The organism is Novilysobacter erysipheiresistens (assembly GCF_036663935.1).
GTDB classification, from domain to species: Bacteria; Pseudomonadota; Gammaproteobacteria; order Xanthomonadales; family Xanthomonadaceae; genus Novilysobacter; species Novilysobacter erysipheiresistens.
This window is the reverse complement of sequence record NZ_JAXGFP010000002.1, coordinates 109,800-165,619: the sequence shown is the minus strand read 5'-3', so window position 1 is coordinate 165,619 and position 55,820 is coordinate 109,800. Positions and strand designations below refer to the sequence as shown.

At 66.6% G+C, this 55,820-nt stretch carries 52 protein-coding genes and 1 pseudogene (2 of these 53 cut by a window edge); 28 read left to right on the top strand and 25 right to left on the bottom strand.

The annotated features are described in order from the left end of the window. Positions 1–599, top strand: the end of a protein-coding gene (gene feoB / locus SNE34_RS03930; RefSeq protein ID WP_332614926.1) for a ferrous iron transport protein B. 1,270 nt of this gene lie to the left of the window's left edge; 599 of the gene's 1,869 nt are visible here — the last part of the coding sequence; the start codon falls outside the window, past its left edge; it ends in the stop codon at positions 597–599. A gap of 1 nt (position 600) precedes the next feature. Next, entirely contained in the window at positions 601–843 is a 243-nt protein-coding gene (locus tag SNE34_RS03925; protein ID WP_332614924.1) for a DUF6587 family protein, read from the top strand. 107 nt (positions 844–950) lie between these two features. On the opposite strand, the gene SNE34_RS03920 is transcribed toward SNE34_RS03925, so the two are convergent. The 6 genes from SNE34_RS03920 to SNE34_RS03895 form a co-directional block, all read right to left on the bottom strand. Next, positions 951–1,313, bottom strand: a complete 363-nt coding sequence (locus tag SNE34_RS03920; RefSeq protein WP_332614922.1) for a hypothetical protein — start codon at positions 1,311–1,313, stop codon at positions 951–953. Next, positions 1,310–1,843 carry a bactofilin family protein gene (locus SNE34_RS03915; RefSeq protein WP_332614920.1) on the bottom strand — a complete coding sequence of 178 codons (534 nt, stop codon included), beginning with the start codon at positions 1,841–1,843 and terminating at the stop codon, positions 1,310–1,312. The genes SNE34_RS03920 and SNE34_RS03915 overlap by 4 nt, the downstream gene beginning before the upstream one ends. Positions 1,844–1,998: 155 nt before the next feature. Continuing rightward, on the bottom strand, positions 1,999–3,609 hold the full coding sequence (locus SNE34_RS03910; RefSeq protein ID WP_332614918.1) for a carboxyl transferase domain-containing protein: 1,611 nt from the start codon (positions 3,607–3,609) through the stop codon (positions 1,999–2,001). 161 nt (positions 3,610–3,770) lie between these two features. Then, complete coding sequence (locus SNE34_RS03905) at positions 3,771–4,148, bottom strand: hypothetical protein (protein ID WP_332614916.1); 378 nt, start codon at positions 4,146–4,148, stop codon at positions 3,771–3,773. A gap of 93 nt (positions 4,149–4,241) precedes the next feature. Further along, positions 4,242–4,619 (bottom strand): hypothetical protein, encoded by a 378-nt coding sequence (locus tag SNE34_RS03900; RefSeq protein ID WP_332614914.1) that lies wholly within the window; start codon positions 4,617–4,619, stop codon positions 4,242–4,244. A 179-nt stretch (positions 4,620–4,798) separates the two neighbouring features. Continuing rightward, complete coding sequence (locus SNE34_RS03895) at positions 4,799–5,974, bottom strand: thiolase family protein (protein ID WP_332614913.1); 1,176 nt, start codon at positions 5,972–5,974, stop codon at positions 4,799–4,801. Positions 5,975–6,214: 240 nt separating this feature from the next. Between SNE34_RS03895 and SNE34_RS03890 the strand changes: the two genes are divergently transcribed. Together SNE34_RS03890 and SNE34_RS03885 are read left to right on the top strand one after the other, a co-directional pair. Continuing rightward, positions 6,215–9,073, top strand: a complete 2,859-nt coding sequence (locus tag SNE34_RS03890) for a S8 family serine peptidase (RefSeq protein WP_332614911.1) — start codon at positions 6,215–6,217, stop codon at positions 9,071–9,073. A gap of 125 nt (positions 9,074–9,198) precedes the next feature. Further along, the gene (locus SNE34_RS03885; protein WP_332614909.1) at positions 9,199–12,981 is read left to right on the top strand and encodes a two-component regulator propeller domain-containing protein; all 3,783 of its coding nucleotides are present in this window, start codon (positions 9,199–9,201) and stop codon (positions 12,979–12,981) included. A 22-nt stretch (positions 12,982–13,003) separates the two neighbouring features. On the opposite strand, the gene SNE34_RS03880 is transcribed toward SNE34_RS03885, so the two are convergent. The 4 genes from SNE34_RS03880 to SNE34_RS03865 form a co-directional block, all read right to left on the bottom strand. Next, positions 13,004–14,500 (bottom strand): DUF3369 domain-containing protein, encoded by a 1,497-nt coding sequence (locus SNE34_RS03880; RefSeq protein WP_332614908.1) that lies wholly within the window; start codon positions 14,498–14,500, stop codon positions 13,004–13,006. A gap of 62 nt (positions 14,501–14,562) precedes the next feature. Further along, on the bottom strand, positions 14,563–15,720 hold the full coding sequence (locus tag SNE34_RS03875) for an acyl-CoA dehydrogenase family protein (protein WP_332614906.1): 1,158 nt from the start codon (positions 15,718–15,720) through the stop codon (positions 14,563–14,565). Positions 15,721–15,823: 103 nt separating this feature from the next. Further along, complete coding sequence (locus SNE34_RS03870; RefSeq protein WP_332614904.1) at positions 15,824–16,927, bottom strand: Glu/Leu/Phe/Val dehydrogenase dimerization domain-containing protein; 1,104 nt, start codon at positions 16,925–16,927, stop codon at positions 15,824–15,826. A gap of 176 nt (positions 16,928–17,103) precedes the next feature. Then, positions 17,104–18,417: a 2OG-Fe(II) oxygenase gene (locus SNE34_RS03865; RefSeq protein ID WP_332614902.1), complete on the bottom strand. Its 1,314-nt coding sequence runs from the start codon at positions 18,415–18,417 to the stop codon at positions 17,104–17,106. Positions 18,418–18,541: 124 nt separating this feature from the next. Here SNE34_RS03865 and SNE34_RS03860 point away from each other — a divergent pair, with 124 nt between their 5' ends. From SNE34_RS03860 to SNE34_RS03840, 5 genes are all read left to right on the top strand, one after another. Then, on the top strand, positions 18,542–22,210 hold the full coding sequence (locus tag SNE34_RS03860; RefSeq protein ID WP_332614900.1) for a methylmalonyl-CoA mutase family protein: 3,669 nt from the start codon (positions 18,542–18,544) through the stop codon (positions 22,208–22,210). Positions 22,211–22,582: 372 nt separating this feature from the next. Next, positions 22,583–23,656, top strand: coding sequence for an SIR2 family protein (locus SNE34_RS03855; protein ID WP_332614898.1), 1,074 nt, complete (start codon positions 22,583–22,585; stop codon positions 23,654–23,656). After that, positions 23,653–24,246: a hypothetical protein gene (locus SNE34_RS03850; protein WP_332614896.1), complete on the top strand. Its 594-nt coding sequence runs from the start codon at positions 23,653–23,655 to the stop codon at positions 24,244–24,246. The genes SNE34_RS03855 and SNE34_RS03850 overlap by 4 nt, the downstream gene beginning before the upstream one ends. Further along, a complete protein-coding gene (locus tag SNE34_RS03845) occupies positions 24,243–26,390 on the top strand; it encodes an AAA family ATPase (RefSeq protein ID WP_332614895.1) in 2,148 nt (715 codons plus the stop codon). The genes SNE34_RS03850 and SNE34_RS03845 overlap by 4 nt, the downstream gene beginning before the upstream one ends. Before the next feature lie 201 nt (positions 26,391–26,591). Then, complete coding sequence (locus SNE34_RS03840; RefSeq protein ID WP_332614894.1) at positions 26,592–26,771, top strand: hypothetical protein; 180 nt, start codon at positions 26,592–26,594, stop codon at positions 26,769–26,771. A gap of 32 nt (positions 26,772–26,803) precedes the next feature. Here SNE34_RS03840 and SNE34_RS03835 read toward each other — a convergent pair whose 3' ends face one another. From SNE34_RS03835 to SNE34_RS03825, 3 genes are all read right to left on the bottom strand, one after another. Beyond that, a complete protein-coding gene (locus SNE34_RS03835) occupies positions 26,804–29,893 on the bottom strand; it encodes a DUF3427 domain-containing protein (protein WP_332614892.1) in 3,090 nt (1,029 codons plus the stop codon). Positions 29,894–29,955: 62 nt separating this feature from the next. After that, positions 29,956–30,177 carry a hypothetical protein gene (locus tag SNE34_RS03830; protein ID WP_332614890.1) on the bottom strand — a complete coding sequence of 74 codons (222 nt, stop codon included), beginning with the start codon at positions 30,175–30,177 and terminating at the stop codon, positions 29,956–29,958. Between the two features lie 8 nt (positions 30,178–30,185). Further along, positions 30,186–31,265, bottom strand: coding sequence for a nuclease-related domain-containing protein (locus SNE34_RS03825; RefSeq protein WP_332614888.1), 1,080 nt, complete (start codon positions 31,263–31,265; stop codon positions 30,186–30,188). A gap of 129 nt (positions 31,266–31,394) precedes the next feature. Here SNE34_RS03825 and SNE34_RS03820 point away from each other — a divergent pair, with 129 nt between their 5' ends. The 8 genes and pseudogenes from SNE34_RS03820 (at position 31,395) to SNE34_RS03785 (ending at position 38,426) form a co-directional block, all read left to right on the top strand. Next, positions 31,395–31,721 carry a hypothetical protein gene (locus SNE34_RS03820; protein WP_332614886.1) on the top strand — a complete coding sequence of 109 codons (327 nt, stop codon included), beginning with the start codon at positions 31,395–31,397 and terminating at the stop codon, positions 31,719–31,721. 441 nt (positions 31,722–32,162) lie between these two features. After that, a complete protein-coding gene (locus SNE34_RS03815) occupies positions 32,163–32,441 on the top strand; it encodes a hypothetical protein (protein ID WP_332614883.1) in 279 nt (92 codons plus the stop codon). Between the two features lie 95 nt (positions 32,442–32,536). Further along, complete coding sequence (locus SNE34_RS03810; protein WP_332614881.1) at positions 32,537–35,218, top strand: excinuclease ABC subunit UvrA; 2,682 nt, start codon at positions 32,537–32,539, stop codon at positions 35,216–35,218. Between the two features lie 109 nt (positions 35,219–35,327). Next, a complete protein-coding gene (locus SNE34_RS03805) occupies positions 35,328–35,699 on the top strand; it encodes a hypothetical protein (RefSeq protein WP_332614879.1) in 372 nt (123 codons plus the stop codon). 24 nt (positions 35,700–35,723) lie between these two features. Beyond that, positions 35,724–36,170 (top strand): HhH-GDP family DNA glycosylase, encoded by a 447-nt coding sequence (locus SNE34_RS03800; RefSeq protein WP_332614878.1) that lies wholly within the window; start codon positions 35,724–35,726, stop codon positions 36,168–36,170. Between the two features lie 114 nt (positions 36,171–36,284). Beyond that, the gene (locus SNE34_RS03795) at positions 36,285–36,863 is read left to right on the top strand and encodes a hypothetical protein (protein ID WP_332614876.1); all 579 of its coding nucleotides are present in this window, start codon (positions 36,285–36,287) and stop codon (positions 36,861–36,863) included. 33 nt (positions 36,864–36,896) lie between these two features. Continuing rightward, positions 36,897–37,046 (top strand): annotated as a pseudogene (locus SNE34_RS03790) (DJ-1/PfpI family protein); the annotation flags it as partial. A gap of 165 nt (positions 37,047–37,211) precedes the next feature. Beyond that, entirely contained in the window at positions 37,212–38,426 is a 1,215-nt protein-coding gene (locus tag SNE34_RS03785; protein WP_332615677.1) for a S1 family peptidase, read from the top strand. Between the two features lie 80 nt (positions 38,427–38,506). Here the strand turns inward: SNE34_RS03785 and SNE34_RS03780 are convergent, their stop codons facing one another. Both SNE34_RS03780 and SNE34_RS03775 read right to left on the bottom strand, forming a co-directional pair. Then, positions 38,507–39,157: a glutathione S-transferase family protein gene (locus SNE34_RS03780; RefSeq protein WP_332615676.1), complete on the bottom strand. Its 651-nt coding sequence runs from the start codon at positions 39,155–39,157 to the stop codon at positions 38,507–38,509. A gap of 17 nt (positions 39,158–39,174) precedes the next feature. Continuing rightward, the gene (locus tag SNE34_RS03775) at positions 39,175–39,654 is read right to left on the bottom strand and encodes a VOC family protein (protein WP_332614875.1); all 480 of its coding nucleotides are present in this window, start codon (positions 39,652–39,654) and stop codon (positions 39,175–39,177) included. Between the two features lie 162 nt (positions 39,655–39,816). Between SNE34_RS03775 and SNE34_RS03770 the strand changes: the two genes are divergently transcribed. Continuing rightward, on the top strand, positions 39,817–41,109 hold the full coding sequence (locus SNE34_RS03770; protein ID WP_332615674.1) for an MFS transporter: 1,293 nt from the start codon (positions 39,817–39,819) through the stop codon (positions 41,107–41,109). 28 nt (positions 41,110–41,137) lie between these two features. Here the strand turns inward: SNE34_RS03770 and trmY are convergent, their stop codons facing one another. Next, the gene (trmY, locus tag SNE34_RS03765) at positions 41,138–41,803 is read right to left on the bottom strand and encodes a tRNA (pseudouridine(54)-N(1))-methyltransferase TrmY (RefSeq protein WP_332614873.1); all 666 of its coding nucleotides are present in this window, start codon (positions 41,801–41,803) and stop codon (positions 41,138–41,140) included. 22 nt (positions 41,804–41,825) lie between these two features. On the opposite strand from trmY, the gene SNE34_RS03760 reads away from it, so the two are divergent. Beyond that, entirely contained in the window at positions 41,826–42,704 is an 879-nt protein-coding gene (locus SNE34_RS03760; protein WP_332614871.1) for a 1-acylglycerol-3-phosphate O-acyltransferase, YihG family, read from the top strand. 118 nt (positions 42,705–42,822) lie between these two features. Here SNE34_RS03760 and SNE34_RS03755 read toward each other — a convergent pair whose 3' ends face one another. The 4 genes from SNE34_RS03755 to SNE34_RS03740 all read right to left on the bottom strand — a co-directional run bounded on the left by SNE34_RS03755 (position 42,823) and on the right by SNE34_RS03740 (position 45,682). Next, on the bottom strand, positions 42,823–42,990 hold the full coding sequence (locus tag SNE34_RS03755) for a hypothetical protein (RefSeq protein WP_332614869.1): 168 nt from the start codon (positions 42,988–42,990) through the stop codon (positions 42,823–42,825). Between the two features lie 209 nt (positions 42,991–43,199). Next, positions 43,200–43,697, bottom strand: a complete 498-nt coding sequence (locus SNE34_RS03750; RefSeq protein ID WP_332614867.1) for a pyridoxamine 5'-phosphate oxidase family protein — start codon at positions 43,695–43,697, stop codon at positions 43,200–43,202. A 71-nt stretch (positions 43,698–43,768) separates the two neighbouring features. Continuing rightward, positions 43,769–44,977, bottom strand: a complete 1,209-nt coding sequence (locus tag SNE34_RS03745) for a serine hydrolase domain-containing protein (RefSeq protein WP_332614865.1) — start codon at positions 44,975–44,977, stop codon at positions 43,769–43,771. A gap of 42 nt (positions 44,978–45,019) precedes the next feature. Next, entirely contained in the window at positions 45,020–45,682 is a 663-nt protein-coding gene (locus SNE34_RS03740; RefSeq protein ID WP_332614863.1) for a glutathione S-transferase family protein, read from the bottom strand. Positions 45,683–45,843: 161 nt separating this feature from the next. Between SNE34_RS03740 and SNE34_RS03735 the strand changes: the two genes are divergently transcribed. The 4 genes from SNE34_RS03735 to SNE34_RS03720 all read left to right on the top strand — a co-directional run bounded on the left by SNE34_RS03735 (position 45,844) and on the right by SNE34_RS03720 (position 48,300). Beyond that, entirely contained in the window at positions 45,844–46,443 is a 600-nt protein-coding gene (locus SNE34_RS03735) for a hypothetical protein (protein ID WP_332614862.1), read from the top strand. A 69-nt stretch (positions 46,444–46,512) separates the two neighbouring features. Then, positions 46,513–46,839 carry an NIPSNAP family protein gene (locus SNE34_RS03730; RefSeq protein ID WP_332614860.1) on the top strand — a complete coding sequence of 109 codons (327 nt, stop codon included), beginning with the start codon at positions 46,513–46,515 and terminating at the stop codon, positions 46,837–46,839. A 63-nt stretch (positions 46,840–46,902) separates the two neighbouring features. Further along, the gene (gene sigJ, locus SNE34_RS03725) at positions 46,903–47,802 is read left to right on the top strand and encodes an RNA polymerase sigma factor SigJ (protein ID WP_332614858.1); all 900 of its coding nucleotides are present in this window, start codon (positions 46,903–46,905) and stop codon (positions 47,800–47,802) included. Positions 47,803–47,841: 39 nt separating this feature from the next. Beyond that, complete coding sequence (locus SNE34_RS03720) at positions 47,842–48,300, top strand: carboxymuconolactone decarboxylase family protein (RefSeq protein WP_332614856.1); 459 nt, start codon at positions 47,842–47,844, stop codon at positions 48,298–48,300. A 26-nt stretch (positions 48,301–48,326) separates the two neighbouring features. Here SNE34_RS03720 and SNE34_RS03715 read toward each other — a convergent pair whose 3' ends face one another. Next, positions 48,327–49,202: an amidohydrolase family protein gene (locus SNE34_RS03715; protein ID WP_332614854.1), complete on the bottom strand. Its 876-nt coding sequence runs from the start codon at positions 49,200–49,202 to the stop codon at positions 48,327–48,329. A gap of 132 nt (positions 49,203–49,334) precedes the next feature. On the opposite strand from SNE34_RS03715, the gene SNE34_RS03710 reads away from it, so the two are divergent. Both SNE34_RS03710 and SNE34_RS03705 read left to right on the top strand, forming a co-directional pair. Then, on the top strand, positions 49,335–49,934 hold the full coding sequence (locus tag SNE34_RS03710) for a hypothetical protein (RefSeq protein ID WP_332614852.1): 600 nt from the start codon (positions 49,335–49,337) through the stop codon (positions 49,932–49,934). A 74-nt stretch (positions 49,935–50,008) separates the two neighbouring features. Then, complete coding sequence (locus SNE34_RS03705; RefSeq protein WP_332614850.1) at positions 50,009–50,560, top strand: DUF3228 family protein; 552 nt, start codon at positions 50,009–50,011, stop codon at positions 50,558–50,560. A gap of 89 nt (positions 50,561–50,649) precedes the next feature. Here the strand turns inward: SNE34_RS03705 and SNE34_RS03700 are convergent, their stop codons facing one another. Beyond that, positions 50,650–51,789, bottom strand: a complete 1,140-nt coding sequence (locus SNE34_RS03700; RefSeq protein WP_332614848.1) for a DmpA family aminopeptidase — start codon at positions 51,787–51,789, stop codon at positions 50,650–50,652. A gap of 53 nt (positions 51,790–51,842) precedes the next feature. Beyond that, entirely contained in the window at positions 51,843–52,298 is a 456-nt protein-coding gene (locus tag SNE34_RS03695) for a hypothetical protein (RefSeq protein ID WP_332614846.1), read from the bottom strand. Between the two features lie 114 nt (positions 52,299–52,412). Here SNE34_RS03695 and SNE34_RS03690 point away from each other — a divergent pair, with 114 nt between their 5' ends. From SNE34_RS03690 to SNE34_RS03680, 3 genes are read left to right on the top strand one after another with little or no spacing between them, the layout of a single operon-like run. Further along, entirely contained in the window at positions 52,413–53,006 is a 594-nt protein-coding gene (locus SNE34_RS03690) for a DUF6151 family protein (protein ID WP_332614845.1), read from the top strand. Positions 53,007–53,013: 7 nt separating this feature from the next. Then, positions 53,014–53,514 (top strand): helix-turn-helix transcriptional regulator, encoded by a 501-nt coding sequence (locus SNE34_RS03685; protein WP_332614843.1) that lies wholly within the window; start codon positions 53,014–53,016, stop codon positions 53,512–53,514. Beyond that, positions 53,511–53,927, top strand: coding sequence for a VOC family protein (locus tag SNE34_RS03680; RefSeq protein WP_332614841.1), 417 nt, complete (start codon positions 53,511–53,513; stop codon positions 53,925–53,927). The genes SNE34_RS03685 and SNE34_RS03680 overlap by 4 nt, the downstream gene beginning before the upstream one ends. A 15-nt stretch (positions 53,928–53,942) precedes the next feature. Here SNE34_RS03680 and SNE34_RS03675 read toward each other — a convergent pair whose 3' ends face one another. Continuing rightward, positions 53,943–54,278 carry a carboxymuconolactone decarboxylase family protein gene (locus tag SNE34_RS03675; RefSeq protein ID WP_332614840.1) on the bottom strand — a complete coding sequence of 112 codons (336 nt, stop codon included), beginning with the start codon at positions 54,276–54,278 and terminating at the stop codon, positions 53,943–53,945. 151 nt (positions 54,279–54,429) lie between these two features. After that, a protein-coding gene (locus SNE34_RS03670) for a M56 family metallopeptidase (protein ID WP_332614838.1) crosses the window boundary here: on the bottom strand, positions 54,430–55,820 show its 3' portion. Its footprint extends 568 nt past the window's final position; only the last 1,391 of its 1,959 coding nucleotides appear in the window; its start codon lies beyond the right edge, outside the window; its stop codon occupies positions 54,430–54,432.

Below are 55,820 nucleotides of genomic sequence, written 5' to 3'. Positions count from 1 at the left end.
GCGACAAGAGCGAGCACCCGCTGATGCTGGAGCTGCCGTCGTACCGCATCCCGCACCCGCGCGACGTGCTGATCGGCCTGTGGGAACGGGCGTGGATCTTCCTGCGCCGGGTCGGTGGAATCATCCTCGCGCTGACCATCCTGTTGTGGTTCCTGCTGTCGTTCCCGGCAGCGCCGGCCGATGCGGTCGCACCGGCGATCGACTACAGCTTCGCCGGCCGGATCGGCCACGCGATGACCGCGATCTTCGCGCCGCTAGGCTTCAACTGGCAGATCTGCATCGCACTGATCCCCGGCTTGGCCGCGCGCGAGGTGGCGGTGTCGTCGCTGGCGACGGTGTATGCACTGTCGGCGGCCAGCGACGAAGCGGCGACCGCTGCGCTGACCCCGGTGCTCTCCGATACGTGGTCGTTGGCAACCGCGTTGTCGCTGCTGGTGTGGTTCATCTACGCGCCGATGTGCATCTCGACCCTGGCCACGATCAAGCGCGAAACCAATTCCTGGAAGCAGGTCGGCATCGCGACGGGCTACCTGTTCGGACTGGCCTATCTCGCGTCGCTGGTGACCTACCAGGTCGCGGTGCTGCTGGGAGCGGGCTGAGATGGAAACCGGCCTGCTCGTCCAGTACACGGTGATCGCGCTGGCGGTGGTGCTCAGCGCGGCGTATGTCGCGCGCCGGCAGTTCCCGGCGGCGGTGCGCAGATTGCGCGTGGCGTTGGCGGTCCCGATGGTGCGTGAAGGCCAGCCGCGCTGGTTGCAGCGGCTGGGCCGCACGATTGCGCCACCGTCGAACGGCGCCGCTGGCAGCTGCGGCGGCTGCAATGGCTGCGGCCCGACAGTTTGATTGGTGCTTTTCTGTAGGAGCGGCTTCAGCCGCGATCTGGAGTCGGCGCGGGCGGACGGTTTCCGATCGCGGCTGAAGCCGCTCCTGCAAAAGCGTGGGCGTCTGCGTCAGTGCTTGCGCCTGACCTTGTGACCCGGAACCTCGGTCGCCTCCACCACCAGGCTGAACGTCCGCTCGTCGCCCGGGTGCAGCGCACCCACGCCGACCACCTGGCGATTGATCTCGCGCCCGCGGCCGTCGCGGATCGACAGCACCATCGAATACTCGCAGGCGCCGTCGGCCGGCGCCGGGATCGTGCCCTCGACCTGCAGTGGCGAAAACTTCACCGCCGCGACCGCATTCGCGTCGGCGTCGAAGCGCAAATGGCCGCGGCACTGCGGACAGACGCTGGAGCTTTCCAGGATCGTCGTCTTGCAGTGCGGGCAGGTGCGGGTCGCACCTGCCGTGCCGGGACGTGGCGCCGCGCTCATGCGGCGTCGTCGGTGCCCGCCTTGTTGCTGCCAGCGGATTTATCGGCGTGCTTGCCGGAGTGCTTGTCGCCCCAGCCGAACTCGACCTGGCCACGCATCCGTGAACCGGCGGCGACGGTCAGCGAACCGGCCTTGACGTCGCCGATCAGCGCACCCGATTCCAGCACCTCGACCTTCTGCGCCGATTCGATATTGCCCTCCAGTTCGCCGGCGACGATGACCTTCTGCGCACGCACGCCGCCGGTCAGCTTGGCGCCGGTCTCGATGGTCAGGTTGCCCTGCACGTTGACGTCGCCGTTGAACTTGCCGGCGATGCGGACGTGGCCGGTGCCCTCGATCTTGCCCTCGATGGTCAGGTCGGCCGCGATCAGCGATTCCTTCAGCTGGGGGTCGCTCGCGCGCTGCGGTGCCGACGAAGGCGCCGGCGTCGGAGCCGGCGGGCTGATGTCGCGGATCGGCGCTGGATCGAACTGGGCGGCCTCGGGGGAGGGCGAGGACTTCGACGGGGTGGTTTCTTTCCAGATAGCCATGGGGTGGTCCGGCAGTTCAGGGGAACCCCAAACCTACACCCGCTTCACGGGGTCTTCATTGTCGGTGGGCACATTGCGCCGGCCGCTTCAGCTGGGCGACAGGAAACCCGCGTTCATCGGTGAGGACGGTCACACCGCTTGGGCGACTGCCGAACCTACATGCGGAACACGCCGAAACGGGTGCGTTCCGCGATCGGCGAATTGAGACTAGCCGACAAGCCCAATCCAAGCACACGCCGGGTGTCGGCGGGGTCGATGATGCCATCATCCCACAAGCGGGCGGTGGCGTAGTACGGATTACCCTGCGATTCGTACTGCTCGCGGATCGGCGCCTTGAAGGCGTCCTCCTCGTCCGGCGTCCACACGCCGCCGCGTGCCTCGATGCCGTCGCGCTTGACCGTCGCCAGCACGCTCGCCGCCTGTTCGCCGCCCATCACGCTGATCCGCGCATTCGGCCACATCCACAGGAACCGCGCACCGTAGGACCGCCCGCACATCGCGTAGTTGCCGGCGCCGAAGCTGCCGCCGATTACCACGGTGAACTTCGGCACGTGCGAGCACGCCACCGCGGTGACCATCTTGGCGCCGTCCTTGGCGATGCCTGCCTGCTCGTACTTCTTGCCGACCATGAAGCCGGTGATGTTCTGCAGGAACACCAGCGGGATCCCGCGCTGGTTGCACAACTCGATGAAGTGCGCGCCCTTGAGCGCGCTCTCGGCGAACAGGATGCCGTTGTTGGCGACGATGCCGACCGGGTACCCGTGCAAATGCGCGAACCCGGTCACCAGGGTCTTGCCGTAGCGCGCCTTGAACTCCTGGAACTCGCTGCCGTCGACGATGCGCGCGATCACCTCGCGGATGTCGAACGGTCGGCGGGTGTCCTTCGGCACGATGCCGTACAGCTCCTCGGCGGCGAACGACGGCTCGCGCGCTGCCTGCACCGCGACCGGCACGACCTTCTTGCGGTTGAGCGTGCCGACGATTCCGCGCGCGATCTGCAGCGCGTGGCGATCGTCCTCGGCGAAGTGGTCGGCGACGCCGGAGATGCTCGTGTGCACGTCGGCGCCGCCAAGCGTCTCGGCGTCGACCACCTCCCCGGTCGCCGCCTTCACCAGCGGTGGGCCACCCAGGAAGATCGTGCCCTGTTCCTTGACGATCACCGACTCGTCGGACATCGCCGGCACGTACGCGCCGCCGGCGGTGCACGAGCCCATGACCACCGCGATCTGCGGAATGTTCTCGGCCGACATCCGGGCCTGGTTGTAGAAGATCCGGCCGAAGTGCTCCTTGTCCGGGAACACCTCGTCCTGCAGCGGCAGGAACGCGCCGCCGGAGTCGACCAGGTAGACGCAGGGCAGTTGGTTCTCGCGGGCGATCTCCTGCGCGCGCAGGTGCTTTTTGACCGTCATCGGGAAATAGGTGCCGCCCTTGACGGTCGCATCGTTGGCGACCACCACCACTTCCTGGCCCTGCACGCGGCCGATGCCGCAGACCATGCCGGCGGCGGGCGCGGCGTCGTCGTACATGCCTTCGGCGGCCAGCGGTGCAATTTCCAGGAACGGCGAACCGGGGTCGAGCAGGGCGGTGATGCGGTCGCGTACCAGCAGCTTGCCGCGCGCGGTGTGCTTGTCGCGTGCCTTGTCGCCACCGCCGTTGGCCGCGCGCGCCAGTCGCGCGTCGAGCTCACCGACCAGGGCGCGGTGGTAGGCGACGTTGTCCTGGAAATCCGGCGAACGCGGATCGAGGGTTGAACTCAGTGCGGGCATGGGCGTGTCGGTCGCGATGGAAACGCCACAGGATACCCGGCCGGGAATCACCGGCCCAAAAAAACAGGGCCCGCATTTGCGGGCGAGGTGCCCGATAAAAGCAGGGCCCGCAAATGCGGGCCCTGGTCACACGTGTTGCAAACCGCTGGATTGATCAAGGATCAGTCCTGGGTTTCGGCGGCGGCTTCGACCGAGGCTTCGGTCGCCTCGTCGCTCATCTCGGCGGAGACGTCGGCGGCGGTTTCGCTGATCGCGACGGCGGCGTCGGCCTTGCCTTCTTCATAGGCGGCCTGCAGCGGGTCGGCGGCGGCGTCGACGGCAACGGCGGCCGAACCGGCGGCAGCGGCGGTGGCGGCGGCAGCGGCTTCAACGCCCGCAGCGGCGGCATCACCGGCGGACTCGGCGGCAACGGCGGCCTGGTCGCCGGCGACTTCGGCCTGGGCAGCGGCTTCGGCAGCGGCGTCCTCGGCGGTCGGGGAGTTGCAGGCGGCGAGGGCGAAGACGCTGGCGGCGAGGAGGATCGAAAGCTTGTGGTTCATGACTGACTCCTGTTGATTGACAAAATGTCGTTGAACAAGAAAAAGCCGCCGGCAATACCGGCGGCTTCCCTGGAACCAATAACTCGGACGGTATTAGAGACCGTCGTTGTTGTCTTCGGCGTCGGCGCCGGCAGCCGCTTCTTCCGCGGCGTCCTGAGCCTGCTCGGCCGAATCGGCTGCATTCTCGGCAGCGTCGGCGGCGTCGTCGGCGGCGGTCATGTCGGTCGCACCGGCAGCGGCGTCGGCCGAGGTGGCAGCGGCGTCAGCCGCGGCAGCGGCGGTGTCCGCAGCAGCCTGGGCAGCGTCGGTCGCCATCGCGTCGCCAGCAGCGGCAGTGTTGGCAGCGGCTTCGGAAGCCTCGCCAGCAGCCTCGGCGGCTTCGGCGGCGGCATCTTCAGCTTGCTGCTGGTTCGAGCAGGCAACCAGAGCAAAGCCCATAGCCAGGGCGAGCAGCGCCTTGTTGAAAGTCATGGTTCGTTCCTCGTCGATTAAAAGTTTGGCAACGCGCAATTGCGCGCCGATAACATGATGACAAGCCCGTGACGCCTGTCAAGCGGGGGGTTGTATTTTTTTGGTTAATACATTGTTAACCGGTTCGGTCCGCACCAGCGCCGTTGGTGACTGGCTTGTGCTAGTGCTGGCGCCGACGGTCACGGCAGCTCGATCGCCACCGCGGTCGCTTCGCCGCCGCCGATGCACAACGAGGCGACACCGCGCTTGCCACCGCGGGCACGCAACGCATTGACCAGGGTCACGACCAGGCGCGCGCCGCTGGCACCGATCGGATGGCCCAGCGCCACCGCACCGCCATGCACGTTGATCTTCGCGTGCGGGATGCCGAGGTCCTTGATCGGTGCCATGGCGACACAGGAAAACGCCTCGTTGATCTCGAACAGGTCGACGTCCTCGACTTTCCAGCCGGCCTTGTCGAGCACGTTGGAAATCGCCTGCACCGGCGCGGTGGTAAACCATTCCGGCGCCTGCGCGTGGCTGGCGTGCGCAACGATGCGCGCCAGCGGCTGCAGCCCGCGCGCCTTGGCATCGTCGGCCGACATCAACACCGTGGCGGCGGCGCCGTCGGAAATCTTCGACGACGACGCGGCGGTCAGCACGCCTTCCTTGCCGAACGCCGGACGCAGGCCGGCGATCTTCGCGGTGTCGATCTTGCCGGGCTCCTCGTCGGTGTCGACCACGACCTCGCCCTTGCGGGTCTTGACCGTGACCGGGACGATCTCGTCCTTGAACGAACCGTCGGCCTGGGCCTTCTGCGCGCGCTTGACGCTCTCCTCGGAGAACGCGTCGAGCGCGGCGCGGTCGAACGCGTACTTGTCGCACGCCATGTCGCCGAACACGCCCATCGCCTTGCCGTCGTACGGGTTGGTCAGGCCATCGAAGGCCATGTGGTCGAGGAACTCGGTGCTGCCGTAGCGCACGCCGGTGCGCGAACCGTTGAGCAGGTGCGGCGCGTTGGTCATCGACTCCATGCCGCCGGCGACGACGACCTTGGCCGAACCGGCCTTGATCGCGTCGACGCCGAGCATGATCGCCTTCATGCCCGAACCGCAGACCTTGTTGACCGTGGTGCAGCCGGCCGAGGTCGGCAAGCCGGCGCCGAGTGCGGCCTGGCGCGCCGGGGCCTGGCCGAGGCCGGCCGGCAGCACGCAGCCCATGAAGACTTCCTCGACCTGGTCGGCGGCAAGCCCGGCCTGCTCCAGCGCGCCGGTGATCGCGGCGGTGCCCAATGCCGGGGTGGGGACGCCGGTGAACTGGCCGAGGAATGAACCGATGGCGGTGCGCTTGGCACCGACGATGACAACGTCGCTCATGGCGGACTCCTGATGAGGGACCGGCCGCAGCCGGGATGTCCCGATTATGCGGCGGCATGCTGCAGTGCCGCAAACCGTCGATCGGCAGGCCGGCGTGATGCGGCCAAACTGCGGTTTGCGGTCGCATTCCGCACCCGTGTCGATTGTGGGGGGCATGGCTATCGGTTAAAAATGAGGCTCGCTGGGACGCAGACAGTTCGCAAGGTGCGCGACGCCCCAGCCATCCATCGGGGGTAAACCATGAAGTTGCATCGCAATGCGCTGGCAAGCGCGTGTCGTCTGGCTCTGGGCGGCTTCGGCCTCGCCTTGCTCGCCGCCTGTGGTGGCGGCGGTGGCGGGGACAACGTGCGGCCGGTCGATCCGCCGCCGACCGCGCCGCCACCGGCCCCCGAACCGCCGCCGCCGCCGGTGGTGAGCGATCCGGACCCGGCGTTCAGCGAACACCTGCGACTGACCAATACCAGTGCCGCCCACGCCGCCGGGTTCACCGGTGAGGGCGTGCGCATCGGCGTGGTCGACAGCGGAGTCTCGCGGGTGCATCCGGCCCTGTGGCCGCGGGTCACCAGCAGCTTCGTGTACCTCGATCCCGAAACCAACAACCTGGATGTCGACGATGTCGTCGGCCACGGTACCGCGGTGTCGCTGGTCATGGCGGGCGTGCCGTTCGGCGAGTGGCCGGGCGGCATCGCGCCCGGTGCGGAGATAGTCTCGGCGCGGATCATTTCCGATGAAGAGCCGGTCGACGACGGATCCGGCCAGGGCAACGAGGTCGACGGTGCGCTCGGCCTGGCGATCGTCCACCAGGACCTGATCGACAGTGGCGCGCGGATCATGAACAACTCGTGGGGTGGCCTTTACTGGACCAACCCGGAAGCCACCGCGGCGATCGCCGAGGAGTACCGTCCCTTCATCTTCGCCAACGACGGCCTGGTGGTGTTCGCCACCGGCAACGAGTCGTTCGCCGATCCCACCGACATGGCGGCGCTGCCCAGCCAGTTGGGCCCCAACGGCACCACCCCGGCGGCGGACCTTGAAGTCGGCTGGCTGACGGTGGCGGCGCTGGATACCGCCAATCCGACCCAGCTGGCGGAATACTCCAACGCTTGCGGCATCGCGATGAACTACTGCCTGGTCGCCCCCGGCGACGTCGTGGTGACCGGCACCGACGACAAGTCCGACGCCCCTACCTACTGGAGCTGGGGCGGCACCTCGTTCGCCGCGCCGCAGGTGTCGGGCGCCGCGGCGCTCGTGTGGGAGGCGTTCCCGTACTTCAACAACGACCTGGTGCGGCAGACCCTGCTCGGCACCGCGACCGACCTCGGCGCGGTCGGCGTCGATCCGGTGTTCGGCCATGGCCTGCTCGACGTCGGCAAGGCGGTGCAGGGACCGGGCCGGCTCGACTGGGGCCAGGTGGTCGCCGACTTCGACACCGGCGTGTCGGTCTGGTCGAACGACATTTCCGGCGCGGGCGGCATCACCCTGCGCGGCGACGACGGCCTGCTGCACCTGACCGGCGACAACAGTTACGACGGTGACACCCGGGTCGAGGGCGGCGCGCTGCTGGTGTCGAACTTCGCCTTGCCCGGCACCGCGATAGTCGGTGCCAACGGCGGCCTGTACCTGGACGCCACGTCGGTCGCGGGCGCGGTGCGCAACGACGGCGTGCTGGCGATCGGCGGTGGCGGGGCCGGCGGGGTCGAGCACCGGATCGGCGGCGACCTGGTGTTGGGTGCGACTTCGCTGTTCGATGTCGAGATCGGCTCGCACCTGCAGGTCGATGGCCAGGCCAGCGTCGATGGCTGGTTGACCATCACCGGCATCGCGCCGGGGTACGTGCACCAGGCACGTGAGTTGATCATCAACGCCGATGGCGGGGTCAGCGGCGTGTTCGACGAGCTGGCCGTGGCCGACGGGGTGTTCCTGGACGGCGCGATCGCCTATGAGCCGGCGCAGGTCTGGCTCGAAATCAACCGCCTCGACGTCACCGCCGCGGCGCAATCGATGGGGCTGAGCAGCACCGCGACTGCCAGCGCGGCACGGGTCGAGAACGCGTTCCGCCGGATCGATACCGGTACCGCGGAGTTTGCCGGTCCGGGCAGCGCAGGGGCATTCGTCGACGGCGCGGGCGCGATCCAGGGCACGCCGACGGCCGCGGCCGCCGAGCGCTCGCTGGCCAGCTTGTCGGGCGAGATGCACGGCGCCGACACCGCGTTCGCGATGATCGCGATCGAAGGCAGCCGACATGCGCTGGAGTCGCGGCTCGATGCGGTCGGCCACGGGATCGCCGCCGGCGCCTGGGCCAACCGACTCGATGGCGAGCGTTCGATGTGGTCGCATACCCGCGTCGACGCCAACGGCTGGATGCTCGGCCACGACCGTTACTTCGGCCCGAACCTGATGCTGGGCGCGGCGTTCGGCCAGACCGACGGATTCGCCTCGCACGCCCTGCGTGGCGACCGCGAGCGCAACCGCCAGCTGGAGGGCCAAGTCTATGCGAGCTGGAACGACCACGGCGGCAACTACCTGCTGGGCCGCGTCGCGTTCGGGCACATGGACCGCTGGATGCAACGCGACATCGTGCTCGGCAGCGAGCGTTTCGGCGTCGATGCGCAGTACGACAACCGCTATGCCACGGTGGGCGTGCAGGCGGGCCACCGCTTCGAGCTGGGCGGTGCGACGCTGGTCCCGTACGTCGGCGCGCAGTCGTTGCAACTGGACCGCGACGGCTTCTCCGAAGACGGCGCCGCCGGTTTCGGCCTGAGCACCCGCGACTCCCGCCTCGACGCGACCCAGGCGTTGGCCGGTGCGCGGCTGGAGCGGCAATGGTCGGTCGGCGCGACCACGGTCGGCCTGCAGGGGCGGATCGAATGGCAGCACACGCTGTCGCAGTCGGGCGATGCGATCGATGCGCGTTTCACCGGCATCGACGCGTGGTCGCCGATCAACGGTGCCGGTCTGGGCGAGGACGTCGCGGTGTTCGGCTTCGGACTGCATGCCTGGCTGCCGGTCGGGGGTCGCCTGGGCCTGGATCTCGACAGCCGCCGCGAGAACGGCCGCAGCTACACCGGCGCGTTCGCGAACTGGTCGATCGGCTTCTAAGGCCGACACCGCACCGGACGAAAACGCCGCGGATCCCCGCGGCGTTTTTCGTTGCCGGCACCTGCCCACTTGTCCGGCCACGGTGGTGGCGCTAGCCTCGCCCGATGGGGCGAATCCGCAGGTCGATGGGGCGGGCGGTCGGCGCGAGACTGGCCGCCGCCGCGCTGTTTTGCGTGCTGTCGGTCGGCGCGTGGCCGGTGCCTGCACAGGACGCGAAAGTCGTCCATGAGGATGTCCGCTTCCAGCATTACGGCGTGCAGGACGGGCTCTCGCAAACCTCGGCGCGTGCGCTGCTGCAGGACGAGTCCGGCTACGTCTGGGTCGGCACCCAGGATGGCCTGAACCGGTTCGACGGCTACGAGTTCCGGGTCTATCGCAACGACCCGGGCCGCGACGACAGCTTGCCCGACAGCCACGTCACCGTGCTGGAGCCGGCGCGCGGCGGCGGCTTCTGGGTCGGCACCCTCGGCGGCGGCCTCGCCCGTTACCTGCCGCAGCGCGATTCGTTCGTCCGCTACCTGGCCGATGGTGCGCCCGGCAGCCTCGCCAACAAGTCGGTGATCGCCCTCCACGAAGGTGCCGACGGCGTGCTGTGGATTGCCGGCAGTGGCGGCGAACTGCAGCGACGGCCGCCCGATGGCAACCGTTTCGAGTCGGTCGCCGGGGCGCTGCGCAAGCAACTGGGCGCGGTCCACGCCATGGTGTCGCTGCCAACCGGAGAGCTGCTGCTGGGCACCGCCACCGGGCTGTGGACGCTGGATGCCGACGGCCGCCAGGCCACGCCATGGGCCGAGCCGGACCGCATGCACGAGACCCTGGCGATCGCGCTGGCTCCCGGCGGTGCGGTCTGGGCCGGTACGCCGCGGGACGGCCTGTTGCACTTCGATCGCCACGGCCGCCTGCAACGCCGGCTGGGGGTGGAGGAGGGGTTGCCCGACCGGCACATCTCCGCGCTCCAGCTCGATGCCGACGGTCGTCTCTGGGTCGCCACCCCGCGGGGCCTGGCGCGGCTGGACGGCAGCGATGCACCACCTCGTGTATGGACCGCGGGCAGCGGCCTGTCGGGCGCGCTGGCATCGAACCGGGTGCACGCGCTGATGCTCGATCGCAGCGGCCTGCTGTGGATCGGCACCTGGCTCAATGGCCTGAGCCTGCACGTCCCGCAATCGGAGGCGTTCGGCTCGATCCGCGTCTACGAAAGCCGGTCACCGGGCCTCGAACTCGCGGTGTACTCGCTGGAGCCGATGCCCGATGGCAGCCTGCTGTTGGCCCCGGCGGCCGGCCTTGGCATGGTCCGGTTCGATCCCGGCGCCCCCCCCGGCGAGGGCGTATGGGCACGTTACCGCTCCGATCCGGACGACCCGTCGACGTTGCCGGACGCGCGCATCAGTGCCATCCATCGCGCCCCGGACGGGACGGTCTGGATCGGCACCCGCAATGGTTTGGCGCAATGGACCGGCGAGGGCTTCGCCACCTACCGGCACGACCCGGCCGATCCCGGCAGCCTGCCCGAAAACGCGATCCACGAAATCTACCAGACCGCCGACGGCACCCTCTGGATCAGCCTCGCCAGCGGCCGGTTCGCCTCGCTGTGTGCCGGCTGCGACGAGTTCCGCGAGCACCGGATCGCCACTCCGAGCGCCAGTTCCAGTGGCCGTGACCACACCCGGGTGGAGACGATGCTGGAGGACAGTCGCGGCGACCTCTGGATCGGCATGATCCCGACCGGGTTGTACCGGCTGGACCGACAGTCCGGCACGCTCGAACACTTCCCCCACGACAACGCGCCCGGCAGCATCAGCCACGATTCGGTGACCGGGATGATCGAGGACCGCCGCGGCCGGCTGTGGATCGGCACCCAGGGCGGTGGACTCAACCGGATGGTGATCGACGCCGCCGGCCGCCCGGTTTTCCGCCACTACGGCACCGCCGAGGGACTGGCGTCGCTGGCGGTCGGCGCATTGGCCGAGGACGCGATGGGCCGGATCTGGATCAGCACCACCGTCGGCATCAGCCGGCTCGACCCGGACACCGGTGCGATCACCAACTACGGCGCCGCCGCGGGTGCCCAGCCAATGGGTTACTTCGTCAACTCGTCGGCGAAGTTCGATGACGGCCGCATCGCGTTCGGCGGCCTGCAGGGCGTGACCATTTTCCGGCCGACCGACATCGCACCGCTGCCGCCGCCGCGGCAGGTGGCGATCACCCGCCTGGCCGTGTATCGCGCCGATGGCAGCGCCGACTCGCGTCCCGTGGATGTTGACGGCGGCACGCGGTCACCGCTGCAATTGCCCCCGGACAGCGATGCCATCGACATCGAGTTCTCCGCGCTTGCCTACGCCGCCCCCGACCGGGTGCAGTACCAGTACCGGCTCGACGGGATCAACCCCGACTGGGTCGAGGTCGACGCCCGCCGGCGGCGCGCCAGCTACAGCAACCTCGATCCAGGCGCATACCTGTTCCGCGTCCGCGCGCGCAGCCCCGGCGGCGCATGGAGCGAGGAGATGCGACTGCCGATCCGGCTGCAGCCGGCGTGGTGGCAGACCGGGATCGCGCGGGCGATGTATCTGATCGGCCTGCTGCTCATGGTCGCCTTGGTCATCCGGGCGGTGCGCCAGCGCCGCGCCGAACGCGAGATCAACCAGCGCGAGATCGCCCACAGCGAGCAACGCCTCAAGCTGGCCCTGTGGGGCACCGGCGACGAGCTGTGGGACTGGGATATCGCCGCCGGCCAGCTGCGGCGGCAGAACCCGCTCGATCGCCCCGATGCCGACACCGACGAGGTGGTGGAGAGCGACCAGCGCTTGCGCGACTCGGTCCATCCCGACGACCGCGAGCGCTTCGAACAGGCCCTGGCTGGCCATCGCAGCGGTGCCGGCGAGACCATGGAGGTGACCTACCGGGTGCGCCGCGACGACCGCTGGTGCTGGCGTCTCAGCCGCGGCCGGGTGGTCGCGCGCGATGCCGACGGCCGGCCGGTGCGCGTCGTCGGCACCAACAGCGACATCACGCCGTTGAAGGAGAACGAGCTCGAACTGGCGCGGATCAACGCCGAGCTGGAAAGCCGCGTGGCCCAGCGCACCCTCGCGTTACACGACACCAACGCCAGCCTGCGCAGCACCATCGACGAGTTGCGCCAGACCCAGCAGCAACTGGTCGAGGCCGAGAAGATGGCCGCACTCGGCGGACTGGTCGCCGGCGTCGCCCACGAGATCAATACGCCGCTCGGCGTCAGCGTGACCGCCGCGTCCTACCTCGACCAGGAAGCCCGCGCGCTGGAACGGCAACTCGACGCCGGCCCGCTCGATCCGGCTGCGCTGCAGCAATTCGGCAGCACCGCGGTGCGCAGCTCGCAACTGATCCTGCACAACCTGCGCCGCGCCGACCGGATGATCCGCAGCTTCAAGCAGGTCGCGGTCGACCAGTCCAGCGAAGAGTCGCGGCGGATCGACCTGGGTGCCTACCTGGAGGAGATCCTGATGTCGCTGCAGCCGAGCCTGCGCCGGCATCGGGTCGACATCGACTGCCCGCCGGGGATCGAATTCGAAACCTACCCGGGCGCGATCTACCAGATCATCTCCAACCTCGCGATGAACAGCGTGACCCACGGTTTCGACGAGGACGAGCCGGGCCGGATCGAGCTGGTCGCGCGGGTGCAGGACGACGAGGTGGTGATCCGTTACGGCGACAACGGCAGGGGCATGGACGCGGAGAGCTGCCGTCGCGTGTTCGAACCGTTCTTCACCACCCGCCGTGGCGCCGGTGGTTCCGGCCTGGGCATGCACATCACCTGGAACCTCGCGACCCAGGTGCTGGGCGGCAGCATCGCCTGCCAGAGCACGCCGGGGGAGGGCACCCGTTTCACCCTGCGGATGCCGATGCAGCTGGCCACCCGGCCGGCGGCGTAGGTCGCTGGCGGCCTGCGCCGCGTCAATCCGGCAGGCGCTCGCGGATCGCCTCGGCGCGGCTCCAGTTCTGCAGCAGGATCCGCACGAGGGTCGGGTCGAACATCGCGCCGCTGTTCTCGACGATATAGCCGCGGATGCGCTCGGCCGGCCAGGCGTCCTTGTAGCAGCGCTTGCTGCCAAGCGCGTCGAACACGTCGGCGAGCATGGTGATCCGGCCACTGACCGGGATCGCCTCGCCGGCCAGGCCATGCGGGTAGCCGCCGCCGTCCCAGCGCTCGTGGTGGGTCAGGGCGATTTCCGCCGCCAGTTGCAGCACCGCGCGTTTGGACGTCGCCAGCATCCGGTGGCCGATCTCGGCATGCTGGCGCATCACCACGGTTTCCTCCGGGGTGTGGCCGCCGGGCTTGTTGAGGATCGCGTCGGGGGTGCCGATCTTGCCGATGTCGTGCAGCGGCGCGGCATGGCGGATGCGCTCGCAGGTGGCGTCGTCGAGGCCGTATTCGCGGGCCAGCAGCTCGGCGACCAGACCGACCCGGCTGACGTGCGCAGCGGTCTCGTGCGAGCGCGACTCGGCGGCGCCGGCGAGCAGGAAGATCATCTCCATCTGCGCGTCGGTCAGGTCCTGGGTCAGGTCGAGGTTCTTCAGCGCGATCGCGACGTTGGAGGCGAACAGCTCCAGCAGCTTGTGGTCGAGTTCGGACAGGTGCTCGACCTGGCCGAGGAACAGCAGTTCGCGGTCGCTGGCGCTGTCGACGAAGTACAACGCGTAATGGTCGCCGTCGAAGCGGTGGGCGCGCTCGTCGAGGGCGCCGCGCAGCGACTCGAACTGGTGCGCGGGCAGGACTTCATGCAACGGACGGTCGCCGCATTCGCGCAGGCGGCCGGTAGCCGCGGTGGCAACCAGCGGCGCGGCGGGGTCGGGGTTGTCCACCGCCACGCACAGCGTGCTGGCGCCCTCGACCAGGCGGTCGAGCTGGGCCAGCACGGTGGTGCGGAAGCCGTCGTGGTGCTCGTTGCCGAAGGTCCGCGCCGACGCGCTGATGACCCGCTCCAGGCCGCGCTTGCTGGCGCGGATGGTCTGGATGTCGCGCCACGCCCGCAGCGCCGCGAACAAGGTGGTGTAGAGCTTCTGCGCGGTGAGCTCGGTCTTTTCGCGGTAGTCGTTGATGTCGTAGCGGGTGACGACATCGTGCTCGGGCGCCTGCCCGGGCTGGCCGGTGCGCAGGACGATGCGGATGTCGTGGTTGCCCAGTTCGCGGCGGATGTGTTCGACCAGCATCAGGCCGGAGCGGTCGTGCTCCATCACCACGTCGAGGAACACCACCGCGATGTCGGCGTGCTCGGCCAGCAACTGGCGGGCCTCGGCCTCACTGGTGGCCGAGAGGATCTCCAGCGGACGGTCCTGGAAACGGAAGTTGCCCAGGACCAGCTGGGTGACCGCGTGCACTTCGGGATCGTCGTCGACCAGCAGCAACTTCCACGCCGGCGTCCGGCTCGCGGATGTTCTCGACTGGTCCATGCAGACAGCCCCCTGCGTGCGTGTGCCCGCAGTCTAGCGAACTGACGGCCCTGCGGCGCAACTCAACTGCGGCCGTCGAACAGCTCCCGTCCGATCAGCATCCGCCGGATTTCGTTGGTGCCGGCGCCGATCGCGTACAGCTTGGCGTCGCGCAGGATCCGCCCGGCCGGGAACTCGTTGATGTAGCCGTTGCCGCCGAGGCTCTGGATCGCCTCCAGCCCGACCTGCACCGCCGCCTCGGACGCATGCAGCAGGCACGACGCCGCATCGACCCGGCTCTTGTGGCCGGCGTCATAGTCGCGCGCGACCTGGTAGGCGAACGCCCGCGACGACTGCAGCGCCGTGTACATGTCGGCGAGCTTGGCCTGCATGATCCCGAACGTGCCGATCGCCTGGTCGAACTGCTTGCGCTCGCGCACGTAGGGCAGGGTGAGGTCGAGCGCGGCCTGCATCAGTCCCAGCGGGCCGCCGGTCAGCACCAGACGCTCGGTGTTGAGGCCGGACATCAGCACTCTGACACCCTCGTTGACTTCGCCAAGAACATTCCCGGCGGGGATCTCGCAGTCCTGGAACACCAGCTCGCAGGTGTTGGAGCCGCGCATGCCGAGCTTGTCGAGCTTCTGCGCGGTGCTGAAACCCGTCATGCCCTTCTCGACGATGAAGGCGGTCATGCACTTGCTGCCCGCGTCCTTGCCGGCGGTGCGCATGTAGACGATCAACACGTCGGCCTCGGGGCCGTTGGTGATCCACATCTTGTTGCCGTTGGCGACCCAGACGTCGCCCTTCAATTCGGCGCGGCACGACATCGAGCCGACCACGTCGGAGCCCGCGCCCGGCTCGCTCATCGCCAGCGCGCCCTTCCACTCGCCGCTGCACAGCTTCGGCAGGTACCTGGTGCGCTGGTCCTCGTTGCCGTTCGCGTAAAGGTTGTTGACGCACAGGTTGGAGTGGGCGCCGTAGCTCAGGCCGACCGAACCGGACGCGCGCGAGATCTCTTCCATCGCCACCAGGTGGGCGAGGTAGCCCATCTCGCTGCCGCCGTACTCGCCGGGGACGGTCAGGCCGAGCAGGCCCAGTTCGCCGAGCTTCGGCCACAGCTCCTGCGGGAACGCGTTGGCCTCGTCGATCGCGGCGGCGCGCGGCGCGATCTCGGCGTCGGCGAAGCGGCGCACGGCCTCGCGCAGGGCATCGAGTTCTTCGCCAAGGGGGAATGCACGCATGACAACTCCTGGTTCGTCACTGGATGGTCGCCATCCCGGCGACAAGTTTTGCAAACAACGACGGGGCACTCAGGCCCCGTCGTCATGGTCACTGCATCGCGGCTTACGCGCCGCCGCGGATGCGCCCCTGGAAGCGCGGGGTGGTGCGACCCAGCGGCAGCTTGAGCTTGCCCATCACGTCGATCCGCTCCTCGGCCATGCGGTCGGCGGCCTTGTAGGTCGGGATGCCGTCGCGTTCGGCGATCTCGAAGATGCGGGTCAGGTTGTGGTAGATGGTCCGCATCATGCGCATCGCGCGCTCGCGGTTGTAGCCGGTGATCTCCAGCGCGACGTTCATCACGCCACCGGCGTTCACCGCGTAGTCCGGTGCGTACAGGATGCCCATCTTCTGCACTTCGTCGCCGATCGCGTTGTTGGCCAGCTGGTTGTTGGCCGCGCCGCAGATGACCTTGGCCTTCAGTCGCGGCAGGGTCTGCTCGTTGACGGTGCCGCCCAGCGCGCACGGCGAGTACACGTCGGCGTCGACGTCGTAGATCTCGTCCAGGCCCACCGCCTCGGCGCCGTACTCGGACACGGCCTTGTCGACCAGGCCCTTGTTGATGTCGGTCACGAAGATCTTGGCGCCGCGCTCCTTGAGGAGCTTGACGTACTCCATGCCGACGTGGCCGAGGCCCTGCACGGCGTAGGTGTACTTGCCGACCTCCTCGTCGCCGAAGCGCTTGTTGAGCGAGGCCATCAGGCCCTGCAGCGCGCCGTAGGCGGTGAACGGCGACGGATCGCCCGAACCGCCGTGGACCTGGTGCACGCCGGTCACGAACTCGGTCTCGCGGTACACGTATTCCATGTCGTTGACGTCGATGCCGACGTCCTCGGCGGTGATGTAGCGACCGCCCAGCGACTGCACGAACTGGCCGAACGCGCGGAACAGCGCTTCGGACTTGTCGGTCGCGGGGTCGCCGATGATCACGGCCTTGCCGCCGCCGATGTCCAGGCCGGCGACCGCGTTCTTGTAGGTCATGCCGCGGCTGAGGCGGAGCACGTCGTTCAGAGCGTCCTGCTCGGTCTGGTACGGCCACATGCGCGTACCGCCCAAGGCGGGCCCCAGCACGGTGTTGTGGATCGCGATGATGGCCTTCAGGCCCGCGTCCTTGTTGTGGCAGAACACGACCTGTTCATGGCCGAAAGTGTCCAGGGTCTCGAAAATCATCGGGTGCTCCGCGTAGGCGTCGGTTGCGCATCGCGCTTTACGCCAACTGTGTTGGATAAGTGTCTGAAAACTAATGAATTCGCCTGCGCAGGACCCACTTTGCGTGGGCTGCGGGGCGGTAGTCTAAAGCAATCGTGCAATACGGATGCGTACGTTGTGACCGTCGCCACAACCGTTCAGACCGCCCGGTAACGACCTTCGCGCAGCCACAAGGTCGCCTGCCACTGCTCGCCGCGCAGGATCGGCAGGGAGGCGTGCATCGAGTCGCGATCGAGCATGCCGTCGCGCAGGTTGTCGAACACCACCGCGCGACCCGCGCCCGGCACGGTTTCCAGCTCGGCGAACGGGAATTCCAGGCCGCCGCCGGCTTCCGGCGGACGCAGGCACACGCACACGGTGGTGCGCCGGTTGCCGGCGCCGGCGCGGTCCGCGGCCAGCACTTCGGGGCTCAGGTAATCGCGGTGGCGCCATTCCGTGGTGCCCGGCACGCCATGCTCGACCAGCAGCGGCTCGGCGTGGCCGAACTCGGCGCGCGCGGCCCGGGCCAGCCGCAACTGCAGCATCCGCAGGGCGAAGTCTTCGTGGACCGGGGCGAACCGGACCGATGGCGCGGCGGCCGGCGGGAGATCGGCGGTGGCATCGCGCAGCAGCGCGCTGGCCATCAGCAGGCGGCACTCGTCCGACGACAGCAGGCTCTCGACCTGCAGCACCCGCGGTCGGGCGGACAGCTCGGTCGCGTGCGGCGGCGTCAGCACTTCCTCGAAGGCGAGCATTGCCGATGCCGGCATCGTGGCGCCGCGGCCCGGGTGGCGCGAGTAATCCGCCTGCACCGGCGGCGCGACCGTCGACGGCAACGCCTCCACCCCGTTGGTCCGCAGCCGCGCACGCAGCGCCGCCGCGGCCTTGGGTTGCACCGCGCAGCCCTCGCCGCGTTGCAGGCGCTCGGCCAGCAGCAATGCCGAGACCACGTCGCCGCGCGCAGCGGCGCGGTCGAGCAGCTTCATGCACATCACCTGGTCGGCGGCGCCGGGCTTGCGCCCGAAGTGGATCGCCGCGGCCCGCAGCGCCAGCGGGAAATCGTGCTGTACCGCGGTCAGCATGCGCTGGTTGATCTGGCCGTCGCGCGGCAGCAGCACGCTGCCAATGGCGACCCACGCCAGCCAGTAGCCGGCGATTGGATTGCCCAGGCCCTCGGCCTGCAGCAGCCATTCGACCGCGCGGTGCGGTTCGGCCGCGCAGCCCTGGCCGAACAGCAGCATCCGCGCGTACTCGACCTGGGCGCCGCCGTGGCCGGCCATCGCCGCACGGCGGAACAGCGATGCCGCCTCGTCCAGTTGGCCGGCGCCGGCCAGCGCATTGGCCAGGCGGAACAACGGCTCGGGCACGCCACCGGCGGCATCGGCGCGCAACGCGGCGAACGCGTCGTCGGCATCCGGGCTGGCCGGCGCGGGCGGGGAGAGTGGGACGTGGACGTGGGATAGCTGGGTCATCCCTGTCGAAGAACGCGGAATGGCGCCCGGCGCGGCCGAGACGCCCACCAACCGCGAAAGCCGGGCGAAAAATGGCGCCGCGCTACAATCGAGGGATTCCCGTTTTCAGCAAGTCGAGTGCGCCATGAGCACCCCCGCGAGCAACCTTACCGACACCGATACCGGCCTCGACACCGCCAGCGCCCACCCGCTGCGTTTCGTCACCGCCGCCAGCCTGTTCGACGGCCACGACGCCGCGATCAACATCATGCGGCGGCTGATCCAGGGGCAGGGCGTCGAAGTCGTGCACCTGGGCCACAACCGCAGCGTCGAGGACGTCGTCCGCGCCGCGCTGCAGGAGGACGCCGACGGCATCGCGCTGTCGAGCTACCAGGGCGGCCACGTCGAGTACCTCAAGTACATGGTGGACATGCTCAAGGAGCGCGACGCCGGCCACATCAAGGTCTTCGCCGGCGGCGGCGGCACCATCACCCCCGAGGAGATCCGCGAGCTGCAGGCCTACGGCGTCGAGCGCATCTACCACCCCAACGACGGCATGCACATGGGGCTGGTGGCGATGATCGAGGACGTCGTCCGCCGCGCCAGCGAGGGCCGGGTCGACGGCGAGGCCGACGACACCGCGCCGGCGATCACCGACGAGATCGCCATCGGCAAGATGCTCAGCGCGATCGAGGAAGGCCACTTCGACGAGCACGCGTTGTCCACGCTGCGCAAGCAATGGCAGCTGGCCGGCGGCAAGACCCCCGTCATCGGCATCACCGGCACCGGCGGCGCCGGCAAGTCCTCGGTCACCGACGAGCTGCTCAACCGCTTCCTCGCGCATTTCCCGGAGATGCGCATCGCGGTGATCTCGGTCGACCCGACCCGTCGCCGCACCGGTGGCGCGCTGCTCGGCGACCGCATCCGCATGAACTCGCTGCGCAGCGACCGCGTCTACATGCGCTCGATGGCGACCCGCCGCCAGCACGCCGCGACCAACGCCGTGCTGAAGGATTCGATCGGCTTCCTCAAGGGCCTGGGCTACGACCTGGTCATCGTCGAGACCGCGGGTATCGGCCAGAGCGACTCGGAGATCGTCGACCTGGTCGACTTCTCGATGTACGTCATGACCAGCGACTTCGGCGCCCCGAGCCAGCTGGAGAAGATCGACATGCTCGACTTCGCCGAACTGGTCGTGCTCAACAAGTACGACAAGCGCGGCGCGGAAGACGCATTGAGGGACATCCGCAAGCAGTGGAAGCGCAACCGCGTCGCCTTCCAGACCAAGGACGAGGAAGTCCCGGTCTACCCGACGATTGCGAGCCAGTTCAACGACCCCGGCATCAGCTGGATGTTCGCGAATTTGTGCCGGTTGATGCGGGAGAAGGGCCTGGCCCCCGATTCCACGATCGCGGCTGAAGCCGCTCCCACAAAGGCGGGGAGGTGCGACTTCCAACCCGACATCGACACCTCGCTGAAGGAGCCGCGTGCGACGGTGCTGATCCCCGGCAACCGCATCCGATACCTTGCCGAGATTGCCGAGCAGGGCCGCGGCATCAACGAGCGGATCGAGAGCCAGGCCGAGATCGCCGACCGCGCGCAGTCCTACTGGCAGTCCCTGCACGACCTCGAAGACCCGAAGCTGCCGAAGCAGCTCGATCTTTACCAGGTCGACGACCTCCAGAGCCCGGCGAAGTCGCCTGATTCCCGCGCCCCCTCCGCTGTAGGAGCGGCTTCAGCCGCGAACGCGCAGAACGTTGGGGACGATGTACAGGTCGCGGCTGAAGCCGCTCCTACAGGGAAAGGGCATTCCGCTTTCCCCGTAGACCGCACCCTCTTAACCCTGCGCCAGCGCTACAACGACGCCATCCAGTCCCTCGACTCCGAGGCACTCAAACTCCTGCGCCACTGGCCCGCCCGCCTCAAATCCATCACCGACGACGTCAACGAATACCAGGTCCGCGACAAGACCATCCGCGTCGACAACTACCGCGAGTCCCTGTCGCACCAGCAGATCCCCAAGATCGCCGCCCCCACCTACAAATCCTGGGGCGAGCTGCTCACCTTCCTGCAAAAGGAAAACCTCCCCGGCGCGTACCCCTACACCGGCGGCGTCTACCCGTACCGTCGCACCGGCGAGGACCCGATCCGCATGTTCGCCGGCGAGGGCACCCCGGAGCGCACCAACCGCCGCTTCCACTACCTCAGCGTCGGCCAGCCCGCCGCGCGCCTGTCGACCGCGTTCGACTCGGTCACCCTGTACGGCGAGGACCCGGCGCCGCGCCCTGACATCTACGGCAAGATCGGCAACTCCGGCGTCAACATCCCCACGCTGGACGACATGAAGAAGCTGTACTCCGGCTTCGACCTGTGCGCGCCGACCACCTCGGTGTCGATGACCATCAACGGCCCCGCGCCGATGATCCTGGCGATGTTCATGAACACCGCCATCGACCAGCAGGTCGAGAAGTACCTGCGCGAGGACCAGGCCCGCTGGGACGCCGCCCACGACAAGATCGAAAAACTTTTCGAAGGAAAGAATCGCCCGCAATACGGCGGCATGCTGCCCGAGACCAACGACGGCCTCGGCCTCGGCCTGCTCGGCGTCACCGGCGACCAGGTGGTCGACGCCGAGACCTACGCGCGCATCAAGGCCTACACCCTCAAGACCGTGCGTGGCACCGTGCAGGCCGACATCCTCAAGGAGGACCAGGCCCAGAACACCTGCATCTTCAGCACCGAGTTCGCGCTGCGGATGATGGGCGACATCCAGCAATACTTCGTCGACAACGCGGTGCGCAACTTCTACTCGGTGTCGATCTCCGGCTACCACATCGCCGAGGCCGGGGCGAACCCGATCAGCCAGCTCGCCTTCACCCTGAGCAACGGCTTCACCATCGTCGAGTACTACCTCGCGCGCGGGATGAAGATCGACGACTTCGCGCCCAACCTGTCGTTCTTCTTCAGCAACGGCATGGACCCCGAGTACACCGTCATCGGCCGCGTCGCCCGCCGCATCTGGGCCCGCGCCATGCGCGAGCGCTACGGCGCGTCCAGCCGCAGCCAGATGATGAAGTACCACATCCAGACCAGCGGCCGCTCCCTGCACGCGCAGGAGATCCAGTTCAACGACATCCGCACCACGCTGCAGGCCCTGTACGCGCTGTTCGACAACTGCAACAGCCTGCACACCAACGCCTACGACGAAGCCATCACCACGCCGACCGAAGAGTCCGTGCGCCGCGCCGTCGCCATCCAGATGATCATCAACAAGGAGCTGGGGCTGAACTTCTGCGAGAACCCCTGGCAGGGCAGCTTCATCGTCGACAAGCTCACCGACATCGTCGAGGAAGCCGTCTACAAGGAGTTCGAAGCCATCAGCGAGCGCGGCGGCGTGCTCGGCGCCATGGACACCATGTACCAGCGCGGCAAGATCCAGGAGGAGAGCCTGTACTACGAGCACAAGAAGCACGACGGCAGCCTGCCGCTGGTCGGCGTCAACACCTTCCTGCCGAAGGAGCACGCCGGCGACATCGTCACCGAGATCGAACTGATCCGCTCGACCGAGGAAGAGAAGGGCCAGCAGATCGACAACGTCGCCAACTACCAGCAACTCCGCAACGGCCTTGTAGGAGGGGCTTCAGCCCCGATCGCGAACACCGCCCGCGACACCGGCCTCGCCTACCTCCAGAAAACCGCCCGCGACCGCCAGAACGTGTTCGCCGCGTTGATGGAGGCGGTGAAGACGCACAGCCTGGGGCAGATCAGCCATGCGTTGTATGACGTGGGTGGGGAGTATCGGCGGAATATGTAGGTAGCCGTCTCGGGACCAAAAAAGCATTGGGTGAGCACTAGCTTGCAGAAAATTGGGGGCGCAATGGCATTGCCAGTTAGTTTACTGCAGGCGGTTTCCGTGCCCGGCGGGGGAAGAATTGCCTTGGTCGTGGGCGCTGGATGCTCCTTTGAAGAGCCCACCGGGATCCCCTTGGCCGGTACGTGTTCCGAGCAGTCGCACGCGCGCCTCGTGGCCGACGGAGCCATTGAAACTGGTGAATGCAAAGAACCGCGAAATCTATCCAAGCTGGCTGATTTGCTGTACCAAAAGAATGGGTCTCAGCGGCTACTAGTCGAGCAATTGCGGCAACACTATGCTCTTAAGACGGCGTCCCCGAACGAGGGGCACAAGTTGGCGATTGCGTTGCTCTGCGAGGGAGCGCTGAATTCCATACTCACTCTTAACTTTGATTTGGCCTTTTCAACTGCAGTTGGAGAACTGGGCGTCGGGGCAACAATCGGGGTTGTAGATGGGCCCGCGGACTTCGCGAATCAACGGCCTTTGAGTGTCTTCTATCTCCATCGAAATGCGAATGAAACTGACCCTGAAGCATGGGTTCTGAGAACGGACGCGTTGGAGCGCGAATGGGTTGGCGGTTGGGAGGCAGTAGTTGCCGCCAAGTTGATCGCTAGCCCCGTTGTTGTCTTCGTTGGCTTGGGAAGTCCTGCAGATGTCCTGGTGGAAAGCAGCAGGAAGATTCGCGCGGGAGTTCCGGCTGGTAGTCAGACATTTCAGGTTGATCCGGGGGATTTCGGAGCATCTCCATTCGCGGCAGCACTTGCGATTGATGAGTCAAGTTTTATAAAGATGAAATGGTCTGAGTTTATGTTTGAGCTATCACAGAGGATGGTGAAAGCTCAAATGGCGACGTTAAAGGAGGAGGCCGACCGATTTACCGATCTCAATCACCTGGCCACAGAAAACCTCGACTCCCTGATAGCAAATTTGGAGAAGGCAGGACTTTTAGAGCTCGGAAAACTACGGGCAAGCTGGACGCTTCATCCAAAACTCTATCGGCCGGACAATGATGGTGTGCGCGGCCTGTTGGCTGATTTACTGTTGGCGACCGCACTAATTGCGCGCAATCTGAGATCTAAGGTGAAAATCCATAGCACCGGAATAGTGGAATTTGACATTAGTGGTCGAGTTGCCACAGTGATTCTAGCCAGCGGTTCAGGAATTCGTAACGTCTCTGCCGTCGAGGCTGATCTCGGCGTCAGACTAAGGCAGCTTCGCACGTTGCCTGCGATGCCGGTGTTAGGTGTTGCGACGGGAGTTCTGAGTCATAGCCCAATTGCTCCTCCCGTCGATCTGGTCGTTGACGATCAATCAAGCAGCATAATTTACGGCAACTCGCAACTACGCATGTTTTCTGCTGATTCTCTTCGTGCTGATCCAAATTCCATCGTCGAGCTAATAGTATGATTAGTGAATATCTGACATCGACTGATCTGATCGCATCGTCGGTCGCAGTTCTTGAGGCGGCCGGCTACAAGGCAACTGAATCAGACAATTCCGCATGGACCAGCTCGACTAGTCGGTTATTTGAAAACTCCTATAACGTTGTTGGAGTTGTTGCTTTCGAAACATATGTGGAACTTGTAGATTCGTGGGCCGATAGACAGGGCATGCTGGTCGAAATCATTTCCAGAAGCATTGGTCGATCAGAGGGTAAGGCGTGGGATGGCTATTTAGTTCTATTAACCCCGGCTGTCAAGTCGAGCACAGAAACCGATATCGAAGCGATTCGGCGTGATACGACTCGGTTAAGAAAGCTGATTGCGACCGGTGATGATCTCAAGAAATCAAGCGACGTAGAACGTGTGCTAAGACCTTTGCTACCAATTAAGGGTGTAGTAAACCAATCTAATGCTGGATCAGCATTGGATCACCTATCCAGTGTTTTGGAAAAGAGAGGGGTGGAACGTCAGGACGCTGTGACTCTAGTCGAAGCCTTCCTGGATCAGCGACCTCTGATGGAATCTCTGCATAGATCGGGGAGCAAAGACCAATGAGGCTACAGACAGTCGAGATTTCTGGCTTCCGGGGATTTGCCGCAGATTCCTTGTTTGATGTGGATGCGGACGCCATCGTGGTCGTCGGCGCCAACGGTAACGGTAAGACGTCGTTCTATGACGCAATTCTGTGGGCACTCACAGGCCGCGTTCAGCGTCTGTCGGACAGCACGCAGCGGTTGGTAAATCGATTCTCGGACTCGGGCCAGGCGCGAGTGCGCGTCAGAATGGGTGTCGAGCGAGGGGCGCATCTGCTCACAGTCACAAGAACGTTTGATGGAAAAGAGGCACGAATTTCCGTCGAGGAGTCAGGGGAGATCCTGCGTGGCCCAGAAGCAGAGGGGCGATTAATTCGAGTATTGTGGAGTAATGCCGCGGGTGCTGTAGACCCTTTTTCCACGCTTGGAAATGTACTCACTCGCAGTGTCTACCTCCAGCAGGACTTGATTAGCCAGTTTATTGATGACGCATCTGATCACGATCGGTTCAATGCCATTAGCGAGCTTGTTGGAGCGGGTCGGATTACTGACCTGCAGTCCGAGCTAGAGCGTTCGAAGGCTGCTTGGTCTAAAGCTACGAACGCCAAGTCTGCGGAGCTGAATCTCCTGAGAAATCGCATCGTCAACCTTGAGGCTAGGCTCGCTGAGCTTCGAGCTAGGCAAACAGTGCAACCGGTCGAGATGGACAATGCAGAGTGGTCGACTTGGTGGGCAGACATCGCTGAGTTGGGCGTGACAATTTCGGGCCCGCCACCACTTTCGCGTGAATCGCAAGTAGCCATTGACAATGCAATGAAGCAACTCGATGCGGAACGTCGAGCATTGGAACGGAAGTTGCATTTAATTGATCAGATATCTGGTGATTTAGTGGCGCTCTCGGCACTGGACAGGAGTGATCCGTCCGAAGGACGAGCGGTCCTAGCTACGCTCAGGGAACGGATTAACGTGCTGAAAGAGGATGTGAGGGAAGAACAGGCTCGCATGAGTAAAGCGCGTTCGATTCAAGCAGAGCTTGAGGAGTATGTGGAGCAGATGCACACGCTCGCATCAATAGCGCTTCAGCACCTCGGCGCAAGCTGTCCAGTTTGCGAGCAAACATACGATGTAGAAGGCACGCGTCGGCGCTTAGAGTTGATGGTTTCTAGAGCTGGCGCGCTTCCATTCGTTGATGATGGCGAGAATCTCAGGGCTGCGCTGGAAAATCTGTCGACGGCCGAAAGTGAGGCGTTACGGCTTGAGATGTCGCTTAGGCAGCAGGAATCGGCGGAGGCTGCTTACTCGTCGTTAAAGCAGGGCATTGGTAAACGCGCGCTTGAATTAGGTATACAGGTAGAGGAGGAGACGTCTTCCGACTACTTGTTGTCCGTGCGCAAAGATGTATGGTCGGCTATCGAGAATGCGTCTGAGGCGCAAAATCGCGGAGAACGCTTTGCCCTTCAACTGTCGAGAATGGGGGACGCTGCTTCCATCAACGAGCTTGCATCTGAGATCGCTACCTTGAAGCAGAAGCTTGTGGTCGAGCAGCGAGACTTAACCGACAGAACCAGGACCGGTGATCGTGCGCAGATAATCATCGAAACCTTGCGTGAGTCGGCGTCAGACGTTGTTGCTGAAAGGATCCAAAACCTGCAACCTCTCCTGACCGATATGTATGGTCGGGTTGATGTGCATCCAGCGTTTCAAGCTGTTAAGTTCTTGACATCCGTGGTGCGCGGGAGAGGGCGCTTAACTACAGTTGTCAGCGATCCTCAATCGGCCGTTGAAAGTGACGCGCCTGAAACTGTCCTATCGAGTTCTCAGCTGAACGCCTTAGCAGTCTGCACGTTCTTGTCGTTGAATATGGGTCTAGAAAAGCCGCCGCTTGACGCCATAATGCTGGACGATCCGCTGCAGAGCCTTGATGACATCAATCTTCTTGGTCTGATTGATCTCCTTAGGCAAGCTAAGGAGACGCGGCAGCTCTTCGTCTCGACACATGATGCGCGGTTCGGCTCTCTATTGGGTCGAAAGCTTCGTCCAAACTCTGTCCACCAGCGGACTGTTCTCATTACTCTTGATGGTTGGGGGAGAGCGGGTCCGAGTGTCGATCATCGAGAAATACACGCCGATCCCGCCCCAATGCGTCTCAAAGCCGTTGCCGCTTGATGGTCGCGGGACACGGTCTGCACAGCCTTCCGCGACGCCGTTCCTCACGCGCAAAAACGCATCATCATCTTTTTTGATCTACCACAATCGACCCCGCTCCGATCGCCCCGTACCCGCGATCACCCACACGCCACACGGACCGCGGCGGAGCAAGGACGCATCCGGCACTCGCCGGATTCATGGGTCGACACGGAGATCACCGTGTCCCAGAACCACATTTCGCTCGACCTCACCGACGACCAGGTCACCACCGCCCGCGCCGGGCTGGACCAGTTGGCCACCGCGCTGACCGGGCTGGTGGCGATTCCGGATTCGGAGCGCCGCAACCTCATCTACATGGGCCCGCGCTCGGAGGTGTTCGTCCGGCAGACGCTGCGGTGATGGCGGCCAATCCGCAGATCGTGCCGCCGAGCCTATGAAACGGCCGCAGCAAATCGTGCGTACAGATCACCTGGCAACTCGTGAGCAAGGCGCCACGTGATCCCCATCGGGCGCTCGCCTTTATGCGCGACGTATGAAGCAGGCCCCAATAGCCAGAACGCCCGATCATCCGTCGTCAGGCGGGCGAATGGCAGTGCAATGCTTCCAGTGGTCTCGTGCTGCTGGTACCTCTGACCGGTGTCGCTCTCCGCACGGGTGGCGGACTGACTTTCCCAGTGGATCAGCTCCCGGCTGATCGCGTAGTCCCGATATCGCGTGGTGGGCGAAAAGTGTCCACTTGCTTTGTCGAGAGTGAATGCCAGCAAGTCCACCGATGCGTCCGGAAGCCAGCGCACGCCTTCGCGCCATTCCGGCACTTTCAGCCCATCCCCATCGCTGAAAGCGGCAAGAATTTCCCTCCGTGTGTATCGGGCATGGACATACAACGGCACTTCGGGGTGCGTGGAAAGCGGAGCCTGCACGTGATCGATACGTTCGGTGAGAACGTCCATCAGTTGGTTGAGCTCCACCAAAACTTGTGGGTGCTGCCAGATCAGTGATGCGGCGTTATCGAGGTTCTGGCCATCCGTTCGGATGCTCTCGGTGAGTACTGTTGCCAGCATATGGAACAGCCGGCGGGTGCGAATATCGAGCGAGCCCATGCTTGGCGGCAGCGTTGCTTGCGCAAAGCTGCGGTACTGCCTAATTCGCTGCTCGTCGTCGAGGTGAAGCAATCTTCCCAACGCGCGTCGCAGCGCGCTCTCCTCAGGCCCGTTCGGCAAAGTTGCTACGCCACCCGCTTCGAGCAAGTCAGACCAGCAGTGGTTGTTGGAGTAGATGTCTTCGAGCTCGAGTCCGGATTCTTCGAGAAACCTCTTGAGCGTGATGTCGGGAGTGGCTTCCGCTACGCGCCGCAGCTCGCGTGCCTTTGCAGGCCACGTGGAGGGTAGGCTCTGACGAATATTCTCGAGCACCGTTTGCGTGGCAACGGCATCAAGTTGCATATGACAGCCACTTGGCAAGAAGGGAAAACCGCTCTCAATCTGCTTCTCCAGTTGCTTTCGGCTGCCGCCCAGCAACGCGCCAAACCTGCGGTGGAACTGAAACTCCTTGCGGTGCTGGCCAACGAAGTCCAAGACGGTGCAAACGGACTTTGTCTCCTGGCGACGAAGGCCACGGCCGAGTTGCTGCAGGAAAACGGTCGGGCTATCTGTCGGCCGCAGCAGCAGGAGAGTGTCGACGGAAGGCACGTCTACGCCTTCGTTGAAGAGGTCTACGGAGAACACCGCTCGGAGTTCGCCGGCTTTCAGCGCCTCTAGTGCATGGCGTCGCTGCTCGGGTGGCGTCTCAGCCCATACCGCTACTGCCGGCAGATCGGCCTCGCTGAACTGGTCCGCCATGAATCGCGCGTGCGCCACTGAGACGCAAAAGCCCAATGCGCGCATAGAGTCGGGGTCCGGAGCGGCCTTGGTGACGTTTTCAATGATCAACCGAGCCAGCGCGTGATCACCGGTCACCAAATTGCTGAGTTCCTGCGGCTCATAGCCGCGACCTCGCTTCCACGTCACTCCGCGGTAGTCCATGCCATCGCTAATGCCGTAGTAGGCAAAGGGACACAAGCGGTGCTGATCGATGGCATCCCACAAACGGAGTTCGGCGGCGATCCTACCGTTAAACCACTGCAGGATTGGCTCCTCGTCACCGCGCTCGGGCGTGGCTGTGAGGGCGAGCAGCTCGATTGGACAAAGGTGGTCGAGCAGCGCCTTGTAGGTACGTGCCGCGGCATGGTGGAACTCATCGATGATCACAACATCGAAATGGTCCGGCTCGATGTTGGCCAAGCCAGCAGCGGTCAGGCTCTGCACTGAAGCGAACACGTGATCGAAATGCGTCGGACGGTTGCCACCGACCCAGAGCTCACCGAACGCGGCGTCCCGCAACGCGTGTCGGAATGTCGCAAGGCTTTGCTCGAGGATCTCTTTACGGTGAGCGATGAAGAGCAGGCGTGCACGTGGCAAGCGTCCTCGCAGGCGCTGGTAGTCAAGCGCCGCCATGACGGTCTTACCGGTTCCTGTGGCGGAGACCAACAAGTTTCGGTGCCGGCCTTGCAGTCGTGCTAGCTCGATTTGCTCCAGCAGCCGGGACTGGAAGGGTTCGGGGCGGATCTCGACAGGGCTGAGATAGACCCTTGGGCCACTGGGCGGCGTCTGCGTTAGCTCTCGGAATTCGGCCTCGTCGAAGGGGCGGAAATCGTCGTTGTTCCAGTAGCTATCGAAGACAGCTGAAAATTTGTCGATGACGTCAGGGTTGCGAGCGCCCGAGACCCGCACGTTCCATTCCAGCCCCGTGACCTGCGCGGAGTGAGTCAAGTTCGACGAACCGATGAATGCCGTCGAGTAGCCAGAAGCACGATGGAACAGCCACGCCTTTGCGTGGAGACGTGTGCTGGAGGTGTCGTAGGAAACGCGGATATCTGCCCCTAGATCGCGTAGCGCCTGGAGTGCTGCTAGCTCAGTCGAGTTGGTGTAGGTCGTCGTCAGCAACCGCAGTGGTCGCGTTGCGTCTTTATGACGTCGCAGGAGTTCCAGCAGTGGCTGGATGCCGGAGCGTCGGACAAAGGCCATCAGGATGTCAATGCGATCGGCGGATGGGACTTCCGATTGAAGTTGAAACCCGATCCGAGGTTCGCCCGGAGCGTTGGTCAGCAGAGTGGTATCCAGTAGCGGCGTGGCGGGGAGCTGGATGTGCTCAGCCGTGCCGTCGGGCCGCAGCGCCGCAATCGCCTGGAGAACATCACTTGCGGGTGACGGAGCATCGGCTGCATCAACGCCTTTCCCGGTGGCATCGAGCAGCTGGACAATTTGTCGGGTGAGCCCGAGACCTACATCAGTGCGTTGTTTGGAATCGAGGCTAGAAACGACGCGGCGTATCAGCGTCCCCAAATGCAGCGCTATCCGATCGGCTGCCTCCTCGCCATGGAGTCGCCCGCGCAGGGCCCTGTGTTTGGCATCGAGCTCTAGGAGCTGCGCTTCAAGCGCCTCGGTAACGAGTTGCTCATACAGTCCACGTTGGAGTTTGGTCATGTCGCCCAGGCTAGCACCGCTTGTTGGGGACTAAACGCTGTTCCCAGACTACGACTGAGTAGCTACGCCAATTTCTTGCGTAGACGCCTACGGAACCAGAAGTAGCTTCCGATGATCACCGCTCCCTGCAGCAGCATGAGCGGCAGAAAGAACAGGTGGGTCAGGGTCCATAGCAGACACACGATTGCTGCGATCCCTAACGCCGTCCGCCCGAATCGGCTGGCTATGAAAAGTACGAGGACGAACAGCAACTGATAGAGCAGCACCGGAATGGTCAGGATCATGTGCGCGTTTACGCCGGGTTAGTGAAGTAAAGCTCGCTGCTGCGGCAGCCGGAGCACTCGTGATAGAAGCGGTTGTCGTCCTTGCGTAAGCGGGGGCTATGGCCGGGTTGGCATGTGAAGCGAATGGCTGTGTTGGCTTCGCACTGGCCGCACCTGAAGTAGTAGCCGTAGCGACCGGAGAGAACGGAACCTCCCGTTCCCCTGCAGGACTTGCAACTCGGGCCACCCGTTTGAGCTTGCGCTGGATGCGTTTCGCGCTTCTGGTTATCTCCGCGTTCCTGCGCTGCACTTCCCAAGGAGGGCTCAATCCGGAGCTTTCCGCTGCGCGTCGTCGCTGTCGCGGCCGACAGCTCCGAGCCGAGACTTTCGGTCGAGGATCCAGCAGTTGAAACCGGCTTTCCGATTACGGGCACGTGTCGGTTGGCGAGCTGGCGCGCCACGTGCTCCACCGTTTCGCTGGACACAATCTTCGCAGCGGTCTTGATCAACCCGAAAATGGGGTTCTCGGCATCGATATCTCGCCAGATTGCCTTCTTCAGCTGGTCGGTCTTAATGACCCGCGAGGCATCGAACCGTTTAGGGCGATCCACGCGTGCATTGGAAGATACGAGTACGAAGGAGTGGAATGCCGGAGTGATTCGGACGCCGAGCCGCGAAGGCAATTCAACCTGCGCCAGGACATCCCGCAGAACCTCGATGTGGCGCTCGTTCTGCTGAAGGGGAGATGGCATGCCTTGATAGGTCCGGCCGGCCCAGCGGAGGAATTCGCCGTCATCAGTGATCTTGATTCCGCTCCAGGTGTGCTTCGTTTCCAGCACATACACATCCATCCAGCGGTTGATCAGAACGTGATCGATCTGCGCAGTTCGCCCGGCATGCTCCACGCGCAGGTCATGGATGACCGCCCAGTTCGCCGAGCGCGCGTAGTCGAAATCGATGAGGTAGGCCGACTCCTTCTCGCCTTTAAGGCCCGCTTGGCGGATTCGCAACTCGTCGCTGGCGCGCTTGGCCTCGGGGCCACCGTGGTTCGCCTTCTGTTCGAGCGCGCGCAGCACATGGCTGTAGTCGTCGGCTTGCTTGATGAGCATGTACGTGTTCCCCCTTTCGGGACCAAGCATAGCCATGATTGAAAGCGTCGCGACTTGGTTTCTGCGAAACTCTCCCCGCTCCGATCGCCCCGTACTCGCGATCACCACACGCCACACGGACCGCAGATCGTGCCGCCCAGCCTGGCCGCGGACCTGGCCGGTGCCAACGCCGACCTCGCCGCGCTCGACCAGTTGCGCCCGCTGCAGGAGCACCTGCAGAAGCTGCTCTCGCTGATCGGCGACAGCATCGACCTGCTCGGCAGCGACGCGATGCACGTCGCGCTGGACGCCTACGCGCAGCTCAAGCTGTCCGGTGGCGACGCCGGCCTTGAGGAACTGCGCAAGGAGCTGGGTTCGCGCTGGTCGCAGGGCGGCCGGGCGAGGGTGGAGACCCCCACGCCGGCGCCGACCCCGACGCCCACCCCGGCCCCCACGCCGGTGCTCGATCCGGCCTGACCGCGGGTCGCCCGCAACACCGCAGAAGCCGCCTCCGGGCGGCTTTTGCATGTCTGGAGGCTGGTTTTGGGCCGTTTTGGGGCTTGAAAGACCTCCCGGAGGCCGTCCGCGACCTTGCGGAGGTCGCCGCCAGGGTCCACGAGGTCGTCGACGATGTCGCGAAGGTCTCCCGGAGACCTCCGGGAGGTCATTCGACGACCTTCGCAAAGTCTCCAATAGACCTGCGGAAGGTCTCCGGGGATGTCCGCGAGGTCGTTGGCAGACCTCCGCGACATCCTCGAAAGACCTCCGGAAGGTCTCCCGACGATGTCGCAAAGGTCTCTGGTGGACGTGCGGGAGGTCTCCTTCACGGGACGAGCGAAGCCATGGAAGGGGGCGTGGCCACACGCGCCAGTGCCCGCCGGGTTAGTCTTCCGTCCCCCCAAGCACAGAGTTGAAGCAATGAGAGCCACCGTCGTCGGTCTCGTGACGCCGCATCTGCTGCGCGTCGTCGATCTCGCCAATGAAGCCCAGAAGGGCATCAACGTGGATTGGCATCTGCGCGATGCCGTGGCCAGGTCGATGGGCGAGCTGGCCGACCAGTACAACGCGTCGTCGTTGACGGAAGCGTTCATCGACGGGCTGGAGAGCGCTGCAGGCAACGCCCCGAAAGCCCGTGTGGAGTACGTGCGCGTCCTGCAGGCCGCGGCTGACGCCGCACGGCGTCTCAAGCGCGACTGAGGGCCCGAACGGGGCGGCCAGACCGCGCACGCGCACCACCCACCCTACGTTCACGCGCCGGGGCTAGCGTGTGGTTTTCCCCGCAGGCCCGCCGCATGCCGCGCACCCCCGCACCCAAGCGCCGTTTCGCCCTGAAGGCATCCGCCGCCGGGCGAGCGCGTGCCATCGCCCGCGACACCGGTTGCGTCCGCGTCCGCGGCGCGCGCGAGCACAACCTGAGGGACGTCGACCTCGATGTCCCGCGCGACCAGCTGGTGGTGTTTTCCGGCGTGTCCGGGTCGGGCAAGTCGTCGCTGGCCTTCGGCACGATCTACGCCGAGGCGCAGCGTCGCTACTTCGAATCGGTGGCGCCGTACGCTCGGCGGTTGATCGACCAGGCAGGGGTGCCGGACGTCGATTCGATCGAGGGCCTGCCGCCGGCGATCGCCTTGCAGCAGCAGCGCGGCACCAGCAATGCGCGTTCCAGCGTCGGCAGCGTGACCACGCTGTCGAGCCTGGTGCGGATGATGTATTCCCGCGCCGGCGCGTACCCGGCCCGGCAGGCGATGCTGTACGCCGAGGACTTTTCGCCGAACACGCCGCAGGGCGCGTGCCCGCGATGCCACGGGCTGGGCCACGTGTACGAGGTCACCGAGGCGCTGATGGTGCCGGACCGCTCGCTGAGCATCCGCGAGAAGGCGATCGCCGCGTGGCCGCCGGCGTGGCACGGGCAGAACCTGCGCGACATCCTGGTCACGCTGGGCTACGACATCGACAAACCCTGGAAGGACCTGCCGAAGAAGGACCGTGACTGGATCCTGTTCACCGAGGAGACCCCGACCGTGCCGGTCTACGCCGGCTTCACCCCGGCCGAAACCCGCGCCGCGCTGCGCCGCAAGACCGAGCCCAGCTACATGGGCACCTACACGGGCGCGCGCCGCTACGTGCTGCACACGTTCGCCAACACCCATAGCGCGCTGATGAAGAAGCGCGTGTCGCGCTACCTGGAGGGCCGCCTGTGCCCGGAGTGCGACGGCAAGCGGCTCAAGCGCGAGGCGCTCTCGGTGACGTTCGCCGGCGTCGACATCGGTGAGTTCTCAGGCCTGCCGCTGGACCGGGTGGTCGAACTGCTGCAGCCGGTCGCCAACGGCAAGTTCGACGCCCACGCCGGCGGCGACACCACCAACGCCACCGCGACCAGGCGCGACCGCGCCAAACGCGCCGCTGCCAAGCGGGCCACCCACGCCGCCGCGCCCGACGTGCGCCGCACGCCGGCGATGTCCGAGGAGAAGCGCCTGGCTGCGCAGCGCCTGGCCGAGGGCGTTGTGGCACGCCTGCACGCGCTGCAGGCGCTCGGGCTCGGCTATCTGTCGCTCGACCGCGCCACGCCGACGCTGTCGCCCGGCGAGCTGCAGCGCCTGCGGCTGGCCACGCAGCTGCAATCGCACCTGTTCGGCGTGGTCTACGTGCTGGACGAGCCCTCCGCCGGCCTGCACCCGGCCGACAGCCAGGCGCTGTACGACGCGCTCGAGCAGCTGCGCGACGCCGGCAACTCGGTGTTCGTCGTCGAACACGATCTCGAACTGATGCGCCGCGCGCAGTGGCTGGTCGATGTCGGCCCCGACGCCGGCGAGCGCGGCGGGGAGGTGCTGTACAGCGGCCCGCCGGGCGGGCTCGCGAAGGTCAAGCAATCGCGTACCGCGCAGTACCTTTTTGGCACCACCCCAATGCCGGCCAGTCACGAACGCACGCCGTCCGGCTGGCTGGAGCTGCGCGGCCTGCATCGCCACAACCTGCACGGCCTGGACGCGCGCATCCCGTTGGGGGTGCTGACCGGGGTCACCGGCATCTCCGGCTCCGGCAAGTCCAGCCTGATCGCGCAGGCGCTGGCCGAACTCGTCCGCCTGCACCTCGGCCACGAGCCCGAGGACAGCGACGACGACACCCCCGACGCGCCGACGGCGATCGAACGCACGCGCGGGCACCTGGCCGGCGACGTCGACGCCGTGCAGCGGCTGGTGCAGGTCGACCAGAAGCCGATCGGCCGCACGCCGCGCTCCAACCTGGCCACCTACACCGGCCTGTTCGACCATGTGCGCAAGCTGTTCGCCGCCACGCCCGACGCGCGCCGCCGCCGCTTCGACGCCGGGCGGTTCTCGTTCAACGTCGCCAAGGGTCGCTGCGACACCTGCGAAGGCGAGGGCGTGGTAAGCGTCGAGCTCCTTTTCATGCCGAGCGTCCACGCCCCGTGTCCGGCCTGCCACGGCGCGCGCTACAACGACGCCACGCTGCAGGTGCAGTGGAACGGCCGCAACATCGCCGAGGTATTGCGCATGACGGTCGAGCAGGCCGGGGAGTTCTTTGCCGACGAAGGTGCAGTCGCGCGCCCGCTGCACCTGCTGCGCGAGATCGGTCTGGGCTACCTGCGCCTGGGCCAGCCCGCGACCGAGCTGTCCGGCGGCGAGGCGCAGCGGATCAAGCTGGCCACCGAGCTGCAGCGCAGCCAGCGCGGCCGCAGCCTGTACGTGCTCGACGAGCCCACCACCGGCCTGCACGCCGCCGACGTCGATCGCCTGGTGCTGCAGCTGCACCGCCTGGTCGAGGCCGGCAACACCGTGGTGGTGATCGAACACGAAATGCGCGTCGTTGCCCAGGCCGACTGGGTGATCGACATGGGGCCCGGGGCGGGGGAGCGGGGCGGGAACATCGTGGCGGAGGGGCGACCGGGAAAGGTGGCGAAGGTGCGGCGGAGTCGAACCGCACCGTATCTGGCCGTCGCGCTCGGGCCAACAGCATGAGGTGATCGAGGACTCAACGCCGGAGATGTGAGGGATTTCATCGCCGGGGTCACAACGCTCACGGGCGAGGTTCTACTCTCCACTGATCCAAACCGCAGCGAGATCCCCGATGACCCGTATCGCCCCCGCGCTTCCGCTCACGTTTGCGCTCACCGTGGCGCTGGCCACCGCGTCCTGCACCACCACCACGCCCGACGTTGCCGAGCCGGCCGATGGCCCGCTGCGCATCGAAGGCACCATCACCGCCATCGACCTGCAGCCGTGGAGCTACGACGGCAACGCTACCGTGCAGGTAGAGGCGGACGGGCGCGGCGAGGTGCAGGTGCAACTCCCGGCCCGCTGGAACCTGTGCAAGGCGCCGCCGGTGGACGTGCAGTCGCTGGCCGTCGGCATGCGCGTGCAGGCGGTGGGTGCGGCGTCGGGCGACGGCGGGCTGGTGGTATGCGGGGACGCGGCCCATCGTCTCCAGCCGGTGCAGTAGTGGCGCGTAACCAGGAGGCCGCCCATGCGTCGCCAACTGCTGCCGCGTGACCTCGGTTTCGAGGTCCGCCCGGGGGACGAGCCGTCGCTGTTCAAGTGGTTCCTCGCCAGCTTCCTGTTCGGCAACCGCGTCTCGCAGGAGATCGCCGCGTCCACCTGGCGCGTGCTCGTGGAGGAGCAGGGCTGCGACACGCCGGCCAGGCTCTGCCGCTTCACCCACGCCCAGCTGGTGGGGTTGCTGGGCGAGGGCGGCTATCGCCGCTATGACGAGTCCACCGCGACCCGGCTGTCGCTGCTGTGCCGGACCCTGATGGACGAGTACGGCGGACGCATCGGTGGCATCGCCGAAGCGGCGGAGGACCGCGACGACTTCGAGCGCCGCTTGCTCGCGTTCAAGGGCGTCGGGCCGGTGACGCTGGGCATCTTCATGAGCGGAGCGGGGCGGGCGTTGTTTCCGGCCCGGGGGACCTGAGGGCTTCCGGGTGCGGGCCCGTCCCGCCGTTTTTGCACCTTGGAATCCGGTGGCCGACAGGCCGGCCGCGGCACGTTGGCCGGTTTGGTACCACGAGCCGCGGAGGGTCAACCCATGGAGGCCATACAGGCGTGGGCCGCGCTAGTCGGGGTGCTGGTTTCCGTCGTGATGGTACTGGTGACGCTGGCGGGCTTCTGGTTCGTATGGCACCAGGTGGTGCTGATGCGACAGGCGATCGTGCACGACTCGCAGACCACGCTGTACCACGAGAACTTCGAATGCACCCGGGCGCTGCTGGAGATGGATGGGCTGTACCTGCACTTCCGCGCGAACCATGAATTCAGCGCCGATTTCACCCAGGGGCACTGGCTGGAACGCAAGGGCGCGGCACCCGATGCTGGCGAGCCTTGCCGGGACTGGCTCCGCGAACGGCGGCGCTACTGCAGGGCGCTGGAGCTGTCGGAGTTGTTCGCGTCCCATTTCGAGCACGTGGTGCTGCAGATGGGCACGCTGCCCAAACCCCTGCAGGACACCTGGCGCGAGTACATGCTCGACGTCTATCGCCAGAGCCCGGTGTTCCGGCAGTTCCTGTCCGATCACGCCCATTGGTACAGCGACGACCTCCATGAGGCGCTCGGATCCCGGCCCACGGCCGGGTGGCGGACGCGAAGGTCGACGATTTCGACGCGTTGATCCCTGTCGGGATTGGCGACACCGCCGGGCAGGGTCCGTGGCCGCCGCATGACCTCGTGGCCCAGCGTGCGCACCGACCTGCGCAATGCCGGTGCAGAGGTGGTCGACGAAGAGGTAGTCACCGATAAGGGCATCGTGTCCAGCCGCAAGCCGGATGATCTTCCGGCGTTCTGCAGGAAGATTCGCGGAGGGCCGGCACGCGCCGCGCAGCTGACGGAGATCGCCAGCCTTCACGAAGCCTTACGCAAACCCATGCGCAGATGCGCCGCAGGGCCGCTTCTACAGCTGTCGTTCAGTCAGGAATCCGGCTCGGGCAAGTCCACTCCATCTGCAAAAAGGGGTCACTCGATGCGCAAGTTCTCTTCCCTGGCCAAGCGCGGCCTGTACGTCCTTTCTTCGCTTCCGCTCGTTCTCGCCATGTCGGCGCATGCCGCGGCACCGTCCGATGTTTCGCCATCGGTGCGCGCCGCGATGCAGCGTGACCTCGGGCTGAGTACGGCCCAGTTGGCGCAGTACCTCAAGGTCGAACGCCTGTCGGCGCTGCAGCAGGAGCAGCTCGCCAAGGCGCAAGGTCGCAGCTATGGCGGCAGCTGGATCGAGCGCAAGCCGGACGGCAGCTTCCAGCTGGTCGTCGCGACCACGTCGATGCGTCCGCAGAAGGGCGCCGGCGATGTCGAGTTCCGCAGCGTGCGCCACGCCAAGGCGAAGCTCGACGCGTCCAAGGCGCGGCTCGACAGCCTGCTCGCGCATGGCGCCAAGGTGCCCAAGGGCGTGTACGGGTGGTACGTCGACCTGCCGAGCAATACGGTCGTGGTGACCGTCGGCAAGGGCCAGCAGCAGGCCGGCATCGATTACGTCGCCGCCAGCGGCGCAGATGCGCAGACCGTGCGCCTGGTCACCGCGGCCGAACAGCCGACCCTGCGTACCGACCTGAAGGGCGGTTTCGGCTACCTTCGCGATCCGGGAGACGGCTATCTCTACGCCTGCTCGATCGGGTTCAACGTCACCCGCAATGGCGCCCCGGCCTTCGTCACCGCGGGCCACTGCGGCGATGCCGGCGAGCCGGTGTACTACGAGCCGTCGCAGTGGACGCCGGGGCCGAAGATCGGTTCGTTCGCCGCGTCCAGCTTCCCGCAGCCCGGGCAGACCGGCAACGACTACGCCTGGGTCAGCGTGGATCCCGGCAACCCGCTGTTGCCGACGGTCTACGGTTGGGGCAGCGGTGATGCCACCGTCAACGGCAGCACCGAAGCCGCCGTCGGCGCCGCGATCTGCCGTTCCGGCCGCACGTCGGGCTGGCGCTGCGGCACGATCGAGGCCAAGAACCAGACGGTCAATTACAGCAGTGGCGAAACGATCCTCAACCTGACGCGCACGACCGCGTGTTCGGAGGGCGGGGACTCGGGCGGTTCGTTCATCACCGGTCCCGGCCAGGCCCAGGGCGTGTTGTCGGGCGGAAGCGGCAGCTGCAAGGGCAAGCAGCCCAACCGGCGCACCCGCAGCTTCTTCCAACCGCTGCTGCCGATCCTGCAGACCTACAACCTGAGTCTGGTGACTAACTGATCAGGTGCGGATGATTGTCGAAAGACGCCCCGGTTCGCCGGGGCGTCTTTTTTGGGGCTGCAGGATGCAGCGGAGGGCTGCTAACCGGCCGGCTTGCCGGTGAACACCGCCAGCTGCGCTGCGAACGCGCGCCTGTACCCAGGCCGCGCTTCGCCGCGGGTGACATAGGCGGACAGCTTCGGGTAGTCGTCCAGCAGTCCCGAGCTGCGCAGCCTGAGCAGCACCGAGACCATCATCAGGTCGCCCGCGCTGAACGCGCCGTCGAGCCACTCGGCGTCGCCCAGGCGGCTGGACAGTTGGTCCAGCCGTGTGCGGACGCGATTCTGCAGCATCGGCAGGCGCGCTTCGTACCAGGGTTTGCCGCGTTCGACGATGCCGGCCATGCTCAGTTCGACGATCGGCGGCTCCACCGTGTTGACCGCGGCGAACATCCAGGCGATCGCGCGGGCACGGGCGTTGGCGTCGTCCGGCAGCAGGCCGGCATGGCGGCCGGCGAGGTGCAACACGATCGCGCCGGATTCGAACAGGGCGAGCTCGCCTTCCTCGAACGTCGGGATCTGCCCGAACGGGTGCAGGGCCAGGTGCGCCGGCTGCTTCATCGCCTCGAACGACAGCAGGCGCACGTCGTAGGGCTGGCCCGTTTCTTCGAGCGCCCAGCGCACGCGCATGTCGCGGGCCAGGCCGCGGCCGCGGTCCGGCGAACTTTCGAAGGCGGTGATGACGGGGGGCACGCCGTTCATGGGGACGGTCAGCCGCGCCGTGCCGCTTCGATCGTGGCGATGTCGATCTTGCGCATCGTCATCATGGCGTCGAACGCGCGCTTGGCTGCCGCGCGGTCGGGGTCGGTCCACGCTTCGATCAGCGCGCGCGGAGTGATCTGCCACGACAGGCCCCATTTGTCCTTGCACCAGCCGCACTCGCTTTCCTGGCCGCCGTTGCCGACGATCGCGTTCCACAGGCGGTCGGTTTCTTCCTGGTCATCGGTCGCCACCTGGAACGAGAACGCCTCGCTGTGCTTGAACATCGGGCCGCCGTTCAGCCCCATGCAGGGGATGCCCATCACGGTGAAGTCGACGACGAGGACGTCGCCCTGCTGGCCGTCCGGGTAGTCGCCGGGCGCGTGGTGGATGGCGTCGACCGAGCTGTCGGGGAAGGTTTCGGCATAGAACGTCGCGGCCTCGAGCGCGTCGCCGTCGTACCACAGGCAGATCGTGTTCTTGGGGGTCATGCGGTGGGTCTCCTTTGGGTTGCCGACGCGGACCGAAGTGCCCGCTTGTCTTCATCGACGAACGGTGGGGGCGGGAATCGACAGTCGTCGCGTTAGCATGAGGACTCCGGTCGCCTCGGCGGCAAAACGTTCTGCCGAGGCGCCAGGCATCACTTGAGCACCATGTTCCAGTCGCTCGGGAGCTACAACTACCGGCTGTGGGCCGGTGGCGCACTGGTGTCCAACGTGGGCACCTGGATGCAGCGCATCGGGCAGGACTGGCTGGTGTTGACGGTGCTGACCGATCACAGCGCGACGGCGGTGGGGACGGTGATGGCGCTGCAGTTCGGGCCGCCGCTGCTGCTGTTGCCGCTGACCGGCTACGCCGCCGATCACTGGGATCGGCGCAAGTTGCTGCTCTACACCCAGGCCGCCGCCGGGCTGCTGGCGCTGGGCCTGGGCTTGCTGACGTTATCCGGTGCGGTTCAGCTCTGGCATGTGTACGGATTTGCGTTGTTGCTGGGCTGCGTCACCGCGTTCGACGCGCCGGCGCGGCAGGCGTTCGTGTCGGACCTGGTCAGCGATCACGACCTGGCCAACGCGGTCGCGTTGAACTCCGCCTCGTTCAACGCGGCACGGATGCTGGGGCCGGCGGTGGCGGGCGTGCTGATCGCGGCGGTCGGGGAGGGCTGGCTGTTCGTGATCAACGCGGGCTCCTACGCGGCCGTGCTGGTATCACTGTGGTGTCTGCGGGTGCACGAGCTGCATGCCGAGGCGCTGCCGGAACGCACGCGCGGCAGCCTGTTGGCGGGGTTCGGTTACGTGTGGCGGCGGCCGGACCTGATCGCGGTGCTGGTGATGCTGTTCCTGCTGGGGACGTTCGGCTTCAACTTCGCGATCTTCATTTCGACCATGTCCGTCACGGTGTTCGATGGCGACGCCAGCCAGTACGGCTTGCTGACCTCGGCGATGGCGGCGGGGACGATGTGCGGGGCGCTGCTGTCGGCGCGCCGGCCGGTGCCCGGCATGGTGTTGATGGCGGTCTCGGCGGCGGGTTTCGGTGTCAGCGTGGCGCTGGCGGCGGTGATGCCCGGGCCGGTGTCGTTCGGCGTGGTGCTGTTCTTCGTCGGGCTGGCGGCGCTGACCTTCATGACCGCCAGCAACTCGATGATGCAGCTCACCACCGAACGGGCGATGCGCGGCCGGGTGTTGGCGTTGCGGATTGCCGTGGTCATGGGCGGCACCCCGCTCGGTGCGCCGCTGGTCGGGTGGGTGGTCGATCGGTTCGGCGCGCGCTGGGCGCTGGGGATCGGTGCGCTGTCCGGTTTTGCGGCGGCCGCGGTGGCGGTGACCTATCTGGTCAGGCATCGCGATCTGAGGTTGTCGCGGGATACCGGGCGGCTGCGCCTGGCCATCCGGGCTGCTCCGGCGGATGCGACCGTCGGTCGCGCGACGGCCGGTGAGCGAGTGAAGTAAGCCTCGTTGGCGTGGGCGTCTTCGAGGGTTACCGCTGATCCAGCTCGTAATGGATCAGCACCACGCACTGTGACGCGAACAGCATCGTCCTGCCCAGCGTGATCCGCGTGACGCCCAGCCGGTCGAGGCTGTGGAAGGTCTTCTTCGGCATCGGGATGTGGTCGGTCAGCAGGAAGCAGGGGTTGCCGTCGAACGCCTGCCCGCGGATCGGCGCGCCTTTGCGGTCCATCACGAACAGCTGGTGGTCTTCAGCGAGCTCCTGCACCAGGCGCTCGAAACTCACCGTGCGCACGATCACGCCGGGTTCCACCGGTCGCGTCTCTTCCTTGCTCATTCCCCGTGAGGCGTCCAGCGCCTTGGCGATCTTGCCCAGCAGCGCCTGCTCGTTGAAGCCGCCGATGTCGTGCATGGCGTTGGCGTCGAAGCGGATCGTGCGGGAGAAGTCCTGCGTGCTTTCCAGCACCAGGTACACCACCACGTCGGGCCGGTGCGATTGGGCCACGAAGATCGCGTTCATCAGCGTGTGGGCGAGGATTTCCGCATGCGCGTCCGTGCCGACGGAGGCGAGCAGCCTGGCGCTGTCGGTAGGTGCCGCGCGGGCTCTGAGTACAAAGGTTCGCATGGGGTGATTGTCCACGAACTGCATGTCGAAATCCGACAGATGATCCAGTCCGATTTCCGGGACAATGCGCATCCCCACCGAAGCTTTTACCCCCATGCTCCCATTGCGCGTGACCCTGATCTCCCTGCTGGTTGCGGCCAACACCGTGGTCCACGTGGTGCCGTTGCTGGCGGTGGCGCTGGTCAAGGCGCTGCTGCCGTCCGACCGCCTGCGCAAGGCCAGCAATCCCGTGCTCACCGGGTTGGCGGAAAGCTGGATCGGGGTGAACAACCGGGTGCTGGACCGTTTGCTCCACACGCGTGTGCATCTGCAGGAGGATGTGGCGCTGCAGCAGAATGGCCACTACCTGGTGCTGGCCAATCACCAGAGCTGGGTGGACATCGTGGTGTTGCAGAAGGTGTTCAACCGGCGCATTCCGTTGCTGCGCTTCTTCCTGAAGCGGCAGTTGTTCTGGGTGCCGCTGCTGGGGCTGGCGTGGTGGGCGCTGGATTTCCCTTTCATGGGCCGCCACACGCCCAGGCAGATCGCGCGCCGTCCCGAACTGGCCGGGCGCGATATCGCCGCTACCCGTCGCGCCTGCGAGAAATTCCGCGAAATCCCGGTGTCGATCATGAATTTCGTCGAGGGCACGCGGTTCACGCCGGCCAAGCACGCGACGCAGGGCGCGCCGTACCGGCACCTGCTCAAGCCCAAGTCGGGCGGGGTGGCGTTCGTGCTGGACGCGATGGGCGAAGGGCTGCACGCGATCCTCGACGTCACCATCGCCTATCCCGGAGGGCGGCCGTCGATGATGGACCTGTTGGCGGATCGCGTCCCCGACATCCATGTGCACGTGCGCCAACGTCCGATCCCCGACGAATTGCTGCACGGCGACTACCAGAGCGACCGCGCCTTCCGCGTCCGGTTCCAGCAATGGATGAACGGGTTATGGCGGGAGAAGGATGCGGACGTGGCGCGGTTGCTGGAGGGCTAGGCCGGGAGGCCGGTCGCCTTGCGAACGGCTTCCTCCAACGCTGTTCGACCCGGCGGGCACGCAGAAGACATCGGCCGGGGGAAGCCCGGCCGATGTCGTTTCAGCTATGCCAGTCGGGTTACGACTTGGTCGGGGTCTCGTTTCCCGGAGCTGCATTCTTGCCCGTCTGCTGGGTCGGGGTGCCGGCGGGAGCGGCCGGATCCTTGCGCTGGTCGGTGGAGTCCTTGCCAGCCGGCGCGGCGGATTGCGGGTTCTTGTTCTTGTCGTTGTTGTTGGCGTCGTTCATGTGATGTCACCTTTGAGGTGATCCGGAAGTGCCGGATCGAGGGCGGCCGAAGCCGAAGCCCTGCCGGGGGCAGGGCGAGGAAGGCTCAGTAGGGGACGCGAACAAACGAATCAGCGGCTGAGTGCCGTTACGACTTTGCGTCGCAGTGCCAGGGAACCATGCGCCATGCGCGGTGACCGGAGCGTTACGGGATGCGCCGCCCGCGGCGGTTACTCGGACCGGGGCGTCTGCAGGTTCACGTCGCCGACCTTGTCCTCGTAGCTCTTCTTCGGGTCCACGCCCAGCAGCAGCTTCACCCCCGCCAGCAGGCTGTTCTCGTTGAGCCAGACGTGGGCATCGGCGGCGTCCATGCGCAGCAGGCGCAGTTTGGGGTCGTCCTTGCCCTGCTCGAACCAGGCGGCGATGAACGGGTTCCACAGACGCTCGATCACCGCGCGGTCGTTGTCGATGACCACGTGGCCGCTGATGGTGGCGAACAGCTCGTGATCCTTGGCAACAAACGTGGCGGTGGCGGCGTGGCCACCGCTGCCTTCCAGCGACTGTGCCAGTTCGGTGTCGCTGGCGGTGAAGAACCACAGCGGGGTGCGATCGTCCTCGGCCAGCGCGGTCATCGGTCGCGGCTCGACGCCGGTGGCACCGAGCATGACGGTGCGGTCGTCACCAAGCGCTTTCCAGAGCCTGCCCTCGAGTTCCTGGGTGTCGGCCATCGTCATCTCCTCGGGCGCGGGCCTGCAGGTGTACCTTCCGGGGCGTGATGGGGCCGGCAACACTCCATTGCTTAGTTCCCGCGCGCCAGCGCCTCCTCCACCGCGCTGAACGCCGAGCGTCCGCCGAGCCGCTCGCCCGGCATGCCGGTGGCGAACCACACCACGCCGGTGCCGCCGTCGCGGTCCAGCCACAGGCCCGATTGCAGGCCGTAGGCCGAGCCGGAGTGGCCGACGCGCGCCACGCCGTCGCCGAACGGGTCGTCGCGGCAGCCGTCCACCGGGGTGGCCAGGGTCTGCATTGCCATGCCGTAGCGGCAGAAGAAGCCCTTGCCGAGGTCGCCGGTGTCTTCTTCGAAGGTCAGACCCTGGCCGGGAGCGTATTGCCACAGCGGGGCGGCGAGTTCGCGCACGGACGCCGGCGTCAGCAGGCGCACGCCGTCGAGTTCGCCATCGCCCAGCAGCATCCGCCCGATCCGCGCCAGCCCGTTGGCCGAGATCCGCAGCCCGCCCTGCGGCGAGAACAGTGCGCCGTTGTCGCCGGGGCGCCATTGCGACAGGTCGCAACTGCCGCCCTCGGCGGCGATCACCGGGCAGTCGGGGCGGGCGCCGTGCAGATCGTCCTTGTTGGGTTGGCCGTCGCCGTCGTAGATGACCACGGCGCGGGCCACGGTGGCGTCGCTGCAGCTGGCCCAGTTGAAGCAGCCCTCGATGCCCAGCGGCTGCAACACCAGCCGATCCATCAGACGGTCGAAGCGCTCGCCGGTGGCGCGCTCCATCACCTGCGCGATCAGCGGGAAGTTGAGGTTGGTGTAGCGGAAGTAGCTGCCGGGAGCGTGGCCGGTGTCCCACGCGCGCTGGTCGTCGAGGATCTCGCGCAGCTGGCCGCCCAGTGGAGTCTGCCAGTAGCCGGCGGCGTCGGTGAGGCTGGAACGGTGCGAGAGCAGCAGCCGCAGGGTGATCGGCGTGTCGGGGTAGGCGGGATTGCGCAGCGGCCAGCCGAGCAGGGGGCCGACATCGGCGTCAAGATCCAGCGTGCCGGCCTCGACCAGTCGCATCACCCCGATCGCGGTCACCAACTTGGAGATCGAGGCGATGCGCACCGGGTCGCCCGCGGTCGCTTCGCGGCCCGTGGCCTTGTCGGCCAGGCCGTGGACATCGCTGGCGGTGATGCCGTCGCGGTCGAAAGCGACGCGCACGGTGGCGACGGGCCCGCCGGCCTGCGCGACGGAGGCCAGAAGCAGCAGGGTGGCGAGCAGGGCGATGGGAAATAATCTGGTCATGCGCCGCATGGTAGCGGCGCACGGCCAGGACCCGCAGGCAAGTCAGTCCCGGTCCGGCGCGCCCAGCGGGAAGTACGCTCGGTAAGGTCGCGCCTCGTCCACGGCGCGCTTGAACGACTGACGCGCAAGCAACCGTTCGCGGTACGCGCGGACGTGGCTGAAGCCGGGGTCGATCGGGTGCGTCCAGTCGGCGTAGAAAAGGAACGGCGCCGCACCGCAGTCGGCCAGCGAGAACGCGCCGGCGGCGGCCCACTCGCGCGTCGCCATGTGCTCGTCCAGCCAGGCGTAGGCGGTCTCCAGCATCGTGCGCGCATCGGCGACGCCACGCGGGTCGCGTTCATCCTCGGGCCGCAGGCGGTCGAAGACGAACTTCTGCTGCGGGGTGGAAATGTAGTTGTCGAAGAAGCGGTCGAGCATCCGTACTTCGAGCGCGGCGTCGGGATCGGCCGGGATCAGTTTCACCGGCCCGGGGTGGTGCAGGTCGAGGTATTCGATGACGCTGGTCGCCTCGATCACGGTGCGCCCGCCATCGACCAGCACCGGGAAGCGCCGCATCGGCCACAACGCTGCCAACTCCTCGTTGGGCTGGGCGTCCTCCAGATTGCGATAGTCGAACGGGGTCCGGTTCTCGTACAGCGCGATCAGCGCCTTCTGGCTGTAGGAGGAGAACGGGTGGGCGTACAGGCGGGGAAGGGCAGCGGTCATGCGGGGCTCCGGGTGGGTTTGCCTGTGCGACGAACGGACGGGGCGCGGTTCGACATTCTCCGAGTGCGCTCGACTTCGCCATGACTTCACGCAGGCCCCATCGTCCCTTCATCGATGCGCGAGAAGCTCCAGCTACGGAGTCCACTTCGCGGAGGCAGATCATGACAACCACTTCCACTTCCCCCCGTCGCGGTCGCAACCGGTTGCGTCCTTTCATCTGGGGCGCCGCGGCGGTCCTGCTGCTCCTGCCCGCGCTGGCGATGCAGTTTACCGGCGAGGTGGATTGGGACGGTGCGGATTTCGTCGTCATGGGCCTCATGCTGGCGACCGCCTGCGGGCTGTACGAGCTGGCCGCGTGGCTGAGCGGCAACACCGCCTACCGTGCAGCGTTCGGGATCGCGTTGGTGGCCGGTTTCCTGACGGTCTGGGTGAACCTGGCCGTCGGCATGTTCGGCAGCGAGGGCCATCCGCTCAACCTGATGTTCGGCGGGGTGTTGTTGCTGGCGGCGCTGGGTGCGCTGCTGGCGAGGTTTCGGGCCCACGGGATGGCTTGGGCGATGGGCGCGACGGCGGTGGCGCAGTTGCTCGCCGCCGGTGTCGGTCTGGCGGTCGGCGTATCGGTCGGCACCGACGAGCAGGGCGGTCCGCCGCTGGCCCGGGAGGCGCTGCTGACGGCGTGCTTCGCGTTGCCGTGGCTCGCGTCGGCCATGCTGTTTCGCAAGGCCGCGGACACGGAAGCGGCCGCGGATGCGATGACATGAACCGGGGTGCAAGCGGGGTCGGAAAGCGTTAAGAAGACCACCTGCCTGTTTCACCTTCCGGACCCCGCGATGATCACCTGCGTTGTGCATTACACGATCGACCCTGCCGAGACCGAGGCTTTCGAACGCTTCGCGCAGGAATGGATGCGCCTGGTCAACAAGCACGAAGGGCGGCACCACGGGTATTTCCTGCCGGCCGAAGGCGCGAGCGACTTGGCGCTGGCCTTGTTCACCTTCGACAGCCTGGCCAGCTACGAGCACTACCGGACGTTGTTCGGTCGTGATCCGGAGTTCATCGCCGCCGACCGGATCCGCGACGAGTCCGGTTGCGTGCTTCGCTACGAGCGTACGTTCATGCGTCCGCTGCTGCCGGAAGTAGTCGGCGAAGACAGCTGACACGCGCTGTCACGGATCGACCCGCCCGTGCGTCCTGGCCATGTGTTGACCGAGAATCCGACCATGGACACCGCCACCGACCTGTTCGAACACCACCGCTCGCGCCTCTTCGGCCTGGCCTACCGCATGCTCGGCACGCCCGCCGACGCCGAGGACGTGTTGCACGACGCCTGGTTGCGGCTGCACGCCCAGGAACTGGCCGCGCTCGACGATCCGGAGGCCTGGCTGGTCACCGTGACCACGCGCCTGGCGCTGGACCGCCTGCGCCGCGCCAAGGCCGAGCGCGAGCACTACACCGGTCCGTGGTTGCCGGAGCCGCTGGTGCCCGATGCCGAGCATCCCGATGCCGCGCTCGAGCGTGGCGAATCGCTGACGTTGTCGTTCCTGCTGCTGCTCGAACGGCTGAGCCCGGAGGAGCGCGCCGCGTTCCTGTTGCGCGAGGTGTTCGACTACAGCCACGCCGAGGCGGCCGCGATCCTGGAGATCACCGAGGACGCCTGCCGCCAGCGCGTGCATCGGGCCAGGACGCGCCTGCGCCAGGGTCGCCCGCGTTTCCACGTCGACGAGTCGGCGCAGCGACGGTTGCTGCAGCGCTTCGTCGTCGCGATGGCCGAGCCCACGCTCGACTCGTTGCGGGCGCTGTTCGCCGAGGACGCGGTCCATATCAGCGACGGCGGCGGCGTCGCGCGCGCCACGCTGCGTCCCTTGCACGGCGCCGACCGCCTTGCGCGGTTGTACCTGCAGCTCGGACGCAACCTGGGTGGACCGGGCGTGCGCTACGAGCCGGTGACACTCAACGGTGAGCCGGCGCTGTTCCTGCACGACGGCGACGCGCTGATCGCGGCGATGTGGGTCGAGTGCGACGGCGATCGCATCACCGCGATCCACGCGCTGCGCCACCCCCGCAAGTTGGCCCGGCTGCTGGCTGTCACGAAACCGGCGGCGTCTGCGTCCTTGCATTGAAACGGCCAATTCCGGCCGCTCATCGCAGGAGTTTTTCCCATGACCCGTTTTTCCATTCAACGCCACTACGCCGCCATGCAGCCGCTGATCGCCCTCAGCCAGGGCGTCCACACCGCGGGACGGCTGGAGCCGGCGTTGATCGAACTGGTGCTGATGCGTGTCTCGCAGATCAACGGCTGCGCCTATTGCCTCGACATGCACAGCAAGGATGCCCGCGCCGCGGGCGAGACCGAGCAACGCCTGTACATGCTGCCGGCGTGGCGCGAGACGAAGGCGTACAGCGAGCGTGAGCAGATCGCGCTGGCCTGGGCCGAGGAACTGACCGAACTCGCTTCGCACGAGGCGGTGTCCGACGTGCTGTACGAGCGGGCGCGGCAGCAGTTCGAGGAAGCCGAGCTGGTCGACCTGACGATGCTGGTGGTCGCGATCAACGGCTTCAACCGGATCAACATCGCGGCGCGGACGATCGGCGGGAGTTACAAGCCGGGGGCGCATTGATCCCCGGCTTACTGGGGTGACGTGTGCTACCTGGAGATGCCTGACACACCGCTCTTGGCGCCGCCAAGGATGCGCTGGGCGTTCTCCCAGCGGATCTTGCGCTTTTCCTCGTCGGTGAGGTCGAGCTTTTCCAGCGCTTCGAGGGTCTTCCCCAGCGACAACTGCGGGAAGTCGGAGCCGAGCAGGACGTTGTCGATGCCGACGTTGCGCAGCGTCCAGACGAACTCATCCTCGATCGGCGAGTCGGCCGCCAGCAGGATCGTCGCCGAGAGGTCGAAGTGGATGTTGTCGGCCATCAGGCCCTCGGCGGTGTTCGCCAGCGGCAGCACGTTCCAGAAGCGGAAACCCAGGCCGCCAAGGTGGTTGAACACGAAGTGCGTTTTCGGCGCGCGGATCGCCAGGTTGAACAGCGCCTGGCTGTCGCCGGCCAAGATGTTGGCGTTGTCGACGAGGACCACGAAGCCGAGCTCGCCGGCACGCTTGCACAGCGCCAGCACCCGCGGGTCGGCCGGATCGAACGCCTGGGTGTGCGGGTGCAGCTTGATCACGTGCACGCCGAGTCCTGCCAGACGTTCGAGCTCGGCCAACGCGGCGGCGCCGTCGTAGGGATGCACGGTGGCGATCGGCATCAGTTTCGGGTGATCGGCCGCCAGCGCGACCAGTTGATCGTTGTTGCTGCGCATTTCCGCCAACCGGCCGTGTTGGGCCATGTGGTTGCCGCCCTGGATCGCGCCGATCCGGTCGACCTGCGTGCCGGCGGCCTCGGCGGCATCGAGGTACTGCTGCAGGGAGGTTTCGAATTCCCACAGGTGGACATGCGCATCGAAGACCTTGTCCCGCGCCAGTGCCGGAGCGCAGGCGGTGAACAGCAGCAGGGCGAAAATTGGAGCCGCTCGTTTCATGTGGATGCCTGTGGACGGACCGGCAGGAGCATAACCAATCCGCCGCGCATCGGACGCAGCACAGGCCCGGACGGCCAGCCGCAGGGGCGTAAATTGACGCCGCGTTCAACCGCGCTGCGACATCGTGAGCCGATGAAACCGAAGATCAACGCCCGACATGTCCTGCTCTGCGTCTTCGTGCTGGCGCTGGCCTCCTGCACTTCGCCGGAAACCCCGATCGAAAGTGCAACGGGTGCGGACACAAGCACCGGCGACCAAACCGGTCCGGCCGAGCCGCCGGCGCCGCAGGTGGAGCCGACCGGCGTGATACCTGCACCGGCCGATGTCGAGGGCACCACGACGGGCGGCGATGGATCGCCGATCAGGCTCGAGGGATTGACCCCGGCGCAGGTGGAAGACGCCGGCTTGCCGGGCGAACTGGCCTGCAGCTTTATCGATGCCGACGACGCCGTGTTGTTGCTGGCCCGTGCCGATGTGCTGCCGGATGGCCCGGTCCGGGGGGTGGTGAACCACAGCGGTTATGCCGAGCTGCTCGGCAATGGCCGGGCGGGTGGCTTCAACGACCTCGCCGACGGCATCACCCTGTCCGGCAAGGGGCTGACCGTGGTGTTGGACCGCGGCGAAGCCGAGCCCACCGGTGACGAATCGACCCGCCATGCCGCCACCCTCAAGGTGCAACGCGCGGATGGCGCCGAACGGACCTGGAGCGGCACGCTGGCCTGCGGGCCCTGAGCCGGCGAGCGGCCGCACCGTCGCGTCGCGTCAGCGTCGATAATCGTCGCTTCTTCGTCGTGTCGCATCACCACATGTCCATCGTCCTCACCGATTTCGCCCGCTCCCGTCTGTTCCGCGAGCAGCGCCGCAACACCATCCAGGACTGCACGCCGGAGCAGTTCGAGCGCCATCTCGACGAGGTTCCGCCGCTGCGGGTGCTCGACGGCTATGCGCCGTTCTGCAAGCTGCACGTGCATCGCAACTGGACGTCGACGCGCTGCCTGGCAGTGCCGGTCACCGACGGCAACCGACACCTGCTGCGCTCGGACTACGAGGCACGCAGCCGCGACGAGCTGCCGGTGCTGGTGCGGTGGTTCGAAGGGATGGAACCGCCGATCGCGGCGTACCTGATCGTCATCCTCTACAGCCGCGAGCAACTGGCGAAGGAAGGCACCGCGATCACCGCCGACTGGGGCGTGGTCGGCTGCATGTACACCGCCGAGCCGGAGGAGACCCCGATGGCGCCGATCACGATGATGCGCAATGCGCTTGGCGTGGAGGAGGGCGGTTCCGGCGTGCCGCTGGATCGCGAGGCGTATGCACGCAGCGCGGAGTTCTGGCGCAGGCACGCGAACTGGCGCTGACGGTTTGCCTGCGCTCAACCGATCCGCGGCATGGCGCATCCGACGACGGAAACCTCTGGCAGGGATGATGGCGGCGGCCTCCGAGGGCTTCAGCGCGAAATCCGGTGTCCGTGCCCTTCCATGATCCGCAGCACTTCGTCGACTGGCAGCGCGGGTACTTCATGGCCGTCGCGGCCGATCATGGTTTCCGCGTGGAACAGCGAGTTGAGGATGGCTTCCTCGGTCGCCTCGATGGTGGCCAGGAACAGCGGCGATATCGCGTCGTTGCGCAGCACGGCGACCTGTTGCAGCGGGCTGCGGGATTCGTAAGGCACGCGCACCGACTCGTTGGATGAAAAGGCGATGACATAGTCGCCGCTGCCGTTGGATGCGATGCCGCCGGTGCGGGCCAGGCCGAGCATCGCTCGCTTGGCCAGCCGCTTGAGGTTGCGCGAGTCCAGTGGGGCGTCGGTGGCGACGATGATCATGCAGGAGCCGTCGGGCGAGCCATTTAGCTCGTCGCTCAGGTAATGCTTGCCCAGCACCTTGCCGACGGGCACGCCGGCGATGCTCAGCACGCCGCCAAAGTTGGTCTGCACCAGCACGCCGACGGTATGTCCGCCGAGCTTGCCGGGCAGCTTGCGCGACGAGGTGCCGATGCCGCCTTTGAAGCCGAACGCGACCGTCCCGGTGCCGGCGCCGACGCTGCCCTGTTCGACCTTGCCACCACTCGCCGACTCGATGGCCGCCAGCACGTGCGCCTTGCCGACGTGGCGGCCACGGATGTCGTTGAGGTAGCCGTCGTTGGTCTCGCCCACCACGGCATTGACCGAGCGCACCTCACCGTTGTCGGGAAAGGCGAGGGCATGGTCGATCAGCGCATCCATCGCGACTGGCACGTTGAGGGTGTTGGTCAGCACGATCGGCGTCTCGAGGGTGCCGAGTTCTTCGACCTGGGTCGATCCGGCCAGCTTGCCGAAACCGTTGCCCACGTAGACCGCGGCGGGAACCTTGTCCCGGAACAGGTTTCCGCCATGCGGCAGTATCGCGGTGGCGCCGGTGCGGACGTCGTCGCCGCGGATGATCGTCGTGTGGCCGACCGCCACGCCGGGTACGTCGGTGATCGCGTTCCATTGGCCTGGTTGCAGCACGCCGATGGCGATGCCGTGATCGCGCAGGTCCCTGTGCCGGGCGTGGGTGGGCAACCCGATGGACAGCAGCAGGACGATGGCAAGCAGGCGGATGATCATGACCGGACCTCATGCAGCAATGCGTAGCGGCCGACGATAGCCGGGATCAGTCCTCAGTCGCAGCGCTGCCTCCCCAGGCCGTTGACGGTGTCGGTCAGGGTCTGGCCATCGTCGGACAGGCGGAAACTGGAGGCTGCCTCGCGGGTTTCGCCTTCGCCGGTCAACCGGGCGGTGATGTCGATGTCGTTGCCACGGGCCTCGACCGCGATGATCTCGCCGCTGCTTTCGTGGAACTCGATGCGCGAGTCACCGATCGTCAGTCGGGTGACATGGCCGGGCGCGGTGCAGGCCGCGATGTCGGCGGCGTAGTCGCCCTGGAACTGCTCGGGAACGGTGTTGGCAGCTGGCGGTTCGGGCAGCGGTTCGGGTTGGGGAGGTGTCGTCGGCGCGGGAGCCGTGGCGGGGGTGTCGGCGACAGGCGGCGCGGTGGCGCCGGTGGCGGTGCTGCTGTCCTGGGCGGTGCAGCCAGCGGCCAGTAGCACGCCCAGGACGATCATGTGGATTCGCATGCGGTTCTCCGTTTGTATCGGGATGGCAGCGGAGCATCGATGGTATCGCGACCACGGCTTGTGACGAGCCGGCCGCAGCCTGAGAATCCGAACACATCCTCGAAAAGGCTCGTCATGACCATTCCCTTCCGTTGTCGTTGCGGCACGCTGCAGGGCGAGATCGAGCCTGCTGTCACCTACCTCCGCGCAGTCTGCTACTGCCGCGACTGCCAGGCCTTCACGCGGGCGCTGGACCGCGAACACGACGTGCTCGATCCGAACGGTGGCACCGACATTGTCGCCATGCGCCCCGCCGGCGTGCGCTTTACCAGGGGCGCCGAGCAACTGGCCTGCCTGTCATTGAGCCCCAAGGGCCTACTGCGCTGGCATTCGGCCTGCTGTCATACGCCCCTGGCCAATACGCCACGGGATCCGAAGTTCCCGTACGTCGGAGTGCTGGCCAGTTGCATGGCGGGAGAGTCCGACACGCTGGATGCCGCGTTCGGGTCGCGGCCCATCGCGTTGGGCACCGCCTCCGCCAGGGGCGTGGTGGCGGCCACGCCGGTTCGGACGGCGATCGGCGTCATGCGGATCATGTGGGGCGTGCTGCGGGCGAGGCTGGGCGAACGCCATCGCGATAATCCTTTCTTCGACATGGCAACGTCGCAACCGGCGGTCGAGCCACGGGTGCTGACGCGGCAGGAGCGGGCCGAGGTCACGGGCCGGTAGTTCGTCGATGACGCCTGCAGGCCAGGATCAGGAGCTGTTGCGTCGCCTGCTGCGCGCGAAGGACCGGATGGACGCCGCCTCGCACGAGGCGTGGCCCGTGCGGCGACTGGCAGGCGTGAGCTGCGTCTCGCCGGCCCACTTCGCGCGGTCGTTCAAGGATGCCTTCGGCGTTCCGCCGCACCGTTACCTGCTCACGCGCCGGATAGAGCGCGCCACGGCACTGCTGCGCGACACGTCGTTGTCCATCACCGACATCGCGTTCCGGACCGGCTGGGCCAGTCTTGGCACGTTCGGCCGCACGTTCCGCGATATCACCGGGGAGAGTCCGGGCGATTTCCGTGCGCGCGAGCAGGCGGCACCGCACGAACTGGAGTGGGTGCCGGCATGTTTCGTCGCCGCGGCGAAACGGCCCGGCCTCACGACCGCAGTTTCGGAGAAGCGCCGGCGCGAGGCCGACGCTAGGGTGACGGCGTCCGAATCACGGTCTGAAGAACAGGAGATGTCATGAGCCAGGGTGTCGGGGTAGTCGGGTTGTACGTTCGCGATCAGGACGAAGCCCACGAGTTCTATGTCGGGAAGCTGGGATTCCGCGTCCATACCGACGCGCGCAATGGCGATTACCGCTGGCTGACGGTGCAGCATCCGGAGCAGCCGTCGTTCCAGCTCGGTCTGTTTGCGCCGGAGCAGCCAATGCTCGACGTCGCCACCGTGCAAGCCGTGCGCGAGGTCGTGGCCAAGGGCGCGATGCCGCCGATGGTGCTCGTCGTCGACGATTGCCGCGCGGCGTTCGAGCGGATGCGCGCCGACGGGGTGGAGTTCACCCAGGCGCCGGAGGACCGCTACGGCAGCGTCGATGCCGGTTTCCGCGATCCGTCGGGGAACGGCTGGAAGATGATCCAGGCACCGCGGGAACAGGGGTGAGCCCGTCGGCCGCGCCTAGCCGTGGTTGTCGATCGCGTCCATCACCCGCGCCGAGTAGACGAGTGCGGCGCCGGCGTTGAGTGCGATCGCCACGCCCAGCGCCTCGGCGATCTCCTCGCGGGTGGCGCCGTGCTTGAGCGCGGCATCGACATGCACGGTGATGCAGCCGTCGCAGCGGGTGGTCACCGCGACGGCCAGGCCGATCAGCTCCCGGGTCTTGGCATCCAGGTGGTTGGTCTTGGTGCCGGCATTGGCCAGCGTGGTATAGCCACGGACCGTGTCCGGCGACAGGCGGCCGATTTCCGCGATCCTCGGTCCGAGTTCCTTGCGGTATTCGTTCCAGTCAAGCATGCGGTTCTCCTTCGGAGCTGATCCGGTGGCACAAATCCCCGCAAGCCGGGTTGATCCCGGCGAGCGGGGCAGTGCAGATCATCTGCGGACTTGTGTTGCCCGGGTGTGACTGGAGGTACGCGCACCGTGCAGTTGCAGGTTCGCGGCTCCGCTACTGCCTGCGGTTGGCTTGCGGGGCCGGCCGGGCCAAGCCGTTGCGGCGCGCCTCTTCGATCAGGGTGCGGCTCTCGCGCTCGGCCCGACGGGCGTGCTGCTCCTGTTGCTGGCCGAGCGCTTCCATCTGCCTGCCGAGGGCTTCCATCGGCAGGCTGGCCTGCTCCATCTGGCGACCGAGCGCTTCGATGGGGGCCTGGTTGGCGTGCAGGCGCGCGGTGGCGGCTTCGATGGTTTCGCCCTGGCTCTCCATCTGCGTGGACAGCGCTTCCATGCGCTCGGAGAGGGCGTCCATCTTCGCTTCCAGTGCGCGACGGCGAGCTTCGTCGGCACGCGCCATCTGCGCGCCTAGGCGCCCTTGCTCGCCGCCCAAGGCGTGCTGTTGGGCAGCCAGTTCGGTCATGCGGGCGATGGCGGCGCGCATTTCCGGGGATTCGCCAGTGTGGGTGGTCAGTTCGCGCATGCGCTCGCCGAGGGCTTCGAGCTTCGCGCTGTGCACGCGCATCTCGTCGCCGAGCGATTCCATCCGCGGGCTGAGTTGTTCGACGTCGCGCCACGATGCGTGGATGCGGGCAACCAGCGCGGGGTCGTCGATCACGTAGGCGTTGCCGTCGCGACGGAACCAGACGAAGTCGCGATCGAGGCCGGCGCGAACGGCGCTGATCTCGTCGCGGTCGTTGCCCGTGCCGGACAGGGTCACGCCGTCCTCGCCATGGCGGACCAGGGCGAAGGCATCGCGCTGTCCATCGTCGACGCGCGTGACCTGGGCGCGCGGTGCGGGCGTGGGCAGCACCGGACCCCGGGTCGTAGCCGGTACCGGGATCGAGGACGCTTTCGGGGCCGGAGTTGCAGCGGTGCGGACGGTCGGGGCGGCGATCGGCGCGTTCGGGTTCGCGCTGCTCGCGGGCAGCGGTTCCGGCGCCGAGACCTGGGCATGTGCCACCAGCGCGATGCAGGCCGCGGCGAGGCCGACCAGCGGGAACGCGATGCGACCACCGGCGGCGCGGCGACCGGGCTGGACGAGTTGCTGGATGCGGGACATTAGCTGGCCTCCATGGGCGGCTTGGGCGAGGTGGAGCGGGGCGGGTTGGCGCTGGCGCAGGTCCGCCAGTGCGGACAGCGCCAGGGCTAGCCGGCGCGGCTGGCCGATGAGGTCGGCGGCGAGGCGGTCGGCGATCTGTTCTCGCTCGACGCGGATCCGCCGCGATAGCCACCAAGTGACCGGGTGATAGAACAGCAGCGCCTCGGCGAGGCCCTGCAGCAGGTTGACCAGGTAGTCGTGGCGACGGATGTGGGCCAGCTCGTGCGCGAGCAGCGCTTCGATCAATTCCACCGGCATCCGCGTGAGCAGCGCCGACGGCAGCAGCACGACCGGGCGCAGCCAGCCGG

What these genes read in the sequence shown, in the direction of transcription:
- SNE34_RS03800 (WP_332614878.1), top strand. Translation starts at nt 35,724, where the DNA reads ATGCGTCGCCAACTGCTGCCGCGTGACCTCGGTTTCGAGGTCCGCCCG.
- SNE34_RS03755 (WP_332614869.1), bottom strand. Translation starts at nt 42,990, where the DNA reads ATGAACGACGCCAACAACAACGACAAGAACAAGAACCCGCAATCCGCC.
- SNE34_RS03775 (WP_332614875.1), bottom strand. Translation starts at nt 39,654, where the DNA reads ATGACCCCCAAGAACACGATCTGCCTGTGGTACGACGGCGACGCGCTC.
- SNE34_RS03895 (WP_332614913.1), bottom strand. Translation starts at nt 5,974, where the DNA reads ATGAGCGACGTTGTCATCGTCGGTGCCAAGCGCACCGCCATCGGTTCA.
- SNE34_RS03720 (WP_332614856.1), top strand. Translation starts at nt 47,842, where the DNA reads ATGACCCGTTTTTCCATTCAACGCCACTACGCCGCCATGCAGCCGCTG.
- SNE34_RS03700 (WP_332614848.1), bottom strand. Translation starts at nt 51,789, where the DNA reads ATGATCATCCGCCTGCTTGCCATCGTCCTGCTGCTGTCCATCGGGTTG.
- SNE34_RS03695 (WP_332614846.1), bottom strand. Translation starts at nt 52,298, where the DNA reads ATGCGAATCCACATGATCGTCCTGGGCGTGCTACTGGCCGCTGGCTGC.
- SNE34_RS03880 (WP_332614908.1), bottom strand. Translation starts at nt 14,500, where the DNA reads ATGGACCAGTCGAGAACATCCGCGAGCCGGACGCCGGCGTGGAAGTTG.
- SNE34_RS03835 (WP_332614892.1), bottom strand. Translation starts at nt 29,893, where the DNA reads ATGACCAAACTCCAACGTGGACTGTATGAGCAACTCGTTACCGAGGCG.
- SNE34_RS03845 (WP_332614895.1), top strand. Translation starts at nt 24,243, where the DNA reads ATGAGGCTACAGACAGTCGAGATTTCTGGCTTCCGGGGATTTGCCGCA.
- SNE34_RS03890 (WP_332614911.1), top strand. Translation starts at nt 6,215, where the DNA reads ATGAAGTTGCATCGCAATGCGCTGGCAAGCGCGTGTCGTCTGGCTCTG.
- SNE34_RS03745 (WP_332614865.1), bottom strand. Translation starts at nt 44,977, where the DNA reads ATGACCAGATTATTTCCCATCGCCCTGCTCGCCACCCTGCTGCTTCTG.
- SNE34_RS03715 (WP_332614854.1), bottom strand. Translation starts at nt 49,202, where the DNA reads ATGAAACGAGCGGCTCCAATTTTCGCCCTGCTGCTGTTCACCGCCTGC.
- SNE34_RS03920 (WP_332614922.1), bottom strand. Translation starts at nt 1,313, where the DNA reads ATGAGCGCGGCGCCACGTCCCGGCACGGCAGGTGCGACCCGCACCTGC.
- SNE34_RS03770 (WP_332615674.1), top strand. Translation starts at nt 39,817, where the DNA reads ATGTTCCAGTCGCTCGGGAGCTACAACTACCGGCTGTGGGCCGGTGGC.
- SNE34_RS03795 (WP_332614876.1), top strand. Translation starts at nt 36,285, where the DNA reads ATGGAGGCCATACAGGCGTGGGCCGCGCTAGTCGGGGTGCTGGTTTCC.
- SNE34_RS03905 (WP_332614916.1), bottom strand. Translation starts at nt 4,148, where the DNA reads ATGAACCACAAGCTTTCGATCCTCCTCGCCGCCAGCGTCTTCGCCCTC.
- SNE34_RS03710 (WP_332614852.1), top strand. Translation starts at nt 49,335, where the DNA reads ATGAAACCGAAGATCAACGCCCGACATGTCCTGCTCTGCGTCTTCGTG.
- SNE34_RS03915 (WP_332614920.1), bottom strand. Translation starts at nt 1,843, where the DNA reads ATGGCTATCTGGAAAGAAACCACCCCGTCGAAGTCCTCGCCCTCCCCC.
- sigJ (WP_332614858.1), top strand. Translation starts at nt 46,903, where the DNA reads ATGGACACCGCCACCGACCTGTTCGAACACCACCGCTCGCGCCTCTTC.
- SNE34_RS03680 (WP_332614841.1), top strand. Translation starts at nt 53,511, where the DNA reads ATGAGCCAGGGTGTCGGGGTAGTCGGGTTGTACGTTCGCGATCAGGAC.
- SNE34_RS03785 (WP_332615677.1), top strand. Translation starts at nt 37,212, where the DNA reads ATGCGCAAGTTCTCTTCCCTGGCCAAGCGCGGCCTGTACGTCCTTTCT.
- SNE34_RS03830 (WP_332614890.1), bottom strand. Translation starts at nt 30,177, where the DNA reads ATGATCCTGACCATTCCGGTGCTGCTCTATCAGTTGCTGTTCGTCCTC.
- SNE34_RS03805 (WP_332614879.1), top strand. Translation starts at nt 35,328, where the DNA reads ATGACCCGTATCGCCCCCGCGCTTCCGCTCACGTTTGCGCTCACCGTG.
- SNE34_RS03740 (WP_332614863.1), bottom strand. Translation starts at nt 45,682, where the DNA reads ATGACCGCTGCCCTTCCCCGCCTGTACGCCCACCCGTTCTCCTCCTAC.
- SNE34_RS03735 (WP_332614862.1), top strand. Translation starts at nt 45,844, where the DNA reads ATGACAACCACTTCCACTTCCCCCCGTCGCGGTCGCAACCGGTTGCGT.
- SNE34_RS03730 (WP_332614860.1), top strand. Translation starts at nt 46,513, where the DNA reads ATGATCACCTGCGTTGTGCATTACACGATCGACCCTGCCGAGACCGAG.
- SNE34_RS03705 (WP_332614850.1), top strand. Translation starts at nt 50,009, where the DNA reads ATGTCCATCGTCCTCACCGATTTCGCCCGCTCCCGTCTGTTCCGCGAG.
- SNE34_RS03910 (WP_332614918.1), bottom strand. Translation starts at nt 3,609, where the DNA reads ATGCCCGCACTGAGTTCAACCCTCGATCCGCGTTCGCCGGATTTCCAG.
- SNE34_RS03815 (WP_332614883.1), top strand. Translation starts at nt 32,163, where the DNA reads ATGAGAGCCACCGTCGTCGGTCTCGTGACGCCGCATCTGCTGCGCGTC.
- SNE34_RS03750 (WP_332614867.1), bottom strand. Translation starts at nt 43,697, where the DNA reads ATGGCCGACACCCAGGAACTCGAGGGCAGGCTCTGGAAAGCGCTTGGT.
- SNE34_RS03900 (WP_332614914.1), bottom strand. Translation starts at nt 4,619, where the DNA reads ATGACTTTCAACAAGGCGCTGCTCGCCCTGGCTATGGGCTTTGCTCTG.
- SNE34_RS03825 (WP_332614888.1), bottom strand. Translation starts at nt 31,265, where the DNA reads ATGCTCATCAAGCAAGCCGACGACTACAGCCATGTGCTGCGCGCGCTC.
- SNE34_RS03875 (WP_332614906.1), bottom strand. Translation starts at nt 15,720, where the DNA reads ATGCGTGCATTCCCCCTTGGCGAAGAACTCGATGCCCTGCGCGAGGCC.
- SNE34_RS03865 (WP_332614902.1), bottom strand. Translation starts at nt 18,417, where the DNA reads ATGACCCAGCTATCCCACGTCCACGTCCCACTCTCCCCGCCCGCGCCG.
- SNE34_RS03885 (WP_332614909.1), top strand. Translation starts at nt 9,199, where the DNA reads ATGGGGCGGGCGGTCGGCGCGAGACTGGCCGCCGCCGCGCTGTTTTGC.
- trmY (WP_332614873.1), bottom strand. Translation starts at nt 41,803, where the DNA reads ATGCGCATTGTCCCGGAAATCGGACTGGATCATCTGTCGGATTTCGAC.
- SNE34_RS03870 (WP_332614904.1), bottom strand. Translation starts at nt 16,927, where the DNA reads ATGATTTTCGAGACCCTGGACACTTTCGGCCATGAACAGGTCGTGTTC.
- SNE34_RS03810 (WP_332614881.1), top strand. Translation starts at nt 32,537, where the DNA reads ATGCCGCGCACCCCCGCACCCAAGCGCCGTTTCGCCCTGAAGGCATCC.
- SNE34_RS03685 (WP_332614843.1), top strand. Translation starts at nt 53,014, where the DNA reads ATGACGCCTGCAGGCCAGGATCAGGAGCTGTTGCGTCGCCTGCTGCGC.
- SNE34_RS03690 (WP_332614845.1), top strand. Translation starts at nt 52,413, where the DNA reads ATGACCATTCCCTTCCGTTGTCGTTGCGGCACGCTGCAGGGCGAGATC.
- SNE34_RS03675 (WP_332614840.1), bottom strand. Translation starts at nt 54,278, where the DNA reads ATGCTTGACTGGAACGAATACCGCAAGGAACTCGGACCGAGGATCGCG.
- SNE34_RS03850 (WP_332614896.1), top strand. Translation starts at nt 23,653, where the DNA reads ATGATTAGTGAATATCTGACATCGACTGATCTGATCGCATCGTCGGTC.
- SNE34_RS03760 (WP_332614871.1), top strand. Translation starts at nt 41,826, where the DNA reads ATGCTCCCATTGCGCGTGACCCTGATCTCCCTGCTGGTTGCGGCCAAC.
- SNE34_RS03860 (WP_332614900.1), top strand. Translation starts at nt 18,542, where the DNA reads ATGAGCACCCCCGCGAGCAACCTTACCGACACCGATACCGGCCTCGAC.
- SNE34_RS03925 (WP_332614924.1), top strand. Translation starts at nt 601, where the DNA reads ATGGAAACCGGCCTGCTCGTCCAGTACACGGTGATCGCGCTGGCGGTG.